This is a genomic window from Erwinia sp. GW821-FHT03D09 (genome assembly GCF_059420805.1).
The window spans coordinates 20746-75740 of sequence record NZ_JBWKUK010000017.1 but is presented as its reverse complement, the minus strand read 5'-3'; the positions used below and the strand labels follow the sequence as shown (position 1 = coordinate 75740).

General features: G+C 54.7%; 62 protein-coding genes, 3 pseudogenes and 1 riboswitch (1 of these 66 running past the window's edge). Of the genes and pseudogenes, 41 read left to right on the top strand and 24 right to left on the bottom strand.

Going from position 1 to position 54995, the window contains the following annotated elements; all coding sequences use genetic code 11:
* A protein-coding gene (locus AC07U6_RS17200) for a glycosyltransferase family 2 protein (protein WP_494761696.1) crosses the window boundary here: on the top strand, positions 1–676 show its 3' portion. The gene continues 80 nt to the left of window position 1, outside the view; 676 of the gene's 756 nt are visible here — the last part of the coding sequence; its start codon lies beyond the left edge, outside the window; the stop codon is at positions 674–676.
* A 363-nt stretch (positions 677–1039) separates the two neighbouring features.
* Here the strand turns inward: AC07U6_RS17200 and AC07U6_RS17195 are convergent, their stop codons facing one another.
* Positions 1040–1399 (bottom strand): hypothetical protein, encoded by a 360-nt coding sequence (locus tag AC07U6_RS17195; protein WP_494761697.1) that lies wholly within the window; start codon positions 1397–1399, stop codon positions 1040–1042.
* Here AC07U6_RS17195 and AC07U6_RS17190 point away from each other — a divergent pair.
* From AC07U6_RS17190 to AC07U6_RS17160, 7 genes are all read left to right on the top strand, one after another.
* A complete protein-coding gene (locus AC07U6_RS17190) occupies positions 1389–1658 on the top strand; it encodes a zinc-binding dehydrogenase (RefSeq protein ID WP_494761698.1) in 270 nt (89 codons plus the stop codon). The genes AC07U6_RS17195 and AC07U6_RS17190 overlap by 11 nt on opposite strands.
* A gap of 21 nt (positions 1659–1679) precedes the next feature.
* Positions 1680–2264, top strand: a complete 585-nt coding sequence (locus AC07U6_RS17185; RefSeq protein WP_494761699.1) for a hypothetical protein — start codon at positions 1680–1682, stop codon at positions 2262–2264.
* A 30-nt stretch (positions 2265–2294) separates the two neighbouring features.
* Positions 2295–2537 (top strand): hypothetical protein, encoded by a 243-nt coding sequence (locus AC07U6_RS17180; RefSeq protein WP_494761700.1) that lies wholly within the window; start codon positions 2295–2297, stop codon positions 2535–2537.
* Positions 2538–2599: 62 nt separating this feature from the next.
* Positions 2600–2672, top strand: a riboswitch (Fluoride riboswitch).
* Between the two features lie 81 nt (positions 2673–2753).
* On the top strand, positions 2754–3131 hold the full coding sequence (crcB, locus tag AC07U6_RS17175) for a fluoride efflux transporter CrcB (RefSeq protein ID WP_494761701.1): 378 nt from the start codon (positions 2754–2756) through the stop codon (positions 3129–3131).
* A gap of 320 nt (positions 3132–3451) precedes the next feature.
* Positions 3452–3652 carry a DUF1656 domain-containing protein gene (locus AC07U6_RS17170; protein WP_494761702.1) on the top strand — a complete coding sequence of 67 codons (201 nt, stop codon included), beginning with the start codon at positions 3452–3454 and terminating at the stop codon, positions 3650–3652.
* Between the two features lie 32 nt (positions 3653–3684).
* A complete protein-coding gene (locus AC07U6_RS17165) occupies positions 3685–4074 on the top strand; it encodes a hypothetical protein (RefSeq protein WP_494764821.1) in 390 nt (129 codons plus the stop codon).
* Entirely contained in the window at positions 4004–4531 is a 528-nt protein-coding gene (locus AC07U6_RS17160) for a helix-turn-helix domain-containing protein (protein WP_494761704.1), read from the top strand. Before AC07U6_RS17165 ends, AC07U6_RS17160 begins: the two co-directional genes overlap by 71 nt.
* On the opposite strand, the gene AC07U6_RS17155 is transcribed toward AC07U6_RS17160, so the two are convergent.
* Positions 4528–4698: a hypothetical protein gene (locus AC07U6_RS17155; RefSeq protein ID WP_494764820.1), complete on the bottom strand. Its 171-nt coding sequence runs from the start codon at positions 4696–4698 to the stop codon at positions 4528–4530. The two genes, AC07U6_RS17160 and AC07U6_RS17155, sit on opposite strands and share 4 nt — an antisense overlap.
* Positions 4699–4928: 230 nt before the next feature.
* Between AC07U6_RS17155 and AC07U6_RS17150 the strand changes: the two genes are divergently transcribed.
* A complete protein-coding gene (locus AC07U6_RS17150; RefSeq protein WP_494761705.1) occupies positions 4929–5159 on the top strand; it encodes a hypothetical protein in 231 nt (76 codons plus the stop codon).
* Positions 5160–5253: 94 nt separating this feature from the next.
* On the opposite strand, the gene AC07U6_RS17145 is transcribed toward AC07U6_RS17150, so the two are convergent.
* Positions 5254–5508, bottom strand: coding sequence for a hypothetical protein (locus tag AC07U6_RS17145; RefSeq protein WP_494761706.1), 255 nt, complete (start codon positions 5506–5508; stop codon positions 5254–5256).
* 205 nt (positions 5509–5713) lie between these two features.
* Positions 5714–5917, bottom strand: coding sequence for a KTSC domain-containing protein (locus tag AC07U6_RS17140; protein WP_200547586.1), 204 nt, complete (start codon positions 5915–5917; stop codon positions 5714–5716).
* A gap of 355 nt (positions 5918–6272) precedes the next feature.
* Here AC07U6_RS17140 and AC07U6_RS17135 point away from each other — a divergent pair, with 355 nt between their 5' ends.
* Entirely contained in the window at positions 6273–6467 is a 195-nt protein-coding gene (locus AC07U6_RS17135; protein WP_200547585.1) for a hypothetical protein, read from the top strand.
* 164 nt (positions 6468–6631) lie between these two features.
* On the opposite strand, the pseudogene AC07U6_RS17130 reads toward AC07U6_RS17135, so the two are convergent.
* The 7 genes and pseudogenes from AC07U6_RS17130 to AC07U6_RS17100 all read right to left on the bottom strand — a co-directional run.
* Positions 6632–7270 (bottom strand): annotated as a pseudogene (locus tag AC07U6_RS17130) (ABC transporter substrate-binding protein); the annotation flags it as partial.
* 112 nt (positions 7271–7382) lie between these two features.
* Positions 7383–8048: an ABC transporter ATP-binding protein gene (locus AC07U6_RS17125; protein ID WP_494761707.1), complete on the bottom strand. Its 666-nt coding sequence runs from the start codon at positions 8046–8048 to the stop codon at positions 7383–7385.
* Entirely contained in the window at positions 8041–8919 is an 879-nt protein-coding gene (locus AC07U6_RS17120) for an ABC transporter ATP-binding protein (RefSeq protein ID WP_494761708.1), read from the bottom strand. The genes AC07U6_RS17125 and AC07U6_RS17120 overlap by 8 nt, the downstream gene beginning before the upstream one ends.
* Complete coding sequence (locus AC07U6_RS17115) at positions 8879–9730, bottom strand: ABC transporter permease (protein ID WP_494761709.1); 852 nt, start codon at positions 9728–9730, stop codon at positions 8879–8881. The genes AC07U6_RS17120 and AC07U6_RS17115 overlap by 41 nt, the downstream gene beginning before the upstream one ends.
* On the bottom strand, positions 9727–10794 hold the full coding sequence (locus AC07U6_RS17110) for an ABC transporter permease (RefSeq protein WP_494761710.1): 1068 nt from the start codon (positions 10792–10794) through the stop codon (positions 9727–9729). Before AC07U6_RS17110 ends, AC07U6_RS17115 begins: the two co-directional genes overlap by 4 nt.
* A complete protein-coding gene (locus AC07U6_RS17105) occupies positions 10794–12362 on the bottom strand; it encodes an ABC transporter substrate-binding protein (protein WP_494761711.1) in 1569 nt (522 codons plus the stop codon). The genes AC07U6_RS17110 and AC07U6_RS17105 overlap by 1 nt, the downstream gene beginning before the upstream one ends.
* A 143-nt stretch (positions 12363–12505) precedes the next feature.
* Positions 12506–13162, bottom strand: a complete 657-nt coding sequence (locus AC07U6_RS17100; protein WP_494761712.1) for a CPBP family intramembrane glutamic endopeptidase — start codon at positions 13160–13162, stop codon at positions 12506–12508.
* 32 nt (positions 13163–13194) lie between these two features.
* On the opposite strand from AC07U6_RS17100, the gene AC07U6_RS17095 reads away from it, so the two are divergent.
* Complete coding sequence (locus tag AC07U6_RS17095; RefSeq protein ID WP_494761713.1) at positions 13195–13596, top strand: hypothetical protein; 402 nt, start codon at positions 13195–13197, stop codon at positions 13594–13596.
* Entirely contained in the window at positions 13593–13889 is a 297-nt protein-coding gene (locus tag AC07U6_RS17090) for an I78 family peptidase inhibitor (RefSeq protein ID WP_494761714.1), read from the top strand. The genes AC07U6_RS17095 and AC07U6_RS17090 overlap by 4 nt, the downstream gene beginning before the upstream one ends.
* Positions 13890–13916: 27 nt before the next feature.
* Here the strand turns inward: AC07U6_RS17090 and AC07U6_RS17085 are convergent, their stop codons facing one another.
* From AC07U6_RS17085 to AC07U6_RS17075, 3 genes are all read right to left on the bottom strand, one after another.
* The gene (locus AC07U6_RS17085; RefSeq protein ID WP_494761715.1) at positions 13917–14450 is read right to left on the bottom strand and encodes a redoxin domain-containing protein; all 534 of its coding nucleotides are present in this window, start codon (positions 14448–14450) and stop codon (positions 13917–13919) included.
* Between the two features lie 278 nt (positions 14451–14728).
* Entirely contained in the window at positions 14729–14974 is a 246-nt protein-coding gene (locus tag AC07U6_RS17080; protein WP_494761716.1) for a biofilm development regulator YmgB/AriR family protein, read from the bottom strand.
* A 239-nt stretch (positions 14975–15213) separates the two neighbouring features.
* Positions 15214–15885 carry a MarC family NAAT transporter gene (locus tag AC07U6_RS17075; protein WP_494761717.1) on the bottom strand — a complete coding sequence of 224 codons (672 nt, stop codon included), beginning with the start codon at positions 15883–15885 and terminating at the stop codon, positions 15214–15216.
* A gap of 429 nt (positions 15886–16314) precedes the next feature.
* Between AC07U6_RS17075 and cspE the strand changes: the two genes are divergently transcribed.
* The gene (gene cspE, locus AC07U6_RS17070) at positions 16315–16527 is read left to right on the top strand and encodes a transcription antiterminator/RNA stability regulator CspE (RefSeq protein WP_012442280.1); all 213 of its coding nucleotides are present in this window, start codon (positions 16315–16317) and stop codon (positions 16525–16527) included.
* A 220-nt stretch (positions 16528–16747) separates the two neighbouring features.
* Positions 16748–17968, top strand: coding sequence for a multidrug efflux MFS transporter (locus tag AC07U6_RS17065; protein WP_494761718.1), 1221 nt, complete (start codon positions 16748–16750; stop codon positions 17966–17968).
* Here the strand turns inward: AC07U6_RS17065 and AC07U6_RS17060 are convergent.
* Entirely contained in the window at positions 17957–21037 is a 3081-nt protein-coding gene (locus tag AC07U6_RS17060; protein WP_494761719.1) for a beta-galactosidase, read from the bottom strand. The genes AC07U6_RS17065 and AC07U6_RS17060 overlap by 12 nt on opposite strands.
* 297 nt (positions 21038–21334) lie before the next feature.
* Between AC07U6_RS17060 and AC07U6_RS17055 the strand changes: the two genes are divergently transcribed.
* The 4 genes from AC07U6_RS17055 to lpxO all read left to right on the top strand — a co-directional run bounded on the left by AC07U6_RS17055 (position 21335) and on the right by lpxO (position 23553).
* A complete protein-coding gene (locus AC07U6_RS17055) occupies positions 21335–21493 on the top strand; it encodes a hypothetical protein (RefSeq protein WP_494761720.1) in 159 nt (52 codons plus the stop codon).
* A 215-nt stretch (positions 21494–21708) separates the two neighbouring features.
* Complete coding sequence (iraP, locus tag AC07U6_RS17050; RefSeq protein ID WP_105590744.1) at positions 21709–21969, top strand: anti-adapter protein IraP; 261 nt, start codon at positions 21709–21711, stop codon at positions 21967–21969.
* Between the two features lie 136 nt (positions 21970–22105).
* Positions 22106–22405: a PsiF family protein gene (locus tag AC07U6_RS17045; protein WP_494761721.1), complete on the top strand. Its 300-nt coding sequence runs from the start codon at positions 22106–22108 to the stop codon at positions 22403–22405.
* Positions 22406–22641: 236 nt separating this feature from the next.
* Positions 22642–23553 carry a lipid A hydroxylase LpxO gene (gene lpxO, locus AC07U6_RS17040; RefSeq protein WP_494761722.1) on the top strand — a complete coding sequence of 304 codons (912 nt, stop codon included), beginning with the start codon at positions 22642–22644 and terminating at the stop codon, positions 23551–23553.
* Positions 23554–23635: 82 nt separating this feature from the next.
* Here the strand turns inward: lpxO and proC are convergent, their stop codons facing one another.
* Positions 23636–24448, bottom strand: a complete 813-nt coding sequence (gene proC, locus AC07U6_RS17035) for a pyrroline-5-carboxylate reductase (RefSeq protein WP_494761723.1) — start codon at positions 24446–24448, stop codon at positions 23636–23638.
* A gap of 202 nt (positions 24449–24650) precedes the next feature.
* On the opposite strand from proC, the gene AC07U6_RS17030 reads away from it, so the two are divergent.
* The 5 genes and pseudogenes from AC07U6_RS17030 (at position 24651) to ppnP (ending at position 26928) form a co-directional block, all read left to right on the top strand.
* The gene (locus AC07U6_RS17030; RefSeq protein ID WP_494761724.1) at positions 24651–25106 is read left to right on the top strand and encodes a YaiI/YqxD family protein; all 456 of its coding nucleotides are present in this window, start codon (positions 24651–24653) and stop codon (positions 25104–25106) included.
* A 168-nt stretch (positions 25107–25274) separates the two neighbouring features.
* Complete coding sequence (gene aroL, locus AC07U6_RS17025; RefSeq protein ID WP_494761725.1) at positions 25275–25799, top strand: shikimate kinase AroL; 525 nt, start codon at positions 25275–25277, stop codon at positions 25797–25799.
* A gap of 156 nt (positions 25800–25955) precedes the next feature.
* The gene (locus AC07U6_RS17020; RefSeq protein WP_494761726.1) at positions 25956–26147 is read left to right on the top strand and encodes a YaiA family protein; all 192 of its coding nucleotides are present in this window, start codon (positions 25956–25958) and stop codon (positions 26145–26147) included.
* Between the two features lie 179 nt (positions 26148–26326).
* Positions 26327–26545, top strand: a pseudogene (locus AC07U6_RS17015) (AroM family protein); the annotation flags it as partial.
* Between the two features lie 92 nt (positions 26546–26637).
* The gene (ppnP, locus tag AC07U6_RS17010) at positions 26638–26928 is read left to right on the top strand and encodes a pyrimidine/purine nucleoside phosphorylase (protein WP_494761727.1); all 291 of its coding nucleotides are present in this window, start codon (positions 26638–26640) and stop codon (positions 26926–26928) included.
* 49 nt (positions 26929–26977) lie between these two features.
* On the opposite strand, the gene rdgC is transcribed toward ppnP, so the two are convergent.
* Positions 26978–27889, bottom strand: coding sequence for a recombination-associated protein RdgC (gene rdgC, locus AC07U6_RS17005; protein ID WP_105590754.1), 912 nt, complete (start codon positions 27887–27889; stop codon positions 26978–26980).
* A 145-nt stretch (positions 27890–28034) separates the two neighbouring features.
* Here rdgC and mak point away from each other — a divergent pair, with 145 nt between their 5' ends.
* Positions 28035–28940 carry a fructokinase gene (gene mak, locus AC07U6_RS17000; protein WP_494761728.1) on the top strand — a complete coding sequence of 302 codons (906 nt, stop codon included), beginning with the start codon at positions 28035–28037 and terminating at the stop codon, positions 28938–28940.
* Positions 28941–29005: 65 nt separating this feature from the next.
* Here the strand turns inward: mak and AC07U6_RS16995 are convergent.
* The 3 genes and pseudogenes from AC07U6_RS16995 to sbcD form a co-directional block, all read right to left on the bottom strand.
* A pseudogene (locus tag AC07U6_RS16995) lies at positions 29006–29206 on the bottom strand (hypothetical protein); the annotation flags it as partial.
* Between the two features lie 173 nt (positions 29207–29379).
* Positions 29380–32763 carry an SbcC/MukB-like Walker B domain-containing protein gene (locus AC07U6_RS16990; protein ID WP_494761729.1) on the bottom strand — a complete coding sequence of 1128 codons (3384 nt, stop codon included), beginning with the start codon at positions 32761–32763 and terminating at the stop codon, positions 29380–29382.
* Entirely contained in the window at positions 32760–33980 is a 1221-nt protein-coding gene (gene sbcD, locus AC07U6_RS16985; RefSeq protein ID WP_494761730.1) for an exonuclease subunit SbcD, read from the bottom strand. Before sbcD ends, AC07U6_RS16990 begins: the two co-directional genes overlap by 4 nt.
* Positions 33981–34198: 218 nt before the next feature.
* On the opposite strand from sbcD, the gene phoB reads away from it, so the two are divergent.
* The 6 genes from phoB (at position 34199) to proY (ending at position 41626) form a co-directional block, all read left to right on the top strand.
* Positions 34199–34888, top strand: a complete 690-nt coding sequence (gene phoB, locus AC07U6_RS16980; protein WP_105590763.1) for a phosphate response regulator transcription factor PhoB — start codon at positions 34199–34201, stop codon at positions 34886–34888.
* A 23-nt stretch (positions 34889–34911) separates the two neighbouring features.
* Positions 34912–36225, top strand: coding sequence for a phosphate regulon sensor histidine kinase PhoR (phoR, locus tag AC07U6_RS16975; RefSeq protein ID WP_494761731.1), 1314 nt, complete (start codon positions 34912–34914; stop codon positions 36223–36225).
* Positions 36226–36243: 18 nt separating this feature from the next.
* Positions 36244–37167 (top strand): PstS family phosphate ABC transporter substrate-binding protein, encoded by a 924-nt coding sequence (locus tag AC07U6_RS16970; protein ID WP_494761732.1) that lies wholly within the window; start codon positions 36244–36246, stop codon positions 37165–37167.
* A 209-nt stretch (positions 37168–37376) separates the two neighbouring features.
* A complete protein-coding gene (locus tag AC07U6_RS16965; RefSeq protein ID WP_494761733.1) occupies positions 37377–38477 on the top strand; it encodes a cobalamin-independent methionine synthase II family protein in 1101 nt (366 codons plus the stop codon).
* 408 nt (positions 38478–38885) lie between these two features.
* The gene (brnQ, locus tag AC07U6_RS16960) at positions 38886–40208 is read left to right on the top strand and encodes a branched-chain amino acid transport system II carrier protein (RefSeq protein ID WP_494761734.1); all 1323 of its coding nucleotides are present in this window, start codon (positions 38886–38888) and stop codon (positions 40206–40208) included.
* 53 nt (positions 40209–40261) lie between these two features.
* Positions 40262–41626, top strand: a complete 1365-nt coding sequence (proY, locus tag AC07U6_RS16955; RefSeq protein ID WP_494761735.1) for a proline-specific permease ProY — start codon at positions 40262–40264, stop codon at positions 41624–41626.
* Positions 41627–41678: 52 nt separating this feature from the next.
* Here proY and AC07U6_RS16950 read toward each other — a convergent pair whose 3' ends face one another.
* From AC07U6_RS16950 to AC07U6_RS16940, 3 genes are all read right to left on the bottom strand, one after another.
* Positions 41679–42668, bottom strand: a complete 990-nt coding sequence (locus tag AC07U6_RS16950) for a LacI family DNA-binding transcriptional regulator (RefSeq protein WP_494761736.1) — start codon at positions 42666–42668, stop codon at positions 41679–41681.
* Positions 42669–42896: 228 nt separating this feature from the next.
* Entirely contained in the window at positions 42897–43499 is a 603-nt protein-coding gene (locus AC07U6_RS16945; RefSeq protein ID WP_494761737.1) for a peroxiredoxin C, read from the bottom strand.
* A gap of 198 nt (positions 43500–43697) precedes the next feature.
* Positions 43698–44279 carry an ACP phosphodiesterase gene (locus tag AC07U6_RS16940; RefSeq protein WP_494761738.1) on the bottom strand — a complete coding sequence of 194 codons (582 nt, stop codon included), beginning with the start codon at positions 44277–44279 and terminating at the stop codon, positions 43698–43700.
* A 125-nt stretch (positions 44280–44404) separates the two neighbouring features.
* Here AC07U6_RS16940 and queA point away from each other — a divergent pair, with 125 nt between their 5' ends.
* The 5 genes from queA (at position 44405) to secF (ending at position 49882) form a co-directional block, all read left to right on the top strand.
* Positions 44405–45478 carry a tRNA preQ1(34) S-adenosylmethionine ribosyltransferase-isomerase QueA gene (gene queA, locus AC07U6_RS16935; protein WP_494764440.1) on the top strand — a complete coding sequence of 358 codons (1074 nt, stop codon included), beginning with the start codon at positions 44405–44407 and terminating at the stop codon, positions 45476–45478.
* A 73-nt stretch (positions 45479–45551) separates the two neighbouring features.
* A complete protein-coding gene (gene tgt / locus AC07U6_RS16930) occupies positions 45552–46682 on the top strand; it encodes a tRNA guanosine(34) transglycosylase Tgt (RefSeq protein WP_494761739.1) in 1131 nt (376 codons plus the stop codon).
* Positions 46683–46699: 17 nt separating this feature from the next.
* A complete protein-coding gene (gene yajC / locus AC07U6_RS16925; protein WP_494761740.1) occupies positions 46700–47029 on the top strand; it encodes a preprotein translocase subunit YajC in 330 nt (109 codons plus the stop codon).
* A gap of 26 nt (positions 47030–47055) precedes the next feature.
* Complete coding sequence (gene secD / locus AC07U6_RS16920) at positions 47056–48903, top strand: protein translocase subunit SecD (protein ID WP_494761741.1); 1848 nt, start codon at positions 47056–47058, stop codon at positions 48901–48903.
* Positions 48904–48913: 10 nt separating this feature from the next.
* Complete coding sequence (secF, locus tag AC07U6_RS16915) at positions 48914–49882, top strand: protein translocase subunit SecF (RefSeq protein ID WP_494761742.1); 969 nt, start codon at positions 48914–48916, stop codon at positions 49880–49882.
* A gap of 47 nt (positions 49883–49929) precedes the next feature.
* On the opposite strand, the gene AC07U6_RS16910 is transcribed toward secF, so the two are convergent.
* Positions 49930–50499, bottom strand: coding sequence for a SadB/YajI family lipoprotein (locus tag AC07U6_RS16910; RefSeq protein WP_494761743.1), 570 nt, complete (start codon positions 50497–50499; stop codon positions 49930–49932).
* A gap of 189 nt (positions 50500–50688) precedes the next feature.
* Here AC07U6_RS16910 and nrdR point away from each other — a divergent pair, with 189 nt between their 5' ends.
* The 6 genes from nrdR to pgpA all read left to right on the top strand — a co-directional run bounded on the left by nrdR (position 50689) and on the right by pgpA (position 54798).
* Entirely contained in the window at positions 50689–51138 is a 450-nt protein-coding gene (gene nrdR, locus AC07U6_RS16905) for a transcriptional regulator NrdR (protein WP_494761744.1), read from the top strand.
* 4 nt (positions 51139–51142) lie between these two features.
* Entirely contained in the window at positions 51143–52252 is a 1110-nt protein-coding gene (gene ribD / locus AC07U6_RS16900) for a bifunctional diaminohydroxyphosphoribosylaminopyrimidine deaminase/5-amino-6-(5-phosphoribosylamino)uracil reductase RibD (protein WP_494761745.1), read from the top strand.
* 126 nt (positions 52253–52378) lie between these two features.
* Positions 52379–52849: a 6,7-dimethyl-8-ribityllumazine synthase gene (gene ribH, locus AC07U6_RS16895; RefSeq protein WP_105590777.1), complete on the top strand. Its 471-nt coding sequence runs from the start codon at positions 52379–52381 to the stop codon at positions 52847–52849.
* 15 nt (positions 52850–52864) lie between these two features.
* Positions 52865–53284: a transcription antitermination factor NusB gene (gene nusB, locus AC07U6_RS16890; protein WP_105590778.1), complete on the top strand. Its 420-nt coding sequence runs from the start codon at positions 52865–52867 to the stop codon at positions 53282–53284.
* A gap of 52 nt (positions 53285–53336) precedes the next feature.
* Complete coding sequence (thiL, locus tag AC07U6_RS16885; RefSeq protein ID WP_494761746.1) at positions 53337–54311, top strand: thiamine-phosphate kinase; 975 nt, start codon at positions 53337–53339, stop codon at positions 54309–54311.
* Positions 54292–54798, top strand: a complete 507-nt coding sequence (gene pgpA / locus AC07U6_RS16880) for a phosphatidylglycerophosphatase A (protein WP_494761747.1) — start codon at positions 54292–54294, stop codon at positions 54796–54798. The genes thiL and pgpA overlap by 20 nt, the downstream gene beginning before the upstream one ends.
* Positions 54799–54995 lie beyond the last annotated feature (197 nt).

The following is a 54995-nucleotide window of genomic DNA, read 5'->3' as shown; positions in this document are numbered from 1 at the left end:
TGAGTTTATTGTGATTGATTCCGGCAGCACGGATCGCACGCTGGAAATTCTCGCTGAACTCGGCATCACCTGCCACTATCACGCCTATACCACCCACGCGCAGCAAATGAACTATGCTGTCTCGCTGGCAAAAAATGACTGGGTGCTCTGCATGGACAGCGATGAAATCCTCAGTGACGAAACTATCGCCGACATCAGGCGTATAAAAGAAGAAGGTCTGAAAAATCAAGGAATTGCCTGGTGCCTTCCCCGTTACTGGTTCGTATTGGGTCAGCCTGTGCGTACTATTTACCCGGTTTCCTCTCCTGATTTTCCTGTCCGGCTTTATAACCGGAATCGGGTAAAGTTTAACGATCGTCCGGTTGACGATGCTGCAGAAGGCGATGTGCAGCGGCAGATATTAGCGGGCTGCGTCAGGCATGATACGTTTTATTCTCTGCATGAGGTGTTTAATAAGCTTAATATTTATACTTCTCGGGTGGTGAAATATAAAAAAATCAGGCCGTCACTAAGCCGTGGAGCAGTAAGCGCGTTTGGTGCGATGTTTAAATGGTATCTGCTGAACGGCTCCTGGAAAGATGGCAAAGTCGGGTTTGTCACCGGTGTGTATGCCGTTGCTTACAGCTTCCTCAAATACTTCAAGGCCTGGTTTTATGCCACGAAAAATAAGCAGTGAGCGGGAACGCGGTTATTATTGAAAAAAAGCATTGATGTCAATTTTACGGTCGGCGGAAAAAACAGATCTGCGAAGATGGTCTGATTTTACTGGTTCGCCTGTCAGCAGGCATTGCAATCCCCGATTTGGCTGTAGCCTACGCTGCCTGTACGGCAGTGAACTTAAGATGTTTAAGCGTGGAGAATTGGCTTTTATTTTATGCTGCCTGTACGGCAGTGAACGCGGCGACTTGCGGGACAATCGCGTTTCCGTATTTCTAAACTATCTGTACGACAGTGAACTTAATGTCGAATACAGGCCTGAATCATGAGCATTTCTAAGTAGCCTGAGCTGCACTTGAACCGATTTCTTCGCCGGTAGTCACTAAACCAGAATCCCCTTCTTACCCCGCTTTTTCAGGCTGTTCACCATCTCTTCCGGCACTTCGCGATCGCTGATGATGGTATCGATTTTCTCCACCGGCAGCACAATGTTGTAACCCTTACGGGCAAACTTCGTCGAGTCGGTCAGCACGATAACCTGCTGCGCCGCTGCGGCCATCACGCCGCTGATGGCATAGCCTTCGTTAAAGGTGGTGATGCCGTTCTCATCATCCAGCCCGTCGGCACCCACAAACATCAGATTGGCAGAGACGTCCCGCAATGCATATTCCGCAATGTTGCCGTGCAGCAATCTGTTCACCACGCCAACCGAAGGCGCGTTCTTTAAGCCGATGACCGTCATTCTGCACACCATGCAGCTGGCCGGTGGCTGCGACGGCAAAGAGGTGATTATTGTTGGCGCGGGCACTATCGGGCTGCTGGCGATGCAGTGTGCGAAAGCGCTGGGTGCACGTTCGGTCACGGCGATTAATATCAACCCTGAGCGGCTGGCGCTGTCGCAAAAGCTGGGGACAGACTACATCTTTAACAGTGCCGAGATGACCGCCGCTGAAATCCGCATCGCGCTGGACTCCAGGCGCTTCGATCAGCTGGTTCTGTAAACTGCCGGCAGTCCGCAAACCGTGGAACTGATCGTCTGGCCGGATGTGGCCCAGGCGGCGGCCAGCGAACAGTTTACTCCCGTCGGGCAGCCTGCCGCGTGGCTCAGTTCCAGCATCAGCGATATTGCCTATGTTTCCGGTGAAGCCGAACAGTTTACCGGTAAGCCCTCTGAGCCGCTGGCGGAGATGTTTCTGGAGCAGGGCGGGTATTTTCTGCTGTGCGACAGTCGTTCTCGCCGTTGGCAAACTCTCGAACAACGGCGCTGGCTGCGGGAAATACTCAGCCCGTGGCAGCTGGCCTCGCATCTGGTGGAGTCGATCAGACCGCTGTGGGTACCTACGGGCAGCCTGCTGCCGGCCTGTATGCATGAGGGCAGTTGCGTTTCACCGTTTGCTGACGATGAAACGCAGCCGCATGCCGTGGTGCTGCGGCTGGCCTGCCATCGCCAGCATCCTGAATACGCCATGCTGATGGCGATGATGCGGAAAAACCTGGCGGCGCAAGGGATCGCGCTGGAGGTGATCGAGCTGGACTATCAGCAGTGGGCGAGCGAAGAGACAGAAGTCGATCTGTGGCTGGGTACGGTGAATTTTCCCGTGCCGTAACAGTGGAACGTAGGTGCCTGGCTGCTGGGCATGCCGCTTCTGCAGCCGCATATCTCCGGCGGCGATGCCGAATGGTATCAACGCTGGCAGCAGCAGTGGCGCGACGGTGCGATCGACTCTCGCCAGCTGGTACAGCAGGTGGTGGAGGCAGGCTGGCTACAGCCGCTGTTCCATCACTGGATGCGACTAAAGGTACCGGAGAATGCACAGGGAATACGTCTGAACAACCTGGGCTGGTTCGATTTTCAAAGCACCTGGATGGAGCCGGAATAGCCGCCGGAAGCGAGGCTGCGGCGGCCCGCTGTTGCAAAAGCGGCGACGACTGATTATCTTGTGGTTCACAAGGTGATGGTGTTCCACCTTTCCCAACCGCCCTGCTCGTAAGGGGCTGATGACGCCTGATAACCCTGACCGTTAACACGAGGTCGGCGTGTCAGGCTATGCGTTTTCTGCCCGCTGGCACCCCGCCTCGAAAGTGCTGAGGATAGCATGCTAAAACCTTTACTGGCCGTAATGATTGGCGGCTGCGCCGGCTGTGTGATCCGCTGGCTGCTTGCCGTGCGGTTCAATTCACTGTTTCCTAATCTGCCACCCGGCACGCTGCTGGTTAACCTGGTGGGCGGGCTGATTATCGGTGCGGCAATGGCGTGGTTTATCCGCAATCCGCAGCTGGACCCCGCGTGGAAGCTGCTGATTACCACCGGATTATGCGGCGGCATGACTACGTTTTCTACTTTCTCGCTGGAAGTCGTCACGCTGTTGCAGGCAGGCAATTATCTCTGGGCCCTGACCTCGGTGCTGGTCCACGTTATCGGATCGTTGCTGATGACGATTGCCGGTTTCTGGCTGGTCTCTCTGCTGTTCTGAATAATGCCAATGCACTGCTATGCAGTGCATTTAATGCGATTCAATCCTGGCTGTCTGAAAGTCAGTATTTGCCGTCCGAATAGCATTATTACTAATTTTACAGACATGAAATAATAAAAACCATCGAGAGATACATAGAATCTGGTAAGGAATGAAATGAGGTGAAATATCGGCTTGTTATATTAAATTTTCACCAGGTGAACTGATTAAATGACGTGCCGGTAAGGGAAATATGACGGGCGTTATTATATTTATTGCTTTATCTGATGTGAAAGGAAAAATCCGGATTACCGCCCTGATTTATCGATGAGCCTTCTATTATGCGTGATGTTATTTTTCTCGGTGTGTCTTTTCCCTGGATTTTAGTCGCTGCAGTGATGGGATGGTGTGGTTATAAGATGGCGATGCTAATACTGATTGAAAGCGGTTTTCAACGAGGATACGGCCACAATCCACTGCTGAATATCGCTTGTTACTGTCTGTGCTTTTGTCTGTGTTATTTACTCCCTGAGGGATGGTAATGACTGGGCTACGAAATCGGTTACTGATTTTGTTGCTATTACCGCTGGTTTGTTTAGGCCTGTGGCAGGTGTGGAACCGTGAACAGAAGGATAACTGGACGCGCGACGGGCGCATCCGTGCTGATATTGTTATTCCCGCCAGCGAAGTCAGTGGGCGGCTCAACCGTCTGTGGGTAAAAGATAACCAGCAGGTCAGGCGCGGTGATTTGTTATTTGAAATTGATGAAAATGATTATTCTATTGCCCTGCAGAAAAGTAAGGCAAATAAAGAGTCGGCGAGAGTAACTATGTTAAAAAAGTATAGTATCTCTCAGCGCCGACAAAATCTGACCAATGCCGTGGTCAGTAAAAATGATGACTTTTGCCGTCATTTATATTGTGCTGCTTTCTTCCGCCCGGTTGCCCGAAAAAACCGGTATTAAAACGTTAAACGGGACGTTGCAGGGGATACTGCTGGCATGCATATGGCTACAGTATGTCTACAGCAGTCTGTTGCTGACGCGATATCCGGATCTGTATTTTCCTGCTCAGTTGCCCGTGATTTTATACGGTGCGCAAATGCTAGCGCGTGAAGCCCTTATGCTGCGTGGGATTACGCTATTAACTACTTTCTACTTTGTTGCTCCTCCGCTCAATATCCAGACGTTTGATTACCATGAGTTTATTAACAACGCTACCGGCTGCTTTGCCGGGATGCTGGGGTTTGCTCTGGGCATAAATCTGATCCTGCCGGAAAAGCACACGGACAGCCTGTCCGGCTTGTTTTCGCAAAAGGAGATTGCCTACACGCTGGGTTACAGCAATCTCTCTTCTTTCATTGCTATGTTTCATAAGGCGACGGGGATGACGCCTCAAAAATATCGTAAAGAGTGCCTTTAGCGATAAACCTCGCCGCAAAGCAGTACTGCTGTAGGGCGGCGTTCATGGAGCCGTTCTGCCATCTGTTCACACGCTTTGCGTGTGGGATAGATGTACTCTGAGACCGGTAGTGCGTCACAGGCATCATGACCGCAGGCGCTGACGAGTAATACGAAGCCGATTAGCATTGCTCACTCCTTTGGCAGATTGGGACCACTTTCAGTATAGGCGATAAGCCACACAATAGCCTTCGCGGCCTGTCTCACGCCAGTGGTTTCAACAGGCTACCGCACATTCCAGTCAATTATGCGATTCGCATTTTCATTAAGGATGCGGCCACTATCACGAATGTTCCGACTCTTACTGTCAGCGTGCGCAGATACGCTATGCTTTATATTTAACCAACGAGGAGGAGAGAATGAGCGGCGAAACAGATTTACCTATTTCTAGCGAAGAAGAAGTGTGCAACATCATCGGCAAGGCAGTGGTTGATCTCAGCGTTAACGGACAGCCCGTCAATAAAGCCACGCTTGGACTAAAGCTGTTATCCATGGCCGATCAGGATAAAGATGACGAACGTATTTTACTTTACTGGATTGCCCGCCGGGCGATCAATCAGCCGCATAAATTTGCGGAGGCAGGTTATTGATACTGCCTGCAACCGGTGCGACTGCCACCGGAGTCAGCGGTCCGCCCGGTTTCTCCCGGGCGGCCATTACGGCCACGGCTGAATCCCATTGCGTTTAGTGCTCATCACGTTCTATCACGATCTCCGCCGGGCAGCTTTCATCCGCTTTCACCCGACGATATTCCGCCTTACCCTGATAAACATAAATACAGGCACGTCCCGCATTACCCCCATTCTGCTCCTGGCTCAGTGAAACGGTGACCTGCTGCGCCCGGCTGCTGAGCGGCAAAAGGCTGCATGCCAAAGCGAACACGATCGGGGGTACGGATAGGTAGGCGCGGAAATTCGGGTGGCGGTTGCGCGAAGGCATCGGACGTCCTTATGAAACGGAATGTAACCTGAGGTAAATCTCTATTGATGTCGCTATTTTAACGCATTGTGCCGGTTAGCATAGATGAAACGCGGGGTTAAATAAATTTTCTGTGAGAAAGGCTGCATTGCAGGTAGAGCCAGGCAGCCATCCGGGGGATTCGCTCTCTATCCGGCGGGCAAAGTTGACTCCGCCGGAGAAGCAATCAGTGCTGCGGATAATGCTGCTTTATCTGTTCGTAAAAAAAGAGTCCCTTCGATGGGGCGGCCATAAAGAAGTGCCAGGTGGTCAGGGGAACGTTATTGTAGGTCAGTGTTCCATGTTTCAGCGTTTCTACCTCGAGAATCCGTTTTTCCATGTCGTAGGCTACGGTTCGAATAACGGATGAGGCTACGGACTGTCTTTTCATTCTGCACCTCTCAGCTGTCATTGGTGGTTAAAATTTAGACGATAGAGGGCATTTTGGCATTGTTTTCGATCAATTATTTATTTTTTTTAGATTGAAAAATAATCAGGCGGGAAAAAATTACCTCGGAAAGTGGAAATCCAACTGCACTTTCCGAGGCTATGCAAATGCATAATACATTACGGGGTTCACTCTAACGTTTTTTTAATCTGTACACATTTATTTTTATTGTACAATTTTAAACATTGAGAAAAGTGAACCGGTACAGTGGCGGGGGGCAGCCTTTCAGGCAGCAAAAAGGGTAACGAAAAACGGCTAAACTTGCTAAAGTTCGCTTTTTCACTGTGTTAGGATTTTTATGTCGAACGAAATTGCACATCCATCCAGCAGCCCAAAGCAGGCTGCCCTTCAGTTGGTTATTGAACTGGTCAGAGCCGGTAAACTTAGTCCATTACAGGGCGATGCCAGCAATATGATCTCGATTTACGAGCAGTTTAAGGCTCACTTCGAAGCGGATAAACACAAGCACTCTTCGGATTCTGCTATCTCCTGAGTGATATTGCCGATTATCCTGGCGGGTAGGGCAGTTGCCATACCCGCTTTTTCTCCCGGCGAGTTTTCGCTTTTCTTACTCACGCGGTCGAAGTAAAGCAAACTCACGCCAATTCCCTGATACGCCCCCTCAACCTGCTTGCCCAGCCCAACCTGCTTTTGCCTCTGTAGCGGCACATAATTGCTTATCGTATAGGCGGCACTGCCGGCGGAATGGGTATGCAGCCAGCCGTTACCCAGATCATCACCCTGCGTATGCTGCTGTACCAGCTTGCTGTCCACTACCGAGGCGATCGGCGAGGTCAGCAGGCGCAGAGCAAGATCCTGACCGATTGGCGATACCCAGCGAATTTCAATCTGGTTGTCGCCGTGAGGGGTGAACTGCGCATCGATGTTTTCCGGCGTCCAGCCAAATTCTGCCAGGATAAACGCCGGGGTTTTATTCAGTTTCACCGCGCGGGTCAGTGAGTAGATCACATCCTTGCTGGTGACTGGGTTGCCGCTGGCGAACTTCGCGCCTGGTTCGAGGGTAAACAACAGGCTGTGCTCACTGCTGCCCGCCTGCCATTCGGTGGCCAGAAAAGGGGCCAGCTTGCGCGGGTCGTCGATACCCGGCTTCAGCAGCGTTTGGTAGACATTAATCAGGCTACTGGTGCTGACGGTTTCGAAACTTTCGGCGGGGTCAAAGCTGATGATGCCATCCAGCGAGATAGCCACAATCAGCGTATCGGCAGGCGTTGCCGCCTGCACCGTACGTCCGAAAATCAGGGCGCAGGCCAGCGCCAAAGGAGCAATTTTTCGCATGATGATGTCCTGAAATAGTGGGGTATATCAGGACTATAGGCGCGTCATGCCGGATCGGAAATGCCGGCTCTGACTAAGGTTAGCTGATAAAGATAATTGTCGGATCAACGGCTTAGCCGACGATCCTGCCCTTATCCATATGCACCGCGCGATCGCACATGTGAGCGATCACATCCGGATCGTGACTCACCAGTACCATGGTCAGATGATCCTGCTGCTTAAGCTGATTAAGCAGGTTGAGGATCTCCGCCTGCACCGACATATCCAGCGCGGAGGTGGGCTCGTCCAGTAGCAGGATCTTCGGCTGTAGCAGCAGCGCACGAACGATAGCCACGCGCTGGCGCTGACCACCGGAGAGCTGGTGCGGATAGCGATCGGCCATTGCCGGGTCCAGCCCAACGTGGCGAAAACCGTCGTTGATGCGATCGTTGATGTTATCCGCCTTCAGCAACTTCAGCGGCTCGGCCAACGTACGGCGCAGTCGATGGCGTGGATGCAGCGAAGCATACGGGTCCTGAAACACCATCTGCACGTCGCGGCGTAACTGGCCGGTAAAGGCTTTGCCCGGCTCGGCCTGGTGGTTCGCCAGCCGCATCGTGCCCTGCCAGTGCGGATTCAGCCCGGCCATCACCCACAGCAGCGAGGATTTACCACAGCCGGACGGGCCGACCAGGCCAAAGCACTCACCGGCGTTAACCGACAGGGTGACATCTTCTACCACGGTGCGCAGCTCATAACCCTGGCGGTGAGCCACGCTGAGCTGGTTTAACTCAATCATGTTTAACTCCCCCGATCAGCGCGGCGCGATCAAGCACCGGCAGCGGTTTACCGTGGGTGGATTTATTTGGCCGGCAGGACCACAACGTCCGGGTGTAGGGATGCGTGGCATGCGGTAAATCAGCGGCGGGCAGGGTGTCGAGAATATCACCCTGATACATCACCATGACTCGCTCGCAGTGCTCGGAAACCTGCTGCAAATCGTGGCTGATCAGCAACAGGCCCATATTGCGATCTTCCACCAGCTGGCGGATCAGACCCAGCACCTGATCGCGCATCGCGTGATCGAGCGCGGAGGTCGGCTCATCGGCAATCAGGAATCGCGGTTCGGCAATCATCGCCATCGCCAGCATCACGCGCTGGCCCATCCCACCGGAAAGCTGGTGAGGATAGCGTTCCATCAGTTGGGCGGGCTGCGGCAGTCCGACCGCCGCCAGGATATCGCAGACCTTTTCTTTGATTTCGCTGCGGCTGAAGTTGCCGTGCAGCTTGAGTGGTTCCGCGACCTGCCAGCCGATGGTGCGCATCGGGTTAAGCGCATATTTCGGGTCCTGCATCACCATGCCCAATTGGCTGCCACGCAGCTGGCTCCAGCGGCGTTCGCTCAGCGTGAGTGCGTTTTCACCGGCAATACTCAGCGTACGTGCCTGCAGGCGCAGGGAAGGGGAGAGCAGGCCCATCAGGCTGCGGGCGGTCAGCGATTTGCCGGAGCCGGATTCACCGACCAGCGCTACGCGCTCGCGGCCAAGGGTAAAGCTGATATTTTTTACCAGCGCCGCGCCGCCGGGGGCAGAAATCGTCAGGCCATCCGCCACAATCGGCGCATCAGCATTAGTCACCATTACGGGTATCCAGTCGGTCACGCAGGCCATCGCCTGTCAGGTTAAAGGCCAGGCTGGCAAACAGAATTGCACCACCGGGAACGGCAGCGACCCACCACTGGTCGAAAATCACTTTACTGCCTTCGGCCACCATCGATCCCCACTCCGCGGTAGGTGGCTGAATGCCCATACCGAGGAAGCCCAGGCCGGCGGCAGAGAGAATAATGCCACCGAGGCTGAGGGCTGCGCGCACCACGGCGGTAGGCAGGCACAGCGGCAGAATATGGCCGAACATCAGGCGCAGGCCGTTAATGCCCTGCATCCTTGCTGCCGCCAGATAGTCACTGCGGCGCAGCGCCAGGGTTTCCGCGCGCGCCTGGCGGGCAAACGGCGGCCAGCTGGTCAGCGCCAGCGCCAGCGCACCGTTCATCAGCCCCGGCCCCATCATCGCCACCAGCGCAAGCGCAATCACCAGGTTAGGCAGCGAAAGGAAAATATCGGTAATACGCATCAGCACGCGTTCACTCCAGCCGCCAAGGTAGCCAGCGCTGATGCCAATCAGCATGCCGACAGGAATGGTCAGCACCAGAATCAGCGATACCAGCAGCAGCGTCGGGCGCGCACCGTAAATCACGCGGGAGAGCAGATCGCGGCCAAAGCCGTCGGTGCCCAGCCAGTGGCTGGCGGAAGGCGGCATCAGACGTACAGCCATTTCCTGCGCGTTCGGATCGAAAGGTGCCAGCAGCGGTGCGAACAGGGCGGCAAAAATCAGTATCCCGACCAGCGTCAGGCCCACGGTCAGGGTGATGTTTCGCCGTTTTTTAAACGGTTTTACCGTTTCGGAATCAAGAGCTTGCGTCATCGTGTCCTCGGGTCGGTCAGGTAGGTGAGCGCATCGGCCAGCGCGTTGATGACGATAAAGCAGCTGCCAATCAGCAGGGTTGAGCCGAGAATCGCGGGCGTATCGGAGGCGAACAGTGCGGTAGTCATATAGCGCCCCACACCCGGCCAGGCGAACACCGTTTCCGTCAGCACCGAGCCTTCCAGTAGCGTGGCGTAGGAGAGCGCAAGCACGGTAATCAGCGTTCCACGTACGTTAGGGAAAATGTGCAGCAGCAGAATGCGTCCCCGGCTGGCACCTTTCGCCCGCGCCAGCGTGACATACTCTTTGCTGTTCTCTTCCAGCAGCGCGGCGCGCAGCAGACGGGTAATGGTTGCCATCGACAGCAACCCCAGCACGACCACCGGTAGCCACAGGTGAGCGATGGCGTTGCGGAACATTTCAGGATCGCCGGATAGCAGGCTGTCGATCAGCACCAGCCCTGTTTTCGGTTCCAGAGTATAAATCCAGATATCATCCAGCCGCCCCGGCCCTGCCGACCAGTGCAGTACCGCATAGAACAGCAGCAGGCCCAGCAGACCGAGCCAGAACACCGGTACTGAATAGCCCAGAAGGGAGATCAGCCGCGCGACGTTATCCAGCAGGCTACCCGGCTTCCACGCCGCCAGCAGCGCCAGGGAAATGCCGAAAACAGCGCCGAAGATCATCGCGCAGGTCGCGAGCTCAATGGTAGCCGGGAAGGTGCGCAGCAGATCGCTGGCTACCGGCTGATTGGTAATACTGGAAATGCCGAGATCGCCGCGAACCAGGTGTTCCAGATAGTGCCAGAACTGTAATGGCAATGGCTGGTCGAGGCCAAGATCTCGCCGAACCTGCGCATAGGTTGATTCGCTGGCGTGATCGCCGGCGATCTGCAGCACCGGATCGACCGGGGAAAGATGGGATAAACCGAAGGTGAACACCAGCAGACCGAGCAGCGTTACCACCAGCGAAATCACGACGCTGAAGGCACCGCTGCTGCGGCGCCAGAACAGCCGTGTACTGCTTTGACGCGGTACACGATCCTGAGCAGCAGGTGCCGCCATTATTTACTAACCTGGCTGTAATAAACCATGTCCGGGTTGATCCCCTGCACGTAGCCTTTCAGATTATCGCGCAGGGCAACAAGGTTACGCGCCTGCAGGCCGACCACGTACGGCGAGTTCTGCTGAATTTCACGCTGCATTTTGTGGTACAGCTCAACGCGTTTTGCCGGATCGCTTTCGGCGGTGGCCGCCAGTGTCTGCTTGCTCAGCTCAGGGATATGCCAGTTGGAGCGCCACGCCAGCGTTTTGCTGCCGTCCTCCGGGTTATAGGCGAAGGCGGCGGCGTTGGTGTTCGGATCGAAGTAGTCTGCGCCCCAGGCGTTCAGCGTGGCTTCATACTGATGCGCTTTCACTCTAGTCGAGACTTCTGAACTAATCCCCGGCAGCACCTCAACCCTCACCCCACCTTTCGCAAAGCTGGCCTGAAGGGCCTGAGCAATATCCAGGTACGGCGGCTGGTTACTGACCGACAGCTTGAAGCTGACGTTTTTCAGCCCGGCTTTTGCCAGAATCGCTTTGGCTTTTTCCGGATCGTAGGTGAACGGATTATCGTTCAGCGCGCCAAGGAAACCTTCCGGCAGGAAGGACTGATGAACCTGGAACTGCCCTTTCAGCAGGTCGTTGGCGATGCCTTTATAGTCGAACAAATAGCGTGAGGCTTCCCACAGTGCCGGGTTTTTGAGCACCGGATTGGCATCAATATTGAACTGCACGTAGTACAGCGAGGCCATCGGCACCGCGAGGGTTTTCACGCCCGCTTTATCTTTTAGTGAGGCGATCTGATCGGCACCCAGGTTACGTGCAATATCGGCGTCGCCCTGTTCCAGCAGCAGACGGCGAGCGGCCGGTTCCGGCACGTTTTTAATCAGCACGTTTTTCAGCTTGGGTGCACCGGCCGGAGAGCTCGGGTTGGCGCTGAGCAGTACCACTTCATGGGGAATATATTTGCGGATCTGATAAGGGCCGCTGCCCGCAGAGTGCTGGGCCAGCCACTTATTGCCGAAGTCGCCATTTTTCACATTGGCCGACACGATTTTTTCATCAACGATTGATGAAACCGGGGCTGCCAGCAAACTCAGCACGTAGGTCGGGCTGACATCTGCCGTCCAGCTCAGTTGAACGTGTTTATCGTCGATTTTTTTCAGATGCGAGTCAACGTTATCTTTCGTCCAGCCAAGCTGCGCCAGAATAAATGACGGATCGAGGTTCAGCTTTATCACGCGGGAGAGCGAGAAAATCACGTCTTCTGGTCGCAAAGGGTTGCCGGAAGAGAAGGTCGCACCATCGCGCAGGGTGAAGGTCATACTGCGATTATCGCTGCCGGGTTTCCATTCGGTGGCGAGCGTCGGCTTCAGATCGGTCGGATTCTGCGGATCGGACTGAACCAGGCGCTGATAAAGGTTGGTAAATGCCTGTACGGAGGTCAGTTCAAAACCGTCTGCCGGATCGAAGCTGTTGGCATCATCGATAGACTGCGCAATGACCAGCGTGTCGGCCGGGGTCGCCGCCGTTGCGGCAAAGGATGCCGCCAGCGCCAGTGCAATAACTGAGGGGACTGTAAATTTCATGACGTTTCCTTACCTTACATTTTTTTCGCGAGTGTAAGTGAACAACCGATAAGAGCAATAGTAGATTATTCGCTATCGATATGCGCGAACGTTATAAGAGGAGTCGAAAGGTTATAACCTCGTCCTGTATGTAACCGATTACGCTAGCGGCTGAAGGCCAGCCACAGCCAGGGGGCAACGCCAAGCAGGTTATTAAGCATATGCAGGAAAATAGGCAACTTCAAACCGCCCGACACCAGCCGCGCGGCACAGAGCAGCAGCGACAGAGCAACCAGCGCAATCAAAGTTTGCAAATGGGCGTATTGCGTATGGATTGCGGCGAAGGCAAGGGAGGTTAGTACCGAACAGGCAACCCGTTGGCGTGGGGCCCACAGTAAAAATCCCTGCATTAAATAGCCGCGAAACAGAATTTCCTCGTACACCGGGGCCAGCAGTACCACGGCCAGCGCGAACAGGATCGAACTGGTTGCATTGCCGCTAAATTGCCCGCCCGTCCAGCTCTCGCGCTGCATATAGAAGGCCTGGCTCACCAGCAGCAAAATGAGCAGCACGCTGAACACCATCACCTGACGCGGGAAGAGTTTACCGACGTGAATATCTCTGTAATGACGCGTGTACCAGCGGAAGAGAGGGATCAGAACAGCAAATTCCAGCGTGCAGAGCACCGGCATCAGTAGCCCACTGCTGACCAGCATGGCGTGGTTGGGCAGGTATCTTACCAGCAGGGTAATGGCATACCAGATAATCAGCATCCCGGCACAGAGCAGGGTTTGAGACACTCTGTCGGGAGCGGTATTCATGGCAACAACCTGTCCAGGAAGGTTTTTTTTCGATGTTAACAACTGTTACGACCCCTGTCGAGTTCGGGATCATTGTAGCAAAGCAGGTTAAGTTTCCGTGGGGAAAAGCCAGTGATGGGGGAGCGATGATCGTGCCGTCGGTTGCCCCGGTGAACTGCACCGGGGCCGGGAGGATGTTAGCGGACTCTCACCGCGACCAGCGTCATGATGACGGCAAAGGTGACAAAAATTGCCAGTTCCATAAGAATCTCCTCTTTGGGAAAACTCCTAAAATTATAGCTAAAACCTGGATTTTTTATGAACGATGCGTGCGCAGTAAGGCGAAACGTGCCGGATCATCGTCAGTTCTTTTACCTGCGCATTATTGCGTTAATCTGTTAATCTTTAACTCAATTTGCCGATTATTTACGCGAAAAGAGGAGCAGGAACAGTGAAATATTATGGAAAAATAGCGTTCGTTGCGGCGTTGATGGCGCTGGCGGGCTGCCAGTCGTCTGGCCAGAAAACGGCAGTGAATGCGCCGGTGGACCCGGAAATGGATCGCTGCGGCGCATCTGAATTACAGCAGTACGTTGGCAAGCCTCTCACTGCGCTGGAAACGCTGCACTTTGAGAAACCGGTGCGCGCGATCCCCTACAATTCAGCCGTTACCATGGACTTTAATCTGAATCGCATTAACTTCTTAGGCGATCAGCAGGGCAACATTACTCAGGTCTACTGCGGTTGACCGATGCTGGCTGGCCGTGCAGGCCGGTCAGTACTGCCATTTTCTGACCCACCACAAGCGCAAGAGCACCCCCGTGTTGCTGGTCCAGCCGCTGCTGGTGCTGGCCACTTCCCCCTTTGCAATAACAAGCAGTGTGGGTTTGCTGGCCACCTGCCAGTGAGCCGCAAGACTGCCGTTACTGTCATTAACCACCGGCAGATTGAAGTGATGCCCGTTCAGGTAGCGTACAACGCTGATGTCATTTCCCGACATGCTGGCGACGGTCAGCACGTTGGTGCGCTCATCGTTGAGTTTGATCATCAAGGGAATGGTGTCATGACAGGCCGCGCACCAGCGGTCCCAAAATAACACCAGTAGCGGCTTTTTTTCGCTGAGTTCCGCAAGCGTCAGGTCTCTGCCGTCAATGGTATGCAAAGACTGGCTGGCGAAATCTGCGGGCAGATCGGGTGCCCGAATGCCATCAACCAGTCGGATGACCAGAATAAGGGACAGGAGAGGTAGTAGCAGGTAAAGCCCGACCTTTTTAAAGCGGTTAATAAGAACGATATACCAGTTATTCATCTGCCATCTCCAGCCTGCCTTCGGCGCCTATCTTAATGACGCTATGCCGAATAACAATCGTTTGCCGTGTAAACATTCGTATAGGGAATATTCCCCATCCAGGCAGGCGGGTTTGTGCTGTCATCATCCTGCAACGCGCTGATGGCAGTATCTTTCTGCACACAACGTGACTTCCTCGTCACTCCAGATATGCAATGCTCGTCTTTAACCCGCTGTTTGCGGGTTTTTTTTCGGGATAAATAGAACGGCGGCTCAGCGGTTTGAGGGGCATATCGTGTTTATTTGTTGCCGTTGAAAATCTGCGTCAGCAGGTTGCGATACCCCTGGAGGATGGTTTCATCGGCTTCTCCTTCCAGTCGGGCGATGACGCTGGCAATAATCGCGTCGTTGCTGAGCGGTTTCCCGTTCTGCATCAGCTCCACCATAATCGCTTCCAGCAGCTCGCTTTCTCTGGGAGCCTGGAATGCCGGGCTGTTAAAATAGTCGGTAATTGCGCGGCCTGCGCCCTGAACGTGATAAGCCATGATACACCTCCACAGACGCATCCACGGAAGAGCCGATCGCCTTCAATGGAATCATAATTGTTGTTGTGAATACGAGAGAATTGGGCAAGAAATATCCGCTCCCGCTACCTGAAAAAGATGACCGGAGATTCTGTAAACTGTAGATGTGCGGTGCCGGAATGCCAGTAACAGGCGGAAATATTTTTAAGCACCTTGAAAAGTGTTCCGGGCGGTGGAATCTGCCCGGAAGGCGTGTGTGTTTATCCTGCGTGATAGGTCGTAATGACTTCGATTGTTCCGTTGATCATAAATTGCACACCCATGCAAACCAGCAGGAACCCCATCAGGCGGGAAATCGCTTCAATACCGCCTTTGCCGACCAGTCTCATGATCGCGCCTGAACTACGCAGGCAGACCCACAGAATGAGGCTGACTGCAAAAAAGGTCAGTACGGGGGCAACGGTAATCACCCAGGGAGCAAAGGTGGTACCGCTGTGAATCGTTGCTGCGGTGGAGATGATCATCGCAATGGTCCCCGGCCCTGCGGTACTGGGCATCGCTAACGGGACAAAGGCGATGTTGACGCTTTTACGCTCGTTCATTTCATCCATTTTGTGTTCGGCTTCCATGGAATGCCCCGCCTGCTGCTGAGGGAAAAGCATGCGGAAACCGATAAAAGCAACGATCAATCCGCCAGCAATACGTAGGCCGGGAATTGAAATACCAAAGGTATTCATGACGACGTTACCGGCGTAGTAGGCAACGGCCATAATAATAAACACATAGACAGACGCCTGAAGCGACTGCCGGTTACGCTCTTGATAGTTCATATCCCCGGCCAGCCCCAGAAACAGGGCTACGGTCGTCAGGGGGTTCGCCAGCGGTAGAAGCACTACCAGGCCAAGGCCTACGGCCTTAAACAGTTCAATCATTCTGTTATATCCTCATTGAACGCAGACTTAGTTATTGATATTTCATATTCTTCAACCAGAAAAAGAAGCCTACATTAACGGCGATCTGTCCCGTTGACAAAAAATGACCTGAGACAAGAAAAGCAGAATGAAGGTGAGTATACAAAGTGAATAATAAAGAGGGTGAAAATATATTGTCATTTAAATCATTGTGTTGGTCGTATTTTATTTATTAATTTTTTTTTCCGCTTGAACCCGGCGCACGGTTATGCGTAAATGCTTGCGTTGGTTTTGAAACAGACCCACGTATGCGAGCAATTTTAGTAAAGCAGTCTGCAGTTAAAGCGTTACACAGCTTATTCCTGACTTCCTTCTTGAGTGCCTCATAGTAATCCCCTGTTGAAAAACCTTGTGCCCCTGTGGCTTACTACATAATTGAAGGAAAGACTCATGTCTAACAAAATGACTGGTTTGGTAAAATGGTTCAACGCTGAGAAAGGTTTCGGCTTCATCTCTCCAACCGACGGCAGCAAAGACGTATTCGTACACTTCTCTGCAATTCAGAACGGCGGCTTCAAGACGCTGGAAGAAGGCCAGAAAGTAGAGTTCACTATCGAAAACGGCCAGAAAGGCCCAGCAGCTGCTAACGTAACTGCACTGTAAGATAGTCACTCCTTTCATTCGCTCGGCGTTTAACGCCTGAGATGATGAAAGTTAAAAAACCCGCTCCGGCGGGTTTTTTGCGTTTTCAGGACCACAGCTTCGTTGGTGTTAGTAGAAAATTCTGAAGTGAAGCCCATCACCTTATTTGTTCTCGCGCCGTCGCTGACAGTTGTTACACTTGTCGCTCATGATGTTGTTATAAGGCCGCAAGTGCAGTCCGATGGAATCCTGGAAGGTTAATCTAATCTCAGTCTGGTTTGGCTGTCTGTTTACCGGGCTGGCGATCAGTCAGATAATCCCGTTTCTTCCCCTCTATGTTGAACAGCTTGGCGTGACCGATCCGGCGTCACTGACGCTATGGTCCGGGCTGATTTTCAGTATCACCTTCCTGGTTTCAGCGATTGTTTCACCGATGTGGGGAAGCCTTGCCGATCGAAAAGGGCGCAAGTTGATGCTGCTACGCGCTTCGCTTGGCATGGGGGTGGTGATCCTGCTCCAGGCCTTTGTCACCAATGTCTGGCAGCTGCTGGCACTGCGTGCGCTGATGGGGCTGACTTCGGGCTACATTCCCAACGCAATGGCGCTGGTGGCGGCTCAGGTACCGCGCGAACGCAGCGGCTGGGCAATGAGCATGGTATCCACCGCGCAAATTTGCGGGGTGATTATGGGGCCGCTGATGGGCGGGCTGCTGGCTGACTGGATAGGACTGCGGGCAGTATTTATCATTACCTCAGGGCTGCTGTTGATAAGCTTTCTGATAACGCTGTTTTTGATTAAAGAAAGCGGTGTCATTCGGGTCAAGAAAGAAGACAATCTTAGCGGCAGCATGGTGTTCCGTACTCTGCCGTGGCCAACGCTGACCATCAGCCTGTTTTTTACCACGCTGGTGATTCAGCTGTGCAACGGGTCAATCAGCCCGATTTTGACGCTGTTTGTGCGCGAACTTGAACCGAACGTGCAGAATATTGCTTTTATCAGCGGCGTAGTGGCGGCGATCCCCGGCGTCTCCGCGTTGTTGTCCGCACCTTCACTGGGGAAACTCGGCGATCGTATTGGCGCGCAGCGCATTCTGTTTGCATCGCTGATCTTTTCCATCCTGCTGTTTATCGGCATGTCGTGGGCCAGCAGTGCCCTTGAGCTGGGCATTCTGCGCTTCCTGTTGGGCTTTGCCGACGGTGCGATGATGCCCGCCGTACAGACCCTGCTGTTGCGCTACTGCAGCGATCGAGTGACCGGCAGAATTTTTGGTTATAACCAGTCGTTTATGTACCTCGGTAACGTGGTAGGGCCACTGATGGGCTCGGGAATCTCCGCTGCAGGTGGGTTCCGCTGGGTATTCGCCGCCACCGCCGTTGTGGTGCTGGTGAATACCGTGCAGCTGATCTGGATTTACCGCCGCCCGCGCGGTAATCGCACAGGCGGCGTAACTTCAGGCCAGTGACAGCGTTAGCTGATAGCGGTACTGCCGGGCAGACAGCAGGAAGTCAGGGTTAACGCTCGGGCTCCAGGAGTCGTCGCCGCCTATGCCCATATGATAACCGTCAAGGATCAGCCAGCATCCCGGTTCATCACGCAGCAGGTGGCGATGTGATGTATCGCGGAGCTGTTCTACGCTGTGGCGGCTCAGTGAGAAGTGGAAATCTCCCTCAGCCTTGAGTCCAGCGTATTCCAGTTCGCGGGTGCCGCCCCGTAGCCCGTTCTCCCCCGGGAAGACATAGGCAGTACTGAGTTCTGCCAGCGGTAGCTGCCAGCGGCTGAACTCAGCGGCCAGCCGCCGATCGGGGTAGTTTTCGTGCGGCCCCAGGCCCAGCCAGCTGGCGTACTCCGCTACTTCGGCCAGCTGACAGCGCAGGCCGATACGTGCAGGTTCCGGCTGACCGGCGGCAATATCCACCTCAACGTCGATGCTGAGTCTACCCTCACCGTCGAACAGATAGCGCTTGCGGCTGATAAAACGCGTTTCCCCCGCGGCCTGCCAGGCGTGGATGCTGCCGATCTGCACGCCGTGGCTCAGTTCATCCGCCTGCAGACTAATCAGCAATGGCTCAAGCTGGTTGTAACCGGCCCGCCGCCAGCGCTCGACCCATGCACGAGGATCGACGCGGGTCACCTCACTGATGCCTATATCATTATCCAGAGGCGCACGCACAAACAGATCGGAGAGCGGGGAGAGCAGCTGTGGTTTATCGTCACGAAGCCACTGCGTCAGCTCGCCGCTGCTGCGGCTGAACTGCCAGCGCTGGTCACCGTGCTGCACGTCGAACAGCTGTGCGGTTTCGGTAAGTCGGGGGCGCTCAATATTTTGCCGGGATCGCGGCAGCGAGAGCGCAGCCGGCAACCGCCAGCCGTCCCATGCCACGCGGTGCCCGGCGGGCGACCATGCCGTGGCGGCAGGCTGTATCACTTCGACCCGCAGCCACAGTTCACCGGCCAGTTCGGGCAGATCGCCCAGAACCAGGCTGATGCTTTGTTCCGCCGCCAGCTCCAGAACCTGTTCCCCTCCGCCTGTCCGCTGGCCTTCGTGTTCAATATGCCAGCGCAGAGCCTCGTTATCGCTGCTGCGGAACAGGTATTCACTGGTAATCCGCAGCGTCAGCGGGGCGTAGCTTTCAACCGTAAACTGGAAGAACTGCTGGGCGCGCTGGGCCTCAAACAATGAAGGATGCGGGGTACGATCGGCGAAGACCAGGCCATTCATACAGAACTGGCGATCGTTAGGCGTATCGCCAAAGTCGCCGCCGTAAGCCTGCCAGCTGCTGCCGTCGGTTTCATGACGGGTCAGGCTCTGATCGACCCAGTCCCAGACGAATCCACCCTGCAGGCGCGGGAACTGGCGGAACGCCGCCCAGTAGCGGTCAAAGCCGCCGAGGCTGTTGCCCATTGCGTGGGCATATTCACACAGAATCAGCGGGCGCTGTTCCTCCGGCAGGCCAATCCATTTCTTCAACGACCACTTCGGTACCGCATCAAACGGCTGATCCTGATCCACTCGGGCATACATCGGGCAAATTATGTCGGTGGCGGCGGTATTGGCTCCGCCGCCTTCATACTGTACCGGGCGGCTGGGATCGTGGCTCTTAATCCAGCGATAAAGCGCATCGTGCGTACTGCCGTGGCCGGACTCGTTGCCGAGCGACCAGATAATAATGCAGGCGTGGTTACGATCCCGCTGCACCATACGCGTGACGCGCTCGCTGAAGGCATTGAACCACTGTGGATCGTCAGACAGGCGATTCATGGGCTGCATGCCGTGGGTTTCGATATTGGCTTCATCAACCACATACAGCCCGAAGCGGTCGCACAGGCGATACCACAGGGCGTGATTGGGATAGTGCGAGCAGCGCACCGCGTTGAAATTATGCTGCTTCATCAGCATGATATCGCGGATCATCGTCTCTTCATCCATCACCTGACCGCGATCCGGATGATGTTCATGGCGGTTGGTACCGCGGATCAGCAGCGGCTTGCCGTTAAGCTTCAGCAGCCCGCCCTCTACCGCAATATGACGGAAACCGACGTCATATGCTTCACTTTCAAGGGGCGCACCGCTGGCATTAAGCAGCGTCACCACAACACGGTAAAGATAGGGCGTTTCCGCACTCCACAGCAGCGGCTGTGGCACATTGATGCTGAGCAGTGTACGGTCGGTATAGCTGCCGCGCTCATCAATAACAGTACTACCCAATGCCTGGCGGCGTTCTGCAATCAGCGTATCCTGCTGCCAGAGGGTAACTTCAACCTGGTGGTCGCGTGCATCCTGTTCTGAGCAGACTGCCAGCACCCGCAAATCGGCGCTGTGAAACTCCGCGCTCAGGCGGGTTTCGATCTGAACATCCTGCAGGTGGACCGCGGGTTTATGCAGCAGACTGACGTCGCGGAAAATACCGCTCATCCGCCACATATCCTGATCTTCCAGATAGCTGCCGTCACACCAGCGTAGCACCATTACCGCAATCCGGTTTGTGCCGCTTTGCAGTACATCACTGAGGTCGAATTCCGCTGGTAATCGACTGTCCTGTGAATAGCCGACAAACCTGCCGTTGCACCACAGATAGAAGGCGGAGTTCACGCCGTCGAAGATAATCCGCGTTTGTCCGCTTTGCAGCCAGTCGGCAGAACAATCAAATGTGAGCGAGTAACAACCAGTGGGGTTTTCGGCAGGAACACGCGGCGGATCGACCGGAATCGGGTACTGCACGTTGGTGTAAATAGGCGCATCGTAGCCGGAAAGCTGCCAGTTTGACGGCACGGTGGCACGTTCTGCCGAACCGAGGTCAGTTGCGATCCAGCTATCCGGAACCGCTTCCGGTCGGTCAAAGTAGCTAAATCTCCACTCGCCGCTCAGTGACTGGATCGACGGACTGGGGCGATCCTCTTGCGCGGATTCACTGCTGCGCCAACTGGCGAACGGAGGGTGGCTGGTTAAGCGGTTGATCTGAGTAACGGCAGGGTTCTCCCAGTAACGGAGAGACACCAGCTGCTGCAGTGAAAGTGGATTACGATCGGTCATGGTCAAAATCTCATCAATGTCATGCGCTCACATTGTCGTGAATCCGCGCTCTTGTAAAGCGAAAATCCCACGGAATGCGAGGCGGATCGCGGCAATTAAATCTGGTGAAAGCGAATAACACCCGTGACCAGGACAGGGTTGTGCGTGAAAAGTAACAGGAAATTGTTAAACACGGTTACGGCGAGTAAAAAGCGCCGCTAACCGGATTTTTCTGCATTGTGAGCGGTCCAGACGGCAATTACTATCGCGGGAGAAATGAGGAGGGCATCCTTATATTGTGACCCGTGAGGTTTTAACATGATTCGTATTCTTAAGGCGGCGAGTATCGTCGCGCTGGTGGCAGCGCTCAGTGGATGCCTGTTCCCTCCTCCGGGCGGTGGCGGCGGTTGGGGAGGCGGCGATGGTGGCTGGGGCGGCGGCGGTCCTCACGGTGGGTTTATGGAACCGGGCCGATAATCACTCAGACCCCGGGGTATCTGGGCTTTCGGGGTCTGTCCTGCATCATCCTTTCTCCTGTTTTACTCCCGTTAATTTCAGCGAAACGTTTCGAAAATGTAAAGATGATTATTTGCTCTTTTTCCGTGCATAAGTAACGAAAATATAAAGCGAATACTGTTTTCTTTTATTTAAACCAGTGTTACCGTCTTGCTTTACCTTGCTGAGACAGTCGCATGAAAAATCTCATTGCAGAATTACTGATCAGGCTTGCAGAAAAAGAAACGGAATCCAAAGAGCTGGTTGCCCAGGTGGAAGCATTAGAGATTGTCGTAACGGCTCTGTTACGTAAAACGGATGCAGAACAGCTGCGGCAGATAAACGAAAGTATCAACTCAGCGATCCAGACGGCTTCAACCGGGGAACAACAACACCCGGAAGATCTCACGCTGTTGCAAAGCTATATTCAACGTTTGCTGAATCACCCCCGCCAGTAATTATTTTAACCAGCGACGACGGTGCCGCTGTTTGTCGCTGTGATGTTGAATGCAAATCTCAGTACTTTTTCTCGCCGAATAGAAAAGCTGTGCCAAACTTTACCCGTACCGAAAAACAATAAGGGATGGGAAGGCTATGAAAATGACGATCGCAATATTAATGTTGTCTGCTGTTGCTGCTGGCTATGCGGGAGCCGCTGAGAAAACCGCGCAGCAGCAAAAAATGACGGTATGCAATCAGCAAGCCGGTGAGAAAGCGCTTAAGGGCGATGAGCGTAAGGTTTTTATGAGTAACTGCCTGAAAAAAGACGCAAAAGTTGATGGAATGACGCCGCAGCAGATGAAAATGAAAACCTGTAATGCTGACGCCAGCCAAAAAGAACTGAAGGGCGATGCGCGTAAAACCTTTATGAGTTCCTGTCTGAAGAAAAGTTAACCTTCCGCCATACCGCGATACAGGGCCATTCTAAATTAAGCGGCCACTCAGGCCGCTTATCTAAACCTCTATTAAACCGATAATCATTCCCTTTTTCCTGTCATCAATTTTGGCACTGGCGGATTAACTATTCCTGTTGCCTCTTATTAAAATCTCAGGCTTCACATTCTTTCCTGCATGATCCAGGAGCACCGTACTCCTGGCTTCAATGTGGGGGTAAGCTAAGGAATACTTACATGGTGGCTTTAATTATTATCGGTATCTTTGTGATTAGCGTTATCTATGCGCATTCACGTGGCGTGGAAAAGCAGAAGTTCTCCAGGCAATTATTCGACCACTCAACCTTTATGGCTCCGGTAAATATGTTTATGACCGGTTTTTCGAAGCTGCCCGCGAAACAGCCCTACTTCGATCCCGCAGAATTCCCTGAGCTACAGCAGATCACCGACAACTGGCAGGTAATCCGCCAGGAGGCCCTTCAGCTTCAGGATCATATCAAAGCTTCGCAGACTCAACAGGATGCCGGTTTTAATACCTTCTTTAAGCGTGGCTGGAAGCGTTTTTATCTGAAATGGTACGGTGATGCGCACCCCTCAGCGATGTCGCTTTGCCCGGTTACCAGTGAGCTGCTGAGTAGGATCCCTTCAGTTAAAGCGGCAATGTTCGCCGAACTGCCCGCAGGGAGCCATTTGGGTAAACACCGCGATCCCTATGCGGGGTCCGTGCGTTATCACCTTGGGCTGGTGACGCCGAACGACGATCGCTGCTTTATTGAGGTAGACAGAGATCGCCATAGCTGGCGCGACGGCAAGGCGGTACTATTTGATGAAACCTACGTTCACTGGGCGCAGAATAAGACGGAGCAGACGCGTATTATACTTTTCTGCGATATTGAGCGCCCGATGAAATGGCGGTGGGCACAGAGAGTTAATCACTGGGTAGGATCGACGCTGATGTCTGCCGCCAGCTCACCTAATGATGAAAACGATCGGGTTGGGGGCATTAACCGTATCTTTAAGTACGTCAACCGCCTGCGCGATGCCGGTCAGAGACTAAAAAAACGCAATCGTAAGCTTTACTACTGGGTCAAGCACGGGCTTATTGCGTTGATTTTCGCCATTATTATTGTGCCGGGCCTGATTCTTTAATTCTCTGTTGAGTGGCGATAAATTACGCGGCGAGTAGCGCACTGGTTACTCGCCTTAGTTCTTGTGAACAACAGACAGTGAATTACGCCCGGCTCATTCGATCTGATTTAGCCATGCACTGCTGCATGGCTTCGATCACGGCGGCACGGAAACCTTTCTCTTCCAGCACTTTTACCGCTTCGATAGTGGTACCGCCGGGAGAGCAAACCATATCTTTCAGCTCTCCGGGATGCTTACCGGTCTCCAGTACCATCTGTGCGGAGCCTTTTACCGCCTGCGCGGCAAAACGGTAGGCCTGCGCGCGCGGCATTCCGCCCAGCACCGCCGCATCCGCCATCGCTTCAATAAACATAAACACGTAGGCCGGTGCCGACCCGCTTACACCAACAACGGAATGGATCAGATATTCCGGCACCAGTTCGGCTTTGCCAAAGCCGTTGAAAATCTCCACAACTTCTTTTGCTTCCTCATGGGAAACCAGCACGTTTGGCGTTACCGAGGTCATGCCTTCGTTGACCAGGGACGGGGTATTGGGCATTACGCGGATAATTTTACGGTCGTGGCCCAGCACGCTGGCCAGCGAGTCGAGCGTTACGCCAGCGGCGATAGATACCACCACGCTCTCTTTATTCAGGCTGTTGGCGACGTCCTTAAGTACGTTGAGGATCACGTTTGGTTTCACCGCACCAAACAGAATATCGGCCTCACGGGCGACTTCTTCTGCGCTTTCGGCCGGGGTAATGCCATACTGCTCCTGCATCATTTTATTGGTTGCCGGCTTGCGGTCGTAAACCCAGATATTCTCAGACGTGACCTGCCCGGCCGCGACCAGACCTGCAATGATAGCTTTCGACATGTTGCCGCAGCCAATAAAACCGATTTTCTTGTCCACCATATTCTCCCTGCGAGTTCGGTAAAAAAAGTGTGCGCTTATCTCATCCCTCCACCTTAACGCAGCTTTGGGCAGGCTTAAACCGAAAGGTTTTGACAGGGCACAGTACATGCTTATTAAGTGGTCGTAGCAGATTAAGTTTGCCATTCCGCAAAAGAATGGGAAGATCGCCATTATTATCAATTTTCAATCTAAGGAAGTGGTGATGCCAATTTGGGTCGATGCCGATGCATGTCCGAAAGTGATCAAAGAAGTGCTGTACCGCGCGGCGGATCGTGAGCAGGTGATGGTAACGCTGGTGGCGAATCAGTCGCTCAGCGTACCGCCGTCGCGTTTTCTTCGCACGCTGCGGGTTGCTGCGGGTTTTGACGTCGCCGACAATGAAATTGTCCAGCGCGCAGAAGCGGGCGATTTGGTGATTACCGCCGATATCCCCCTGGCGGCGGAAGTGATGGAAAAAGGCGCCGTGGCACTCAACCCTCGCGGCGAACGCTATAGCGAAGCGACCATCCGTGAGCGCCTGACGATGCGTGATTTTATGGATACCATGCGGGCCAGCGGCGTGCAGACCGGCGGGCCGTCAACGCTCAATCAGCGCGATCGGCAGGCTTTCGCCAACGAGCTGGACAAATGGTTACAGCAGCAGAAAAAGGCAAAATAAGCCTGGTGTAATTTATTTTTTACAGTTAAATTTTTTTAAATTCAGTTGGTTGAATTGAAAGGTGCCTGGCCTGACTGTAAATAAAACGTTACTGGTAGCCCCGGCAGAAAATGTCCGGTATTATGCCCGGCATTGTTCATTCTTCCGCTTTGTTAGGAAAGTCCTGCTATGTCATTACCCATCTATCTCATCGGCGCTCGCGGCTGCGGGAAAACTACCGTTGGCCAGGCTTTGGCTGCGGCACTGGGTTATGACTTTTGCGATACCGACTATTATCTGCAGCAGGTTAGCGGTAAGACCGTGGCAGAAATTGTAGCGGAAGAGGGATGGCCGGGTTTTCGCAGCCGTGAGTCTACCTCGTTAATTGCCGTTACCGCGCCCGGCAAGGTGATTGCCACCGGTGGCGGTATGATTCTGGCTGCCGAGAATTGCCAGTTTATGCACGACAACGGGCACGTTATTTATCTCAACGCGCCGGCTGAAATTCTCGCCTCGCGGCTGGAAGCCTACCCTGAAAATGCGCAGCGCCCGACGCTAACCGGTCGTCCTATCGCTGAAGAAATGGCCGAGGTACTTGCGGCCCGCGACCAGCTCTACCGCCAGGCAGCCCATCATATTGTTGATGCGATGCAGTCCCCGGAAGCTGTTGTACAGCAGATTGTTAACGCGCTTTCTCTGGCTCAGGCCAGCTGAATTCCTCCTGGCGTCGGGCTTACGGATAATTTTGTATCTCCCCATGCAAAGCGATAAGTGGCTGATAATGTCTATAATTAAGTCAGGTCCTGATACGGATCTGATTTGGTAGAAATCTCTGCCACCTGAGTTGCTAACCACAGGAGGGAATGTGATGTGCCAGGAAAACCACCCTATCCACGGCATGCCTCGGTTGTGCCGGTGAACAAGGGCGCACCCGACAACACCGTCATCTGGTACGAACTGCGTGCCGATCATCCTAAGCCCGACACCCTGATCAGTGAGCACGAAACCGAACAGGAAGCACTGGATGCCAAAGCGCGATACGAAGATCGCTCCAAAGAGTAAGCGCCGGGCAGGGATGCTGTATTACGTTTTCTTCATCTTCCATTTTTAACCGAAGAGTAATTTCTACTTAGTCGCTTCGACGGCAGCGTAATACTCTGTCGTTAAAGCCTGTTTCACTGCAATATTTTATCTTACTGATGCTTTCCAACAGGAATGTTTTCCCTCCGCGTGGTTAAGCCACTACCCGTGTTTTTGCCGCTGCCAGCCCGGAGCATCCTGATGAGGAACTGTTGATCGATGCGGCGCTGTCGTTGCAGGAGCAGGGGGCCGATGTGGTAGTGCTCGACAGTATTGCCTACCAGCAGCGGCATCGTGATTTTTTACAGAAACTGTTAGGGATACCCGTGCTGTTGCCAAACGTACTGGTGGCCAGGCTGGCGGCGGAGCTGCTGCTGTAAAGGCCACCCAGACCGGTGAAAAAGCGTGACAGTTCGGTAAAAATGCCTCTATATTGCCTGCTTACCTTTGTATCTGATTTTAAGGAATTTATATGCTCAACGTTAGTGAGTATTTTGGCGGTAAAGTGAAGTCCATTGGTTTTGACAGCGCCAGCACCGGCCGCGCCAGTGTAGGCGTCATGGCGGAAGGTGAATACACCTTTGGTACCGCACAGGCGGAAGAAATGACCGTAGTAAGTGGCTCGCTGAAAGTGCTGCTGCCGGGCGAAGTGGAGTGGAAATACTATCAGCCGGGTGACGTGTTCAATGTACCGGGTCACAGCGAGTTTCATCTTCAGGTTGCCGAGCCCTCTGCTTATCTGTGCCGCTATCTGAAAGATTAATCTGCGAAATCCAGCAAAAGGCGCGCTACGGCGCGCCTTTTGCTATCCGCTAGCGCTGGGCTTCGCCGCCTAATGCTTCAACGGTATTGCTAATCAGCGCGGCCAGTTCACCGGTCATCAGAATAAAATCAGCATCGAAGCGACCGGAAACATCTTCCCGATCGATATCGTCATTCTGCTCACGCAGCGTATCGGCGAATTTCAGACGCTTGAGTGAGCCGTCATCCGACAGCACGAACTGAATGCGTTCCTGCCAGTCAAGTGCCAGTTTGGTCACCAGTTTGCCGGCTTCAATATGGTTAGCGATCTCATCACACACCAGATCCTGTTTCTTACAGCGGATTACGCCGCCGTCTTCCAGAATCGCTTTCAGTTCGGCTTCATCCATCAGCGCAAATCCGGCAGGCAGATCGCCTGAGCGTACCCATTCGGTCATTGTCAGCTCAATCGGGCTTTCCAGCGTCAGCGGCACCACCGGCAGCGAACCGAGGCTTTTTCGCAGCAGGGCAAGCGTGTCTTCGGCTTTTTTCGCACTGGCACAGTCAACCATGATCAGGTTGTTCACCGTGTCGATCCACAGCCAGGTCTGGCTGAAGCGGCTGAAGGCGCGCGGCAGCAGGCTGTGCAGAACTTCATCCTTCAGCGAGTCTTTTTCGGTTTTTTTCAGCTTGCGCGACTGTTCGTGTTCCAGCTTGCTGATTTTGGCTTCCAGCGCCTGTTTAATCACCGGAGAAGGCAGAATTTTCTCTTCTTTGCGGGCGCAGATCAGGATCTGACCGTTGGTGACGTGAGTCAGCGCGTCGCTGCGCGGGCCGATGGGGGAAACCCAGCCGGTTTTTGCCATATCCTGACTGCCGCAGGGGGTGAAAGAGAAGGCATCGAGCTGTTTTTCCATCTCGTCTGCCGCCAGTGGGATCTCGCGATTAAGACGATAAACCATCAAATTTTTAAACCACAGCATGGTGCATTCCCTCTCAGGGCGCGTAAATGGCGCGCAAGTTCAAAGTCAGCGCGCATGATAACGAATCAGCGACGGGGTTTCATTGCCTTTCAGCCTTTCGCCTTCTAAGGTAATGATCTGAACGTTAAATTATAAGGAATAATGGGTGCGTATCGGTATCGATTTGGGTGGCACGAAAACAGAAGTGATTGCGCTGTCAGACCAGGGTGAAGAGCTGTATCGCTACCGCGTTCCTACGCCGCGTAACGACTATGAGCAGACGCTGGCTACTATCACCGATCTGGTGAAGCGGGCGGAAGCGGCCACGGGACAGCGGGGAACGGTAGGGATGGGCATTCCAGGCACGCTGTCACCGGTGACCGGACTGGTTAAAAACGCCAACTCCACCTGGCTGAACGGCAGGCCGCTGGATAAAGATTTACAGCGTTTGCTCGGGCGTGAAGTTCGTATTGCCAATGATGCGAACTGCCTGGCGGTTTCCGAAGCGGTGGACGGCGCTGCCGCCGGGATGCAGACGGTCTTTGCGGTGATTATTGGCACCGGCTGCGGTGCGGGCGTGGCGCTGAACGGCCAGGCGCACAGCGGTGGTAACGGCAACGCCGGAGAATGGGGGCATAATCCGCTACCGTGGATGGATGAGGACGAGCTGAACTATCGCCGTGAAGTGCCCTGCTACTGCGGCAAAGCGGGCTGCATCGAAACCTTTATTTCCGGAACCGGTTTTGCCACCGACTACCAGCGGCTCAGCGGTATCGACCGCAAAGGTGCGGAGATTATTCAGCAGATCGAGCAGCAAGACCCTGTAGCGGAGCTGGTGATGAGCCGCTATGAACTGCGACTGGCGAAATCACTGGCGCACGTGGTGAATATTCTTGACCCGGATATGATCGTGCTGGGCGGCGGCATGAGTAATGTCAGCAGGTTGTATCAGACGGTACCGCAGCTGGTGAAAAACTGGGTATTCGGCGGCGAGTTTGCCACCCCGATTCGCCGGGCGGTGCACGGTGACTCCAGCGGTGTGCGCGGAGCGGCGTGGCTGTGGCCGCTGTAAGCTCTTTCCCGGCGTTGCTAAAGAAAACGGGCACGGCCGTCGCGATGATGGCTGTGCCCGGATGGCTAAGGTCTGCCTGAGCAGAACGACGGATTTAAGGGGTGTTCGCCCTGTAGCATGACATCACGCGGTGCGTTATCGCGCAGGCTTTTGGTCACCAGGAACCAGATGTAGGTCACCGCCATCAAGCCAACGAAAACGGCGCCGATCAGCGGGTTAAACCACAGCATGGCAATCAGGCAGACAACGGCCAGTACCAGCGCAACACCTTCGTTACAGGGAAAACTGAGCCTGCTGTGTCGTTCAGAGAACGCGACCTTTTTGCTACAGGCCGCTGGAAAACGCTATGCCCTGCGGCTGCACCGCGCGCCTTCCGGCAGTTGGGGAAGTTTACTGCCCGCCAGCAGCAGCCATTCCAGCACCAATCCACCAGTGAGACTTACTCCGTCGGCGTTTCCAGCCGGCTGTAACCAAGGCCGTTAATCTTACGTACCCGAATCTGTACGGGAATACGCTCCTTCATCGCCTCAACGTGGCTGATCACCCCGATGGTTTTTCCACTGGCGTTCAATGCATCCAGCGCATCCAGCGCGCTGTCGAGCGTCTCGGCATCCAGCGTGCCGAATCCCTCATCAAGGAACAGCGATTCAATGCGCGTTTTATGGCTGACAAGGTCGGAAAGCGCCAGCGCCAGCGCCAGGCTGACCAGGAAGCTCTCGCCGCCGGACAGCGTGCGCGTGTCGCGGCGGGCATCCGCTTGCCAGGTGTCCACTACCTCCAGCTCCAGTACTTCCTGCGTTTTGCGCTGTAGCAGGTAGCGGCCGTGCAGGCGGTTGAGCTGATTGTTTGCCAGCCATACCAGGTGATCGAGCGTCAACCCCTGGGCAAACCGGCGGAATTTATCACCATCGCGTGAACCGATCAGCTGATTCAGATACGCCCAGTCCTCCACCCGCTGCTCGTTCTCAGCGATTTGTGCCAGCAGGGATTGCAGCGTCTGGCGACGAGAAGCATCGTAGTTCAGTTGCTGGCGAAGTTGCCCCTGCAAACCGGCGTTTTCTCGCAGCTGGCGGCTCAGCTCCGCCACGCTGGCGGCCAGCGCCTCACGCACGCTGAGGTTTTCCTGGCCGTTAAGCAAACCGCTGTCCTGCTGGTGACTGCCCCTCTCTTCACACTCCTTCAGCCGCGCCGCCAGCGCCAGCAGCTGACCCTCCAGCGATTGATGCTGGCCAAGTAGGGTACTGGTGAGATCCTGCTGCTGCTGCCAGAGCTGCTGATGGCGGCGGGTGGCGGCCGCGAACTCGGCGGCCTGCTCGCGAAGTTGCTGCTGAACATGGGGGATAACGCGATCGCCAAATAGCTGCTGCCGCTGCTGCTGGCAGTGAGTCAATGCCTGTTGCTGCTCGCTGATGCGCTGATTTTGTGCGTTCAGCTGTGCCTGCTGCTGCGTCAGCTCCTCGTCCAGTACCTGCTGGCGGCTGCTCAGGGTTGCCAGCTCCGGTATCAGCTGCATCAGCACGGCGGCGTTCTGCTGCCACTGCTGCCAGTGCTGTTCACGCAGCTGTAGCCAACCGTGATAGTCGCCATCTTCCGGCAGCGCCAGTTCCAGCGGCAGCAGGCTTTCAGCCAGCTCGCTGCGCTGTTGGGCAGCCTGCTGTTCTTCCTGTACCAGCTGTTGACGCTGTTCCTCCAGCTGACGGCTGGCGGAATCGTGCTGCTGCTGATGAAGCTGCGTTTGCTGCTGCTGCGTTTGCATCGCCTGCTGCTGCTGGTAGAGATGTTCTTTCTGCTGCTGGCAGTGGCGCTCCGCCTGCTCAAGCGCATTCAGCTGCTGCTGCTGTTTCTGCTCCCGCTGCTCCTGTTCTTGCAGCCAGGCCGTGACCTGCTCTCCGTCGTCAGGGCTGAAGGTCAGCCCCAGCGCCTGCACCGCATCTTGCCATCGGTGCTCCAGCTGGGCTGCCTGCTCGTCGGCCTCCTGTCGATCCTGCTTCAGCCGTTCTGCCTGCCGCTGCCACTGCTTCAGCTGTTCGGCACAGGCGCTGCCACGCTCTTTTAATTCCTGTTCCTGCCGTTCTAATTCCGCCAGCCGCTGCTGCGTTTCCGACAGCTGCAGCGCCTGATATTCCGCGACGGCAGGATGATCGGCTGAACCGCACAGCGGGCAGGGGTGACCCGGCTCCAGGCGGGCACGATGTTCTTCAAGGCTGGCGATGCGTTGCTCCAGATCCCGGCGCGCCTTAACATCCTGCAAATGCTGGTTTTTCTCTTTCCAGCTGGTGCGTAGCGTAAGTAACTGTTCACTAGTCTGCGTTATTTCACGCGCCAGCTGCTGGTCATCCTGCTGCAGTCGGCTGCGCCGGGTGGTTAACAGCTGCCATTGTGGTTGTAGCGTAGCCAGCTGCTGGCGCTGTGGGCGCTGGTGGGAAAACTGTTCCAGCCCGCTGCGCAGGGATTCGGCAGAATGCTGCTGTTGCAGGGGGGTAAGTGCCTGCTCGGCTTTCTCCAGCGCCTGCTGCGCCCCGGTCAGCTGCTGTTGGAGTGGAATAGCCTGCTGAACGAGCCGTTGGCGGTCCAGATCCAGCTGGTGCAAATCCTGCTGCTGACGCTTTACGCGCAGGCGTAGCGCAGAGAGTGATTGATCACTTTTTTCCTGCTGCTGGAAGCGTTCACGCCATAGCGGTAAGGATTCGCCATATTGCGCGAAACGGGGATGCCCATCTCGCCACTGCTGTAACTGCTGCTGCTGCGCCAGTTTATCCTGCTGGATTTGCTGGTTTTTTATCCGTTCCTGCTGGCGGGCCTGATAAGACAGTTGGTGCTTACTTCGCTCCAGATCCAGCTGCTTCAATTGATCGCCCAGCGTGCTCAGCTGATGATCGAGCGGGAGCACGTGCTCGGCAATCAGCGTTTCCTGCGCCAGCCGCTGAGCCTGATGTTGCTCTTCCGCCTGCTGTGCCTGCTGCTGCTGCTGTGCGGCATTGGTCAGGGTTTCCTGAGACTGCCGCAGCTGTTCGGTCAGCTGTTGTTGCTGTTGAACGAGGTTATTTCGGTCCTGCTGTAGCTGCTCCAGCTGCTGCCATTCCTGAAGCTGCTGCTGCTGATGCTGCTGTTGCGAAGTGAGTACCTGCTCATCTGCAACCAGCTGCGCCATGCGGTCGCTGAATTCCTGCTGCTGCTCGTCGCTCAGCAAATCCATCCCTGATACCTGTGTGCGCATGCCGTCGAGTTCGGCTTTGGCCAGCTTGTGGCGCTCAAAAACCTGCGCCGACAGCCGACCGTAGATTTCAGTGCCGGTCAGCTCTTCCAGTAGTTCGGCACGTTTGTTGGCATCGGCATTCAGGAAGGCGGCAAACTGCCCCTGCGACAGCATCATGGATTTGGTAAAGCGCTCGAAGTCCAGCCCGGTGAGACTGGCAATCATTTCCAGCTTATCTTTCACTTTATCGGCGACAATCTGGTTATCTTCGCAGCGCGCCAGCTCCACGCGCGGGGCCTGAAGATTACCGTCGGCGGCACCGCGCGCGCGGTTCTGGCTCCAGAAGGCGCGCCAGGCTACACCCTTTACCTCGAACTCCACTTCCGCCAAGCATTCCGCCGTATCGCGGGTCATCAGATCGTTTTGCGACTGAGTGATGCTCTTCAGGCGGGGAGTTTCGTGGTACAGCGCAAGGCAAATGGCGTCCAGCAGAGTGGTTTTCCCGGCACCAGTGGGCCCGGTGATGGCAAACAGCCCGTTGCTGGCAAAAGGTTCGGCGCTGAAGTCGATTTTCCATTCGCCCTTCAGCGAGTTCAGATTCTTAAAACGTAAGGTTAAAATTTTCACGGCTGTTCCTCATGGCGTACCGCTTCCAGCGTTTGCGCAAACAGGGCTTCAGCACGCGCCAGCCGCTCCGGTTCGCCTTCTTCCAGCGCCAGACGGCGGGCAAACACCTCTTCCACGCTGAGTTCGCTGAGGGTTTCATTGTTTTGCCGGGCGATAACGCGTTCGCGCTGCTCGCGACTGCGGCGGAGCAACACGACTTCCACCGGCAGATCTTCGGTCAGCTGCTGAATACGGCGCTGAAGTTCGCTGAGCCAGTCGTCGGTGACGATCTCAATATCCAGCCAGATTAATTTTTCCTGCGGGTCCGGCTCCAGCGCCGCCAGCTGCGCTTCAATCTCCTCAAGCGAGCCTTTGATCATCCGCATCGGCTGGAACAGCGGGATTGCGAGCGGGGTAACCTGGCTGAGCGCGCCATCGGCAAAATCCACCACAAACACGCTTTTTTCTTTGCCCAGCTCATCAAAACTGAGTGGAATCGGCGAGCCGCTATAGCGAATGTGCTCGCTGTTAGCCACGCGCTGGGCGCGGTGGATATGGCCGAGCGCAATATAGTCTGCAGGCGGGAAGGCGTCGGCCGGGAAAGCATCCAGCGTGCCGATGTAGATATCGCGCATCGCGTCGCTTTTGGTCACGCCCATGGTAGTCAGATGCCCGGTGGCGATCACCGGCAGCGTCAGATTCAGGGCCGCCCGCTGCGCCAGCGCCTCCTGCCAGCAGCGTTGATAGTGGTCGGTAATCGCCTCCAGCAGGGTTTGCTGCTTGTCGCGACCCGACTGGCCGCTCTGGCTGCGCATAATGTCACGTGGGCGCAGGAACGGAATGGCGCACAGCATCGCCCCTGGTTGACCGTCACGCGTGTTCAGTACCAGCACCTGGTCGCGGATATCGTCACTGGCGGCGGCGATCACTCGGGTATTAAGGCAAGCCAGCAACTCACGTGATTCATTCAATGTCGCCACCGAATCATGATTGCCGCCCAGCACCACCAGCTGGCAGCCGGTCTGCTGTAAATTCACCACGAAGCGGTTATACAGCTCGCGGGCATAGCTTGGCGGCGATCCGGTATCAAAAATATCACCGGCGACTATAATCGCATCAGCCTGCTGCGCTTCTGCCTGCTCCAGCAGCCAGTCAAGAAAGGACTGATGTTCAGCCGCCCGGCTTTTGGTATAGAAAAACTGCCCGAGATGCCAGTCGGCGGTATGAATGATGCGCATGTCACTCCCTGCATAGCCTGATGATGTTGCGGGGGATTATAAACGCTGTTGCTGTTAACGGGGTAAGTGAATGCCTGCGGTAAGGTTGAAATCATCCGCGCTGCTTTTTCGCTATGCTCCCAATTTCGGGGGTGTTTTTTTCATAAAATTGTCATAAAACTGACGCATAATGACGCCGCATATCCCCGTGACAGCCTGTCACATTAGCAGGAGCAATAATGGCTAAGCGTATTTTGGTAGTTGAAGATGAAGCCCCAATCCGCGAGATGTTGTGTTTCGTTCTTGAACAAAACGACTATCAACCCATTGAAGCTGAGGATTACGACAGCGCGGTTAGCCTGCTGATTGAACCCTGGCCGGATTTGATTCTGCTTGACTGGATGCTGCCGGGCGGCTCCGGTATTCAGTTTATTAAGCATCTGAAGCGCGAAGCGATGACCCGCGATATTCCGGTGATGATGTTAACGGCGCGCGGTGAAGAAGAAGATCGCGTACGTGGCCTGGAAGTCGGGGCCGATGACTATATTACCAAGCCGTTCTCGCCGAAGGAGCTGATGGCGCGCATCAAAGCAGTTATGCGTCGTATCTCGCCAATGGCGGTAGAAGAGGTGATTGAGATGCAGGGGCTGAGCCTCGACCCGTCCTCTCACCGCGTGATGTCGGATACCCAACCGCTTGAAATGGGGCCGACCGAATACAAGCTGCTGCATTTCTTTATGACTCACCCGGAACGTGTTTACAGCCGCGAACAGTTGCTAAACCACGTCTGGGGAACTAACGTTTACGTCGAAGACCGTACCGTTGACGTGCATATTCGTCGCCTGCGTAAAGCCTTAGAGCTGACCGGGCACGATCGCATGGTACAAACCGTTCGTGGAACAGGTTATCGTTTCTCTGCACGCTACTGATCGTTCGCACTGGAGTCTGAACCGTGTTGGAACGCCTCTCCTGGAAGAGATTATTTCTGGAGCTGCTGCTCGCCAGCCTGCCCGCGCTTCTGCTCGGGCTGCTGATCGGGTATCTGCCCTGGCTGCTGTTAGTCTCAGTACTCTGCGTGCTGGGTTTCCACTTCAATAATTTACTTCGCCTTTCCCACTGGCTGTGGGTTGATCGCAGCATGACTCCGCCAAGCGGACGGGGCAGTTGGGAGCCGCTGTTTTATGGGTTGTATCAGATGCAGGCGCGTAATCGCCGCCGCCGCCGCGAGCTGGGGCATCTGATTAAACGCTTTCGCAGCGGCGCGGAATCGCTGCCCGATGCGGTGATCCTCACCACCGAAGAAGGGACGATTTTCTGGTGTAACGGCCTGGCCCAGCAGATGCTGGCGCTGCGCTGGCCGGAGGATAACGGCCAGAATATCCTTAACCTGCTCCGCTATCCTGAGTTCACCCGCTATCTTCGCCAGCGCGATTTCAGCCGCCCACTGACGCTGGTGCTGAATAATCACCGCCATATTGAGTTCCGCGTGATGCCCTATAGCGAAGGGCAGTGGCTGATGGTGGCCCGTGACGTTACCCAGATGCATCAGCTGGAGGGTGCACGGCGTAACTTCTTTGCCAACGTGAGCCATGAACTGCGCACGCCGCTCACCGTTTTGCAGGGCTATCTGGAGATGATGAATGATTCTGTGCTGGAGGGCAGCGTGCGCGATAAGGCGCTGAACACCATGCAGGAGCAGACCCGGCGGATGGATAGTCTGGTGAAGCAGCTGCTGACGCTGTCGCGCATTGAAGCCGCACCGGCGCTGAATATGCAGGAAAAAGTGGATGTGCCCAGAATGTTGCGCATTTTGCAGCGTGAGGCGGAAACCCTCAGTAACGGCCGCCATGAGATCCACTTCCACACCGACCCCCATCTGCGTGTGTACGGTAATGATGAGCAACTGCACAGCGCTATCTCTAATCTGGTGTATAACGCGGTAAACCACACCCCGGAAGGAACATGTATCGATATCAGCTGGCTGCGCAATAGCCAGGGCGCGCAGTTTAAGGTGCGGGATAACGGTCCTGGCATTGCCGCCGAGCATATTCCGCGCCTGACCGAGCGATTCTATCGGGTGGATAAGGCACGTTCCCGTCAGACCGGCGGCAGCGGGCTGGGGCTGGCGATAGTTAAACACGCGCTGAGCCACCATAATGCCCGGTTGGATATCACCAGCGAGCCGAATAAAGAAACCTGTTTTAGCTTCCAGCTGCCGCCGAGGTTGATTGTCAGCGTCGAACTGGTTGAGAATGCGGTTCGCTAATCTGACGGGTTTCTTGCTATGAAAAAGCTGATGGGGCTGGCGTTGCTGCTGTTTACTTCTCTTGCTCCGGCCCGCGAGGGGATGCTGGCGGGGAATTTATCCAGCGTCGGTTCTGATACGTTGGGCAACCTGATGGCGCTGTGGGGCGAGAGCTTTAACCGGCAATATCCGGGGATCAACGTTCAGATCCAGGCGGCGGGATCGTCCACGGCGCCAACCGCGCTGGCGGCCGGTGCTGCGCAGCTTGGGGCGATGAGCCGCCCGATGCAGGCCTCTGAGCGGCAGCTGTTTGAGGGCAGCTATGGCTATCCGCCGCTGGCGGTACCGGTGGCGATGGACGCGCTGGTGGTGGTGGTGAATCAGGATAATCCGCTGCCAGGGCTGAATGTGCAGCAGCTGGACGCTATTTTTTCCATTACCCGCCGCTGCGGGACGCGGAAAGTGCCGGTGACCTGGGGCGATTTACAGCTGACGCAACCGGGCTGGCCCGAGCGTGGCCTTCAACGCTTCGGCCGTAATTCCGCTTCCGGCACCTGGGGTTTCTTTAAACAGCAGGCGTTGTGCAACGGTGATTTCCGCAAAGATGTTGGTGAGTATCCCGGTTCGGCGGCGGTGGTACAGGCAGTGGCCGGTACGCTGAACAGCATTGGCTACGCCAGCGCGGGGTTTCATGTTAGCGGCGTGAAAACGGTGCCCGTGGCCCGCAGCGGCAGCGATTGGATATCCCCAACGCCGGAAAATATTCGTAGCGGGCTCTATCCTTACGCCCGCCCGCTCTATATTTACGTCAATAAAGCCCCCGGCAAGCCGCTGGAGCCGCTGACCGTGGCATTCCTGCGTCTGGCGCTGTCGCCGGACGGTCAAAAGCTGGTTACGCAGGCCGGTTATCTGCCGCTTTCGCAGCAGCAGCGCGAGCATGCGCTGAGCCTGCTGGAACCCTGATCCTCTTTTTACCTGTCTTAATCGCAGTTGCTCCTCATGAGGAAAATGAATTTTTTTCAACTGCAATGAATTTTCCTCGTTTGCCGCTGCCTGTTTCTCATGACACTCTTAATACCAGACATGTAGACATCCAGACGTCTAAGGGTGGCCGGTAGTAATTATTACTACCCTAAATTATGCGCCGGATGGCAGGCCAGGAGTAACCGACTATGACAACATCTACCCATTATCGCGCCGAAGTGGTTGGCAGCTTTCTGCGCCCGGCGGCCATCAAGCAGGCACGTAAACAGTTTGAAGCCGATGACATTGACGCCGCCGCGCTGCGCCGCATTGAAGATGCTGAAATCCGTAAGGTAGTAGAACTACAGCGTGAAGCGGGCCTGAAGGTGGTGACCGACGGCGAATTCCGCCGTGCCTGGTGGCATTTTGATTTCTTTGACGGCCTGGACGGCGTGAAGCGTTACGAAGCCGAGCAGGGCATTCAGTTTAATGGCGTGCAGACTAAAGCACGTGGCGTGAAAGTGACCGGTAAACTGGGCTTCAGCAATCACCCGATGCTGGAGGATTTTCGTTTCCTGCAGAGTATTAGCGGCGATGCCGTGGCGAAAATGACGATTCCCAGCCCAAGCGTGCTGCACTTCCGCGGCGGCCGTAAGGTGATTGATGCCAACGTCTATCCCGATTTGAAAGACTATTTTGACGATCTGGCGCAGACTTACAAAGATGCGATTAAAGCATTCTACGATGCCGGGTGTCGCTATCTGCAGCTGGATGATACCGTCTGGGCCTACCTCTGCTCCGACGATCAGAAGCGTGAAATTCGCGAGCGCGGCGACAACCCGGAAGAGCTGGCGCAGACCTATGCCCGCGTGCTGAATAAAGCGCTGGAGGGTAAGCCGGACGATCTGATTGTTGGGCTGCATGTTTGCCGTGGAAACTTCCGCTCAACATGGATCTCGGAAGGTGGCTATGAGCCGGTAGCGGAGATTCTGTTTGGCGGCGTTAATATTGATAATTTCTTCCTGGAATACGATAACGAACGCTCCGGTGGCTTTGAGCCGCTGCGCTTTATCAAGCCGGGCAATCAGCAGGTGGTACTGGGCCTGATCACCACCAAAACTGGCGAACTGGAAGATGCGGCTACGGTGGAGCTGCGGATTAAAGAAGCGTCGCAGTACGTCAGCCTGGATCAGATTTGCCTCAGTCCGCAGTGCGGTTTTGCCTCGACCGAAGAGGGCAACAGCCTGACGGAAGAGCAGCAGTGGGCCAAACTGCGCCTGGTGGTAGATATCGCCAACTGCATCTGGTAAGCCGTTATCCCCTGTCATTTTGTGTATAAGGCGCGCTTTTACGCGCCTTTTGTGCATCAATTGCAGGTAAAATGCAGAAAATAACGCCGGGTCGAATAAAAAAGATACAAATCATGTAACGCGATATTTATGTTAACTAATGATATGCACTGCCTGTTATTGTTTTTGCACTATAAACTACTGCTTTTTAGATCTTGTATTGCCTTTCTCTGCTATAAACGTTTTACTTATCTCCGTTTTTTCATCATCCCCCTGCATATAGAAAATAAACAGCTCAGATTCGCTGCCCGTCCGGCTCATACAAAGTGGTTTTCACTACATTAGCTTGATTTCGCAACGTTTACAGGGCGACACAGGGGATAAATGTGACATCATGATTCAATACCAGTACAGGCAACACCGTTCCTTATGACGCATCGTTTAACTCCAAAAGATATTCTGGCGCTGGGCTTTATGACTTTTGCCCTGTTCGTAGGTGCCGGAAACATTATTTTCCCACCGATGGTGGGTATCCAGTCCGGCGAATTTGTCTGGACCGCAGCAATCGGCTTCCTGATTACCGCCGTGGGCCTACCGGTGATTACCGTCATTGCACTGGCGCGCGTCGGTGGCGGTATTGATGCCCTCAGCTCGCCAATCGGCAAAGCGGCCGGCATGGCGCTGGCAACGGTCTGCTATCTGGCCGTGGGGCCACTGTTTGCCACTCCGCGTACTGCCACCGTCTCGTTCGAAGTGGGTATCGCGCCGCTGACCGGTGACGGCGCACTGCCGCTGCTGGTGTACAGCCTGATCTACTTTGCTCTGGTGATTGGCATTTCTCTTTATCCTGGCAAACTGCTGGATACCGTGGGCCACGTGCTGGCACCACTGAAAATTGTTGCGCTGACCATCCTGGGCCTTGCGGCACTGCTGTGGCCCGCCGGCGGTCTTGCTCCGGCTACCCATGACTATCAGCGTGCGGCATTCTCCAGCGGCTTTGTAAACGGCTATCTGACGATGGATACGCTGGGTGCACTGGTATTTGGTATTGTTATCGTCAACGCCGCGCGTTCACGCGGTATCGATAACGCTAAGCTGCTGACTCGCTATACGGTCATCGCCGGTTTGATCGCCGGTGTTGGCCTGACGCTGGTTTATCTGAGCCTGTTCAAGCTGGGTTCAGACAGCGCATCGATTGTCGATCAGCAGGCTAACGGTGCCGCGATTCTGCATGCCTATGTGCAGCACACCTTTGGTGGAATGGGCAGTTTCTTCCTGGCCGCGCTGATTTTTGTTGCCTGCATCGTAACGGCGGTTGGCCTGACCTGCGCCTGCGCGGAGTTCTTTGAAGGCCAGCTGCCTTTAACCTACCGCCAGCTGGTGTTTATTCTTGGCCTGTTCTCCATGGTGGTGTCTAACCTGGGTCTGAGCCACCTGATTCAGTTCTCTATTCCAGTGCTGACGGCGATTTATCCGCCGTGCATTGTACTGGTTCTGTTAAATTTCACCCTGAAGTGGTGGTGCAAAAGTAGCCGAATCATCGTTTTACCGATGTTAGTGAGCCTGATTTTCGGTATTATTGACGCCATCAAAACCACGGAATTTAAGGCATTGCTGCCTGGGTTTGCCCAAAATCTGCCGCTGGCGGATCAGGGACTGGCATGGTTGCCACCTTCACTGGTGATGCTGGTATTGGTAGCCGTATACGATCGCGTGTCAGGCCACCAGTCGGTTACTGCGCATCAGCAATAAGCGTTGTAAAACTCTCCCTTACCTCACCCGGTAAGGGGGCGACAGGTGTAGAGATGACAAGTTCGACACTTAAAAAGGGGCTGAGCACCCGCCATATTCGTTTTATAGCCCTGGGTTCGGGAATCGGAACCGGGCTGTTTTACGGCTCGGCGGATGCTATTAAGATGGCCGGTCCCAGCGTTATTCTGGCCTATCTGATCGGCGGTGCGGTGGCGTATATCATTATGCGTGCGCTGGGCGAAATGTCGGTCAGCAATCCTCAGGCCAGCTCCTTCTCGCGCTATGCGCAGGACTATCTCGGCCCGCTGGCAGGCTATATTACCGGCTGGACCTACTGTTTTGAAATCCTCATCGTAGCGATTGCCGACGTTACCGCGTTCGGTATCTATATGGGCTTCTGGTTCCCGGACGTGCCGCACTGGATCTGGGTGCTGAGCGTGGTGATGATTATTGGCGCTATTAACCTTGCCACGGTGAAAGTGTTTGGTGAGGTGGAGTTCTGGTTGTCGCTGTTCAAAGTTGCCACCATCATCATCATGATTGTCGCCGGTATCGGTATTATTGTCTGGGGTCTGGGCAACGGCGGCCAGCCAACCGGCATCAGTAATCTGTGGGTCCACGGCGGATTTTTCCCCAACGGCTGGATCGGCATGATGCTGTCGCTGCAGGTGGTGATGTTTGCCTATGGTGGGATTGAGATTATTGGTATTACCGCCGGTGAGGCGAAAGATCCACAGACTTCAATTCCACGGGCGATTAATGCGGTACCGCTGCGTATTCTGGTGTTCTATGTAGGGACGCTATTTGTCATTATGTCCATCTACCCGTGGAACCAGGTGGGAACCACCGGCAGTCCGTTTGTGCTGACTTTCCAGCATATGGGGATTGCGGCAGCGGCAGCCATCCTCAACTTTGTGGTGGTTACTGCGTCACTGTCGGCGATTAACAGCGATGTCTTCGGCGTTGGGCGAATGCTGCACGGTATGGCAGAGCAGGGCCACGCACCGAAAGTCTTCTCAAGCGTTTCCCGCCGTGGCGTGCCGTGGGTAACGGTGGTCGCCATGATGCTGGCGATGCTGATAGCGGTCTATCTGAACTATCTGATGCCGGAGAAAGTTTTCCTGGTTATCGCTTCACTGGCGACGTTCGCGACCGTTTGGGTGTGGATTATGATCCTGTTCTCCCAGATTGGCTTTCGCCGCACGCTGAGTGCCGAGCAGAAGAAGGAACTGGCGTTTGCCCTGCCGGGTGGGCCATTCACCGCAACGGTGGGTATTCTGTTCCTGGTCTTTATTATCGGCCTTATCGGCTACTTCCCGGATACTCGGGTATCGCTGTACGTTGGTATTGCGTGGATTCTGCTGCTGCTGGTGAGCTGGCAGTGGGTAAAGCGATGCAAGTGTAGCTCACGTTGTTAAACTGAGCCTCAAAAAGCCGCTATCCGCCAGGATTGCGGCTTTTTTGTCAACGTCAGGCTGAGCAGCGGCGAACCAGGTTAACCGGGACGGATTGCTCGAGTGAAGGGCGGGAAAAGTTCTCAATTCGCTTGAGCAGGGAGTCTACGGAAAACAGCGCTAACCGATCGGTATCCTGGCGTACGGTCGTCAACCTGTAGGCTGCATAACCCGCCTGCGGGATATCATCAAACCCTACCACTTTGACATCGGCGTTTTGCGCTGACTGGCGAAGGTAGTCCATCGCTCCCATCGCCAGCATATCACTGGCGCAGAAAATCCCCTGAAGATCGGGCTGTGCCGTTAAGACGGTTTCCGCTGCATTCCAGCCGCACTGATAGCTGTCCTGGTCGCAGAAATGGGCCACGGGCGGTGTTGCTGGTAGAGAGGCACGAAAGGCTCGCCAACGCTCAGCGGTATTAAAGCTGTGCCGGTTCTCTCCAATAAAAGCCAGCTGTCGCAGATTTTGTTCGAGAAACAACTCTGCAACCTGGGTTGCACCCTGAGAATTATCACTGCAAATTCGATCGATGCCCGGCAGGCAGGCATAGCGGTTAATCAGCACGACCGGGATTTTCTTCGCCAGGTATTCGCGTGCCAGAGTAAGGGGAGGTGCACCCGAGGTCATGATCACCCCGGTGATATGGTAGCTAAGTAACTTGTGCAGTGCGGGTTCGAGCTGATGTGGTCCGTTTATATTTAACAGCAGCGGCATAAAGCCGTGCAGCGTCAGATGATGAATTAACGAAACTAACAGCCTGCTGGTGAAGGGATTGTCGAAACTGTTGGAAATCAGGCCAACGAAGTTGCTGCTGCCGGTAATCATTGTTCTGGCAATAATATTGACCTGGTAACCCAATTCATTAGCAGAGGCCAGAACCCGCAGGCGGGTTTGCTCCGAGACGGAGGCTCCCGGTGTAAACGTGCGTGATACCGCTGAACGTGAAACCCCTGCATGACGGGCAACATCGGCTGCCGTAATCCAGTTTTTATTGTCTGACGCCATTGCAGCTCCCTGTGTATTGTCGCAAGCGTGAAGTTCATCGCCCTGCCGCCGTAATCCAGTACTGGCGGTTGATGGTAGCTGGGCTGGTCAAGACATAATGGATAAAAACCGTATTCATCAGCCTGGCAAAAGGTGCCTTCAACAAATTAGTAACAATAATTGCAGAGAGCAGGAGGGAATTGGGGGCAAAAAAAAACTCGCCGAAGCGAGTTTTTATCGACGTTGAAATTACAGCTTAGCGGCGTTTTCAGACAGGTATTTCGCCACGCCTTCTGGCGATGCGCCCATACCTTCTTTGCCTTTTTCCCACTGAGCCGGGCACACTTCGCCGTGCTCTTCGTGGAACTGCAGCGCGTCAACCATACGCAGCATTTCATCAACGTTACGGCCAAGCGGCAGATCGTTCACAACCTGGTGGCGAACCACACCGGCTTTGTCGATCAGGAAAGAGCCGCGCAGGGCAACGCCCGCGTCCGGATGCTCAATACCGTAGGCTTTCTGGATTTCACGTTTGATATCAGCAACCATCGCGTACTGCACTTCGCCGATGCCGCCTTTCTCAACCGGAGTTTTACGCCAGGCGTTGTGGACGAACTCTGAGTCGAAGGAAACACCCACAACTTCAACGCCACGCTTCTGGAACTCAGCATAGCGCTTGTCGAAAGCGATCAGCTCAGAAGGGCAGACGAAGGTGAAGTCCATTGGCCAAAAGAACACAACGGTGGCTTTACCAGCGGTGTGTTTTTTAAAATTGAAGTTCTCTACGATCTCACCGTTGCCCAGTACGGCTGCGGCGGTAAAATCAGGGGCTGGACGAGTTACAAGGACCATGTTTACTCCTGTAAAAGTAAGTTAGAAGAAGGTGACAAGATGCGGGAAGTATAAGGTGTGCATCCTGCCGCGAGCCAGCGTAATACGCCGATTATTCAGATAGGTTACGCCTATCAAAAGTAAGGATGATACTAAAACAGTATCATACAATAACCTTTTTACTGAAAAGGGCAACCGGTAAGTCAGTCTGGGGCTATTTCACAGAATTTGTCGGGCCGCCCGATCCATCATCTGCGGATACAGCTGCCAAAAAAGGTCTTCAAGCTGTTGATAATTTTCTTCAAAATCGTAATAGCTCTCGCTCAGTGCCGCCAGGCGCGGGCGGCGGCTGGCCATCCCGCACAGCACATTTTGTAAATAGGGTGCAGCGGCATAACGCTCCATCCAGCAATCGCGCCATAAGTAATGATTAAGAGTCTGAAAGCCTTCCGGCGTACCCGGCAATTGTGGCTCAATCACACTTTTAACCTGAGACAAAAAAGCTGGCAGGGAAATTTCCGGCACCAGTTTAGCCCAGTGATGTGACAGGAAATGATCCCAGATAACGTCCAGCGTAATGGGCGCAACGCGCTTCGTTTCCGGGCGAAACAACTGCCGTGCCGCACGGACTTCCGGCAGCGAATCGGTCAGCGCATCGATACGCCGGTGCAGGGCAATGCCCTCGGCAATTTCGGCAGAAAACTGCTGCTGCGGATTGCCACGAATGTAATCGGCCATCATATTGCCCAGCAGCGAGCTGTTGGCAAGCGTGGCGAGATGGAGGTGAGCGAGATAGTTCATGCGCCTACTATATCTTATTTTTATCCACGGCTTTGCAACGACGACATGAAAGATCAAGGGCAGGTTTAGAAGTTACCGTTTTTCAGCTAGAATATGCGCCCTGATTTCCCTGAATGTGAATGACCATGCGCGTTGCCGATTTTTCTTTTGAGTTACCAGAATCTTTGATTGCCCACTATCCGCAGGCCCAGCGCAGCGGGTGCCGCCTGCTGTCGTTAAACGGTGAGGATGGCGCGCTGACGCACGGGGTGTTCACCGACTTACTGGACAAACTTAATCCCGGTGACCTGCTAGTGTTTAATAATACGCGGGTGATCCCGGCACGTATTTTTGGTCGTAAGGCCAGCGGCGGGAAAATTGAAGTGCTGATTGAGCGCATGCTGGATGATAAGCGCGTGCTGGCCCATGTGCGCTCCTCCAAGTCTCCGAAGCCGGGCAGCGCACTACTGCTGGGCGAAGATGAAAGCGTGCAGGCAACCATGACCGCGCGTCATGACACGCTGTTTGAAATTGAATTTAACGATCCGCGCGCGGTGCTGGATATTCTGAACGACATCGGCCACATGCCGCTGCCGCCGTATATCGATCGTCCGGATGAAGAAGTAGACCGTGAGCTTTATCAGACGGTTTACAGTCAAAAACCTGGCGCCGTTGCGGCTCCTACCGCCGGTCTGCATTTCGACGAGCCTCTGCTGGCCGCGCTGCGCGAGAAGGGCATTGAAACCGCATTTGTTACCCTGCACGTTGGTGCAGGGACATTCCAGCCGGTGCGAGTAGACAGCATTGAAGACCACATTATGCACGCCGAATATGCGGAAGTGCCGCAGGATGTGGTGGATGCGGTACTGGCCTGTAAGGCGCGTGGCAACCGGGTTATCGCCGTGGGCACCACCTCGGTACGCTCGCTGGAGAGTGCGGCGCAGGCCGCTGATGATGCGCTGATTGCACCGTTCTTTGGTGATACCAAAATTTTTATCTATCCTGGCTACACCTATCAGGTGATCGACGCGCTGGTGACTAATTTCCACCTGCCGGGGTCTACGCTGATTATGCTGGTTTCTGCTTTTGCCGGTTATAAAAATACGATGCACGCCTATCAGCAGGCGGTGGCACAGGAATACCGTTTCTTTAGCTACGGCGATGCCATGTTCATCACCCGTAATCCACAGGCCTGCCACGAGATCCCGGGGCAGGGCTGATTTTTCCAAAGGACGGCATCGGCTGTCCCTTTGATCACCATTAACATCGAACTGTTTCTTCGGTGGAGGCAATGTGAAGTTTGAATTAGATACGACCGACGGCCGCGCCCGTCGTGGACGCCTGGTTTTTGACCGTGGCGTGGTAGAAACCCCGGCGTTTATGCCCGTGGGCACGTACGGTACGGTAAAAGGCATGACGCCGGAAGAAGTTGAAGCGACGGGTGCACAGATTATTCTGGGCAACACCTTCCATTTATGGCTGCGTCCTGGCCAGGAAATCATGAAGCTACACGGCGATCTGCATGATTTTATGCAGTGGAAAGGCCCCATTCTGACCGACTCCGGCGGCTTCCAGGTCTTCAGCCTGGGGGATATTCGTAAGATCACTGAGAAAGGCGTACATTTCCGCAACCCGATCAACGGTGATGCGATCTTCCTCGATCCTGAAAAATCGATGGAAATTCAGTTCGATCTCGGTTCTGATATCGTGATGATTTTCGATGAATGTACGCCATACCCGGCCGACTGGGATTATGCCAAGCGTTCAATGGAAATGTCCCTGCGTTGGGCACAGCGTAGCCGCGATCGCTTTGATTCGCTTGGTAATAAAAACGCGCTGTTCGGCATCATTCAGGGTAGTGTTTACGAAGATTTACGCGATGTCTCGGTTAAAGGACTGGTGGAGATCGGCTTTGATGGGTACGCTGTGGGCGGTCTGGCGGTCGGCGAGCCAAAAGAGGACATGCACCGTATTCTGGAGCACGTCTGCCCGCAGCTTCCTGAAGATAAACCGCGCTACTTAATGGGCGTTGGTAAGCCACAGGATCTGGTTGAAGGCGTCCGTCGTGGTATTGATATGTTCGACTGCGTGATGCCAACCCGTAATGCGCGTAACGGACATCTGTTCGTCACCGATGGCGTGGTGAAAATCCGTAACGCGAAGTATAAAGATGACACGTCTCCGCTTGATGCCGAGTGTGATTGTTACACCTGTCGCAATTACAGCCGTGCTTATTTATACCATCTCGATCGCTGTAATGAGATTTTAGGAGCGCGTCTGAATACCATTCATAATCTGCGTTACTACCAGCGCCTGATGGCGGGTTTACGCAAGGCTATCGAAGAAGGTAAATTAGAGCACTTCGTGACTGAATTTTACCAACGGACGGGGACGGCGGTTCCGCCATTAACGTCTGATAATTAAACAATGAGGGAATTTTAATGAGCTTGTTCATTTCTGATGCCGTGGCAGCTGCAGCACCATCACAGGGAAGTCCTTACTCTCTGGTGATTATGCTGGTTGTATTTGGTCTGATTTTCTACTTTATGATCCTGCGCCCTCAGCAGAAACGTGCGAAAGAGCACAAAAAACTGATGGACTCAATCTCTAAGGGTGATGAAGTGCTGACCACCGGTGGCCTGGTAGGCCGCGTTACGAAAGTAGTGGAAACTGGTTATGTCACTATCGCGCTGAACGAAACCACTGAAGTTGTGGTCAAACGTGACTTCGTAGCTGCCGTTCTGCCGAAAGGTTCGATGAAGGCGCTGTAATTTTTGATGTCCCTAAGGGAACTGCCGTGTTAAACCGTTATCCTTTATGGAAGTACATCATGCTGATCGTCGTATTACTCGTCGGTCTGCTGTATGCACTGCCTAACCTTTATGGTGAGGATCCGGCTGTTCAGATCACTGGTGCGCGCGGAAGCGCCGCCAGTGAGCAAACGCTGGTTCAGATCCAAAACGCATTAAAAGAAGATAATATCCAGAGCAAATCTATTGCCCTGGAAAACGGCGCTATTATGGCGCGTTTCGCTAATACCGACGTGCAGCTGCGCGCTCGTGAAGCAATTATGAAGATTCTTGGCGAGAATTACGTTGTGGCGCTTAACCTTGCGCCGGCTACACCCACCTGGTTGTCAATGCTGAACGCAGAGCCGATGAAACTCGGTCTTGACCTGCGCGGCGGCGTGCATTTCCTGATGGAAGTCGATATGGATACTGCTCTGGGTAAACTCCAGGAGCAAAATATCGATAGCCTGCGTAGCGATCTGCGCGAAAAAAATATTCCTTACGTTAACGTTCGTAAAACTGACAACTACGGCATGGAGATTCGTTTCCGCGATGCGGATGCGCGTAATCAGGCTGTTAGCTATCTGACGAGCCGTCACCGCGATATGGTCATCAGTAGCAGCGGCAGTAATGCGCTGACTGCGGTAATGAGCGACGAGCGTCTGCGTGAAGCGCGTGAATATGCAGTACAGCAGAACATCAACATTCTGCGAAATCGTGTCAACCAGCTGGGCGTAGCCGAGCCGCTGGTGCAGCGCCAGGGTGCGGACCGCATTGTGGTTGAACTGCCGGGTATTCAGGATACCGCGCGTGCGAAAGAGATCCTCGGAGCGACGGCAACGCTGGAATTCCGCCTGGTTAATACCAGCGTGGATGCAACAGCGGCAGCAAACGGCCGTGTGCCCGGTGACTCTGAAGTGAAAGATACGCGTGATGGCCAGCCGGTTGTGCTGTACAAACGCGTGATCCTCACCGGTGACCATATTACCGACTCCACCTCAAGCATGGATGAGTACAACCAACCACAGGTTAATATTTCCCTGGACAGTGCTGGCGGTAACATCATGTCCAACTTCACCAAAGACAGCGTCGGTAAGGCGATGGCTACCCTGTTTGTTGAATATAAAGACAGCGGGAAGAAAGATGCCAACGGCCGTTCGATTCTGGTGAAGCAGGAAGAGGTGATCAACGTGGCGAATATCCAGTCTCGTCTGGGTAACAGCTTCCGTATTACCGGCATTAACAACCCGAACGAAGCTCGTCAGCTGTCGCTGCTGCTGCGCGCCGGTGCGTTGATTGCGCCAATCCAGATTGTTGAAGAGCGTACTATTGGTCCGACTATGGGTCAGCAGAACATCACTCAGGGTCTGGAAGCCTGCCTGTGGGGCCTGATCGCCTCGATCATCTTTATGGTGGTGTGGTACAAGAAATTCGGTCTGGTGGCGACCAGCGCGCTGTTAGCTAACCTGGTGCTGATTATCGGCATCATGTCCCTGCTGCCGGGTGCTACGCTGACGATGCCGGGTATTGCTGGTATCGTACTGACGCTGGCGGTGGCGGTCGATGCTAACGTGCTGATAAATGAGCGTATCAAAGAAGAGCTGCGTAACGGACGCTCCGTTCAGCAGGCGATTCATGAAGGCTATAAAGGCGCGTTCTCCAGTATCGTTGATGCCAACGTTACCACGCTGATTAAAGTTATCATTCTGTATGCAGTAGGTACCGGCTCGATTAAAGGGTTTGCTATCACCACGGCGATTGGTGTGGCAACTTCCATGTTTACCGCGATTATCGGCACCCGTGCCATCGTTAATCTGATGTACGGCGGCAAACGCATCAACAAGTTGTCTATCTGAGGAGTGCGTTGTGTCACAGGAACATAGTGTTGAACAAATGAATCACGGGCGTAAAGTCGTTGACTTTATGCGCTGGGATACGCTGGCGTTCATCATCTCTGGTCTGCTGCTGATTATCTCGGTAGCAATTATCGGTGTGCGTGGTTTTAACTGGGGGCTTGATTTCACCGGTGGTACGGTGATTGAAATCAACCTGGAAAATCCGACCGATCTGGACGTGATGCGCGAAAGCCTGGTAAAAGCCGGGTTCGCAGAACCGCAGGTACAGAACTTTGGTAGCAGCCGTGATGTGATGGTGCGTATGTCACCAAACGAAGGTAATGTAGGCCAGGAGCTGGGCAGCAAGGTGCTGGCGGTGATTAATGACACCACTAAGCAGCATGCTACCGTTAAGCGCATTGAGTTCGTTGGGCCGACTGTAGGTAGCGATCTGGCGACGGCAGGCGGCATGGCGCTGCTCTCCGCGCTGATTGCTATTCTGATCTATATCGGTTTCCGCTTCGAGTGGCGACTGGCGCTGGGTACCGTTCTGGCGCTGGCGCACGATGTGGTGATCACCATGGGGCTGCTCTCTCTGTTCCATATTGAGATCGACCTGACTATCGTTGCCTCGCTGATGTCGGTTATCGGCTACTCGCTGAACGATAAGATCGTGGTCTCGGATCGTATTCGTGAGAACTTCCGCAAAATCCGTCGCGGATCGTCTTACGATATCACCAACGTCTCCCTGACGCAGACGCTGAGCCGAACCATTATCACCTCGGCAACGACGCTGGCGATGGTTATGATCCTGTTCGTCTTCGGCGGCGAGCTGCTGAAAGGCTTCTCGCTGACCATGCTGATCGGTATCACTATTGGTACTGTCTCGTCGATTTATGTCTCTTCAGCGCTGGCGCTGAAACTGGGCATGAAGCGCGAACACATGATCCAGCAAAAAGTGGAAAAAGAGGGCGCAGATCAGCCTTCGATTCTGCCTTAATGACTGAACTGTCATAAAGCTAAGGGCCACAGTATGTGGCCCTTTTTTTATGGCTTACTCTCCGTCGTTGTTGACGGCGTCACCACCACATCGTGTATGCGCACATAGCCCAGCCGATCCGGTGACAGATTGCTCAGCCGCAGCGGCACGCTGGTCTGGCTGCGCGGCAACAATGTGCTGGCAACCTCAATTTTTTGCGACATACTGCTGATACTTAACGGCTGACCGGTGGTGCTATCCAGCTCGCCCCATTCCACTTCCGCACTGAACGAAGGCAGCGGAGCATCGCCCGTGGCATGGATATCCAGCGTGGCACGCGTGCCGTTGGCTTCGGGCTGTACATGGCTTAAAGAAAGCTTCAGATCTCCCGCCTGGCTTTTCAGGATCACCCCGGTATTTGCCTGCGGCAGCAGCCAGGCTCCCTGAGCGGCGCCGCTGTTAAGATGCCCCTGCTGCTCAAGCGCGCCTGCCTGCCGCGTTAGCTGGCGCATTTCCTTGCTCAGCTTGCCGACTTCATTATGCAGCTGGCTGATTTTTGGCTGCGATGGTGCGCTGGTACAGCCGGCCAGCGCCAGCAGCGACGCTACCAGTGACAGTTTCAGATAAGCCGTTGTCATTGTTCATTTCCTTCTGATTTAACGTTTGCTTTTATCTTAGAGCAAAGCGGTCTGAATAGCCTGCCGCGAAAAGCTGTCTTTTGCGGCCCGCGCCGCATAAAGTCATGCAGTTTTGCGCCGCGTGGCTTTGGCAGGCGGCTTCGTTCGCGTTACACTAACCTTCAATTTCAAGGATTATCAGGACGCATCATGCATTGCCCATTCTGTTCCGCCGTGGATACCAAAGTGATCGACTCCCGCCTGGTGGGGGAAGGGGCTTCGGTACGTCGCCGCCGCCAGTGCCTGGTGTGCCATGAACGCTTTACCACCTTTGAAGTCGCCGAGCTGGTGATGCCACGCGTGGTGAAAAGCAATGATGTGCGCGAGCCGTTTAATGAAGACAAACTGCGCAGCGGCCTGATGAAAGCGCTGGAGAAACGCCCGGTCAACTCCGATGCGGTTGAGACTGCGCTCAGCCATATTAAAAGCCAGCTGCGCGCGACCGGCGAGCGCGAAGTGGCCAGTAAGATGATTGGTAATCTGGTGATGGACGAGCTGAAAAAGCTGGATAAAGTCGCTTATATCCGCTTTGCCTCCGTTTATCGCAGCTTTGAAGATATTCGGGAATTTGGCGAAGAGATCGCCCGCTTACAGGACTGATGCGATGCGTGATGAATACTATATGGCGCGAGCGCTCGAGCTGGCGCGCCTCGGTTGCTTTACCACAACGCCTAATCCCAACGTTGGCTGCGTTATTGTACGCGACGGCGAAATTGTGGGTGAGGGCTATCATCAGCGTGCCGGTGAGCCACATGCCGAAGTGCATGCGCTACGAATGGCGGGTGATAAAGCCCGTGGTGCTACTGCCTATGTGACCCTTGAACCCTGTAGCCATCACGGGCGCACACCCCCCTGCTGTGACGCGTTGACGGCGGCGGGGGTTAGCCGGGTAGTGGCGGCAATGCAAGATCCCAATCCGGAAGTGGCCGGGCGCGGGCTTTATCGTCTGCAACAGGCCGGTATCGACGTCAGCCACGGCTTGATGATGCAGGAAGCGGAAGCGCTAAACCGCGGCTTCCTTAAGCGGATGCGTACCGGATTCCCGTGGGTGCAGTTAAAGCTGGGCGCTTCGCTGGATGGTCGCACGGCAATGGCCAGCGGTGAAAGCCAGTGGATTACTTCGCCTGAAGCAAGGCGCGATGTGCAGCGACTGCGGGCACAAAGCTCTGCCGTTCTTAGCACCAGTGCAACCGTGCTGGCCGATAATCCGTCGCTGACGGTGCGTTATGACGAGCTGGATGCCAGCACCCGTTCACGCTATGCCGCAGAGGATTTACGCCAGCCGGTGAGAATTATCGTAGACAGCCAGAATCGCGTCACGCCGCAGCATCGACTTATTGCACAATCCGGGGAAACCTGGCTGGCGCGTAACGAAATCGATACGCAATCGTGGCCGGATAATGTGACCCAGTTCAGCGTGCCGCGCCATAACAACCGGATCGATCTGGTATCAATGTTTATGCTGCTGGGGAAAAAACAGATTAACAGCGTTTGGGTGGAAGCCGGGGCGCAGTTTGCCGGCGCGTTGTTGCAGGCGGGCGTTGTTGACGAGCTGATCGTCTATCTGGCACCGAAACTGCTGGGCGATGCGGGCCGCGGGCTGTGCCATCTGCCTGGACTGGCGCGTCTGGCTGATGCGCCGGAATTTGTCTTCAGCGATGTTCGCCAGGTGGGGCCCGATGTCCGTCTGACGGTCACGCCGCGATACCGCTGAATTAACGGCTCGCGCTCAGCGAAGATTTTTGCCTGCATTCCGTTTGCGCAAAAGCGAGCAGACGGATAAAGAGTATGATAGAATCCGCCCCCCTGCGGGGCCAAACAGAACCCTGAAAGGAAGATTATGAACGTTATTGAAGCTGCTGTTGCCACCCCTGATGCGCGTGTTGCCCTGGTTATTGCGCGTTTCAACAACTTTATCAATGACAGCCTGCTGAGCGGCGCGATTGATGCCCTGAAGCGTATTGGCCAGGTGAAAGATGAAAATATCACTGTGGTCTGGGTTCCGGGCGCCTATGAGCTGCCAATGACCGCACGCGCGCTGGCAAAAGCCGGCAAGCACGATGCCGTTGTGGCGCTGGGTACCGTTATCCGTGGCGGCACCGCTCACTTCGAATATGTGGCAGGCGAGGCCAGTTCCGGCCTGGCCAGCGTTGCCATGAACAGCGATATCCCGGTTGCCTTTGGCGTGCTGACGACTGAAAACATCGAGCAGGCCATTGAACGCGCCGGAACCAAAGCGGGTAATAAAGGTGCTGAAGCAGCCCTGACCGCACTGGAAATGATTAACGTATTAAAAGCCATCAAAGCCTGATTTAAGGGGAATTTCGTGAAACCTGCTGCTCGTCGCCGCGCCCGTGAATGTGCTGTTCAGGCACTTTACTCGTGGCAGATCTCCAAAAACGACATCGCTGATGTCGAATACCAGTTTCTGGCGGAACAGGACGTTAAAGACGTCGATATCAATTATTTCCGTGAGCTGGTCGGCGGCGTTGCAACTAACAGTGCATACCTCGACGGCCTGATGAAACCCTATCTGTCACGTCAGCTGGAAGAGCTGGGACAGGTAGAAAAGGCGATCCTGCGTATTTCTCTGTTTGAACTGAGCAAGCGTTCAGATGTTCCCTACAAAGTGGCCATCAACGAAGGGATCGAGCTGGCGAAAGTGTTCGGTGCTGAAGACAGCCATAAGTTTGTCAACGGCGTGCTGGATAAAGCCGCTCCGCAGATCCGTCCAAACCGCAAATAATCTCTCAAGAGGCCGCTAACCCGGCCTCTTCTTTTTACTCCCGGAATGCATTATGGCTTGTGGCGAATTTGAACTGATAGCACGCTACTTTGATCGTGTAACAAGCTCCCGTCGCGATGTCGAAGAAGGTATTGGCGACGACTGCGCCTTGCTGAGCGTACCTGAAAAACAGTCTCTGGCTATCAGTACCGATACGCTGGTGGCGGGTATCCATTTTCTTGCCGATATTCATCCAGCCGACCTCGGCTACAAAGCGCTGGCGGTAAATCTTAGCGACCTTGCTGCGATGGGCGCCGATCCGGCGTGGCTTACTCTGGCTCTGACGCTGCCTGACGTTGATGAAAGCTGGCTGGAAAGTTTCAGCGACAGCCTGTTTGAGCTTCTCGATTATTACGATATGCAGCTGATCGGCGGCGATACCACGCGCGGTCCGCTCAGCATGACGCTGGGGATTCATGGCCTGGTGCCACAGGGGCGAGCGCTCCGTCGCTCCGGTGCGCGCATCGGCGACTGGATTTACGTCACAGGCACGCTCGGTGACAGCGCAGCCGGTCTGGCACTGCTGCTGGGTCAGGCTGAGTTGAGCGATCCCGCGGCACATGAAGCCTTACTTAAACGCCATCTGCGCCCGATCCCGCGTATTTTGCAGGGCCAGGCTTTACGGGATCTGGCAACTTCGGCGATTGATATCTCCGACGGGCTTATTTCCGATCTCGGCCATGTACTAAAAGCCAGCGACTGCGGCGCGAGGATTAATCTTGATGCGCTGCCGTTATCAGAGCCGTTGAAGCAGTATTTCAGCCCTGAGCAGTGCCTGCACTGGGCGCTGAGCGGCGGCGAAGATTATGAACTGTGCTTCACGGTGCCGGAAATCAACCGCGGTGCGCTGGATGTGGCGCTCGGCTACCTTGGCGTACCGTTTACCTGCATTGGTCAGATTGGCCCGCAGTCAGAGGGACTGGTTCTGTCGCAGGATGACAGAGTCGTGGAGTTTAACCATAAAGGATTTGACCATTTTGGCGCGTGAAAAAGATGTGGCGAAAAGTCGCCTGAAGATGAGTAATCCCTGGCATCTGCTGGCAACCGGCTTCGGCAGCGGGCTCAGCCCGTGGATGCCCGGTACTATGGGATCGATTGCAGCGATCCCCTTCTGGTATCTGCTGAATCTTCTGCCGCAGGATCTCTATGTGCTGGTGCTGCTGCTGGGCATTAGTATCGGCGTTTATCTCTGCCATCGCACGGCGAAGGACATGGGCGTACACGACCATGGCAGCATCGTCTGGGATGAGTTTATCGGGATGTGGATCACCTTGATGGCGATCCCAACCAACAGCTGGCAGTGGGTGCTGGCAGGCTTCCTGGTGTTCCGTCTGTTTGATATCTGGAAACCCTGGCCGATCCGCTGGTTTGACCGCAACATTCACGGTGGCATGGGGATCATGGCCGATGATATCGTAGCCGGGATTGTTTCTGCCGCGATTCTCTATCTTGCCGGCCATTACTGGCTGATGTAACTCCCGCAATTGGGGCCATCGCCATTCTGATAGGATAGCTCGGTCTGATACAGGACGAAAAAGTTATCGTCCTGTATCAACAATCCAGCTATTCATTAGCGTATTATCGCTCAACACGCCAACACGCCAACACGCCAACACGCCAACACGCCAACACGCCAACACGCCAACACGCCAACACGCCAACACGCCAACAC

Coding starts and splice junctions, on each gene's coding strand:
- AC07U6_RS17100 (WP_494761712.1), bottom strand. CDS start 13,162: ATGAATACCGCTCCCGACAGAGTGTCTCAAACCCTGCTCTGTGCCGGG.
- AC07U6_RS17105 (WP_494761711.1), bottom strand. CDS start 12,362: ATGAAATTTACAGTCCCCTCAGTTATTGCACTGGCGCTGGCGGCATCC.
- iraP (WP_105590744.1), top strand. CDS start 21,709: ATGAAAAATCTCATTGCAGAATTACTGATCAGGCTTGCAGAAAAAGAA.
- AC07U6_RS16950 (WP_494761736.1), bottom strand. CDS start 42,668: ATGGCGTCAGACAATAAAAACTGGATTACGGCAGCCGATGTTGCCCGT.
- AC07U6_RS17085 (WP_494761715.1), bottom strand. CDS start 14,450: ATGAATAACTGGTATATCGTTCTTATTAACCGCTTTAAAAAGGTCGGG.
- phoB (WP_105590763.1), top strand. CDS start 34,199: ATGGCTAAGCGTATTTTGGTAGTTGAAGATGAAGCCCCAATCCGCGAG.
- AC07U6_RS17140 (WP_200547586.1), bottom strand. CDS start 5,917: ATGAAAAGACAGTCCGTAGCCTCATCCGTTATTCGAACCGTAGCCTAC.
- AC07U6_RS17135 (WP_200547585.1), top strand. CDS start 6,273: ATGTCGAACGAAATTGCACATCCATCCAGCAGCCCAAAGCAGGCTGCC.
- sbcD (WP_494761730.1), bottom strand. CDS start 33,980: ATGCGCATCATTCATACCGCCGACTGGCATCTCGGGCAGTTTTTCTAT.
- AC07U6_RS17045 (WP_494761721.1), top strand. CDS start 22,106: ATGAAAATGACGATCGCAATATTAATGTTGTCTGCTGTTGCTGCTGGC.
- cspE (WP_012442280.1), top strand. CDS start 16,315: ATGTCTAACAAAATGACTGGTTTGGTAAAATGGTTCAACGCTGAGAAA.
- lpxO (WP_494761722.1), top strand. CDS start 22,642: ATGGTGGCTTTAATTATTATCGGTATCTTTGTGATTAGCGTTATCTAT.
- queA (WP_494764440.1), top strand. CDS start 44,405: ATGCGCGTTGCCGATTTTTCTTTTGAGTTACCAGAATCTTTGATTGCC.
- AC07U6_RS16910 (WP_494761743.1), bottom strand. CDS start 50,499: ATGACAACGGCTTATCTGAAACTGTCACTGGTAGCGTCGCTGCTGGCG.
- AC07U6_RS17125 (WP_494761707.1), bottom strand. CDS start 8,048: ATGATTGAGTTAAACCAGCTCAGCGTGGCTCACCGCCAGGGTTATGAG.
- rdgC (WP_105590754.1), bottom strand. CDS start 27,889: ATGCTGTGGTTTAAAAATTTGATGGTTTATCGTCTTAATCGCGAGATC.
- AC07U6_RS16970 (WP_494761732.1), top strand. CDS start 36,244: ATGAAAAAGCTGATGGGGCTGGCGTTGCTGCTGTTTACTTCTCTTGCT.
- aroL (WP_494761725.1), top strand. CDS start 25,275: ATGTCATTACCCATCTATCTCATCGGCGCTCGCGGCTGCGGGAAAACT.
- AC07U6_RS17195 (WP_494761697.1), bottom strand. CDS start 1,399: ATGACGGTCATCGGCTTAAAGAACGCGCCTTCGGTTGGCGTGGTGAAC.
- thiL (WP_494761746.1), top strand. CDS start 53,337: ATGGCTTGTGGCGAATTTGAACTGATAGCACGCTACTTTGATCGTGTA.
- AC07U6_RS17150 (WP_494761705.1), top strand. CDS start 4,929: ATGAGCGGCGAAACAGATTTACCTATTTCTAGCGAAGAAGAAGTGTGC.
- proC (WP_494761723.1), bottom strand. CDS start 24,448: ATGGTGGACAAGAAAATCGGTTTTATTGGCTGCGGCAACATGTCGAAA.
- yajC (WP_494761740.1), top strand. CDS start 46,700: ATGAGCTTGTTCATTTCTGATGCCGTGGCAGCTGCAGCACCATCACAG.
- AC07U6_RS17120 (WP_494761708.1), bottom strand. CDS start 8,919: ATGGCCTGCGTGACCGACTGGATACCCGTAATGGTGACTAATGCTGAT.
- AC07U6_RS17180 (WP_494761700.1), top strand. CDS start 2,295: ATGCCGCTTCTGCAGCCGCATATCTCCGGCGGCGATGCCGAATGGTAT.
- AC07U6_RS16940 (WP_494761738.1), bottom strand. CDS start 44,279: ATGAACTATCTCGCTCACCTCCATCTCGCCACGCTTGCCAACAGCTCG.
- AC07U6_RS17110 (WP_494761710.1), bottom strand. CDS start 10,794: ATGGCGGCACCTGCTGCTCAGGATCGTGTACCGCGTCAAAGCAGTACA.
- AC07U6_RS17160 (WP_494761704.1), top strand. CDS start 4,004: ATGATGACTTTTGCCGTCATTTATATTGTGCTGCTTTCTTCCGCCCGG.
- AC07U6_RS16945 (WP_494761737.1), bottom strand. CDS start 43,499: ATGGTCCTTGTAACTCGTCCAGCCCCTGATTTTACCGCCGCAGCCGTA.
- AC07U6_RS17065 (WP_494761718.1), top strand. CDS start 16,748: ATGGAATCCTGGAAGGTTAATCTAATCTCAGTCTGGTTTGGCTGTCTG.
- AC07U6_RS17190 (WP_494761698.1), top strand. CDS start 1,389: ATGACCGTCATTCTGCACACCATGCAGCTGGCCGGTGGCTGCGACGGC.
- brnQ (WP_494761734.1), top strand. CDS start 38,886: ATGACGCATCGTTTAACTCCAAAAGATATTCTGGCGCTGGGCTTTATG.
- AC07U6_RS17145 (WP_494761706.1), bottom strand. CDS start 5,508: ATGCCTTCGCGCAACCGCCACCCGAATTTCCGCGCCTACCTATCCGTA.
- AC07U6_RS17115 (WP_494761709.1), bottom strand. CDS start 9,730: ATGACGCAAGCTCTTGATTCCGAAACGGTAAAACCGTTTAAAAAACGG.
- proY (WP_494761735.1), top strand. CDS start 40,262: ATGACAAGTTCGACACTTAAAAAGGGGCTGAGCACCCGCCATATTCGT.
- nrdR (WP_494761744.1), top strand. CDS start 50,689: ATGCATTGCCCATTCTGTTCCGCCGTGGATACCAAAGTGATCGACTCC.
- AC07U6_RS17095 (WP_494761713.1), top strand. CDS start 13,195: ATGTTAACAACTGTTACGACCCCTGTCGAGTTCGGGATCATTGTAGCA.
- AC07U6_RS17155 (WP_494764820.1), bottom strand. CDS start 4,698: ATGCTAATCGGCTTCGTATTACTCGTCAGCGCCTGCGGTCATGATGCC.
- crcB (WP_494761701.1), top strand. CDS start 2,754: ATGCTAAAACCTTTACTGGCCGTAATGATTGGCGGCTGCGCCGGCTGT.
- AC07U6_RS17075 (WP_494761717.1), bottom strand. CDS start 15,885: ATGATTGAACTGTTTAAGGCCGTAGGCCTTGGCCTGGTAGTGCTTCTA.
- ppnP (WP_494761727.1), top strand. CDS start 26,638: ATGCTCAACGTTAGTGAGTATTTTGGCGGTAAAGTGAAGTCCATTGGT.
- AC07U6_RS17030 (WP_494761724.1), top strand. CDS start 24,651: ATGCCAATTTGGGTCGATGCCGATGCATGTCCGAAAGTGATCAAAGAA.
- AC07U6_RS17055 (WP_494761720.1), top strand. CDS start 21,335: ATGATTCGTATTCTTAAGGCGGCGAGTATCGTCGCGCTGGTGGCAGCG.
- ribH (WP_105590777.1), top strand. CDS start 52,379: ATGAACGTTATTGAAGCTGCTGTTGCCACCCCTGATGCGCGTGTTGCC.
- AC07U6_RS17080 (WP_494761716.1), bottom strand. CDS start 14,974: ATGGCTTATCACGTTCAGGGCGCAGGCCGCGCAATTACCGACTATTTT.
- AC07U6_RS17170 (WP_494761702.1), top strand. CDS start 3,452: ATGCGTGATGTTATTTTTCTCGGTGTGTCTTTTCCCTGGATTTTAGTC.
- AC07U6_RS17060 (WP_494761719.1), bottom strand. CDS start 21,037: ATGACCGATCGTAATCCACTTTCACTGCAGCAGCTGGTGTCTCTCCGT.
- ribD (WP_494761745.1), top strand. CDS start 51,143: ATGCGTGATGAATACTATATGGCGCGAGCGCTCGAGCTGGCGCGCCTC.
- AC07U6_RS16965 (WP_494761733.1), top strand. CDS start 37,377: ATGACAACATCTACCCATTATCGCGCCGAAGTGGTTGGCAGCTTTCTG.